45 protein-coding genes (2 of these 45 cut by a window edge) are annotated in these 57,671 nt (G+C 69.6%); 28 read left to right on the top strand and 17 right to left on the bottom strand.

All coding sequences use genetic code 11. The annotated features are described in order from the left end of the window. Positions 1–1,009, bottom strand: the 5' portion of a protein-coding gene (locus CHC08_RS50595; RefSeq protein WP_089206672.1) for a glycerophosphodiester phosphodiesterase. It extends 287 nt beyond the left edge of the window; the window shows 1,009 of its 1,296 coding nt (coding positions 1–1,009); it begins with the start codon at positions 1,007–1,009; its stop codon lies beyond the left edge, outside the window. 325 nt (positions 1,010–1,334) lie between these two features. Between CHC08_RS50595 and CHC08_RS08715 the strand changes: the two genes are divergently transcribed. After that, entirely contained in the window at positions 1,335–2,258 is a 924-nt protein-coding gene (locus tag CHC08_RS08715; protein ID WP_089206671.1) for an NADP-dependent oxidoreductase, read from the top strand. A 31-nt stretch (positions 2,259–2,289) separates the two neighbouring features. Here the strand turns inward: CHC08_RS08715 and CHC08_RS08710 are convergent, their stop codons facing one another. Continuing rightward, on the bottom strand, positions 2,290–2,748 hold the full coding sequence (locus tag CHC08_RS08710) for a carboxymuconolactone decarboxylase family protein (protein WP_089206670.1): 459 nt from the start codon (positions 2,746–2,748) through the stop codon (positions 2,290–2,292). A 192-nt stretch (positions 2,749–2,940) separates the two neighbouring features. Between CHC08_RS08710 and CHC08_RS08705 the strand changes: the two genes are divergently transcribed. Further along, positions 2,941–3,420, top strand: coding sequence for a cupin domain-containing protein (locus CHC08_RS08705; protein WP_089206669.1), 480 nt, complete (start codon positions 2,941–2,943; stop codon positions 3,418–3,420). A gap of 19 nt (positions 3,421–3,439) precedes the next feature. Here CHC08_RS08705 and CHC08_RS08700 read toward each other — a convergent pair whose 3' ends face one another. Next, on the bottom strand, positions 3,440–6,298 hold the full coding sequence (locus CHC08_RS08700; protein ID WP_089206668.1) for a beta-L-arabinofuranosidase domain-containing protein: 2,859 nt from the start codon (positions 6,296–6,298) through the stop codon (positions 3,440–3,442). Between the two features lie 757 nt (positions 6,299–7,055). On the opposite strand from CHC08_RS08700, the gene CHC08_RS08695 reads away from it, so the two are divergent. The 10 genes from CHC08_RS08695 to CHC08_RS08650 all read left to right on the top strand — a co-directional run bounded on the left by CHC08_RS08695 (position 7,056) and on the right by CHC08_RS08650 (position 18,478). Beyond that, positions 7,056–8,912, top strand: a complete 1,857-nt coding sequence (locus CHC08_RS08695) for a glycoside hydrolase family 127 protein (protein WP_218825177.1) — start codon at positions 7,056–7,058, stop codon at positions 8,910–8,912. A gap of 31 nt (positions 8,913–8,943) precedes the next feature. Further along, a complete protein-coding gene (locus tag CHC08_RS08690) occupies positions 8,944–10,629 on the top strand; it encodes an ABC transporter substrate-binding protein (protein ID WP_089206666.1) in 1,686 nt (561 codons plus the stop codon). Between the two features lie 9 nt (positions 10,630–10,638). Then, positions 10,639–11,595 (top strand): ABC transporter permease, encoded by a 957-nt coding sequence (locus CHC08_RS08685; RefSeq protein ID WP_089206665.1) that lies wholly within the window; start codon positions 10,639–10,641, stop codon positions 11,593–11,595. Beyond that, complete coding sequence (locus CHC08_RS08680) at positions 11,595–12,584, top strand: ABC transporter permease (protein ID WP_089206664.1); 990 nt, start codon at positions 11,595–11,597, stop codon at positions 12,582–12,584. Before CHC08_RS08685 ends, CHC08_RS08680 begins: the two co-directional genes overlap by 1 nt. Continuing rightward, the gene (locus tag CHC08_RS52760; protein WP_089206663.1) at positions 12,581–13,381 is read left to right on the top strand and encodes an ABC transporter ATP-binding protein; all 801 of its coding nucleotides are present in this window, start codon (positions 12,581–12,583) and stop codon (positions 13,379–13,381) included. The genes CHC08_RS08680 and CHC08_RS52760 overlap by 4 nt, the downstream gene beginning before the upstream one ends. Then, complete coding sequence (locus tag CHC08_RS52755) at positions 13,378–14,196, top strand: ATP-binding cassette domain-containing protein (protein ID WP_089206662.1); 819 nt, start codon at positions 13,378–13,380, stop codon at positions 14,194–14,196. The genes CHC08_RS52760 and CHC08_RS52755 overlap by 4 nt, the downstream gene beginning before the upstream one ends. Continuing rightward, complete coding sequence (locus tag CHC08_RS08665; protein ID WP_089206661.1) at positions 14,193–15,458, top strand: alpha/beta fold hydrolase; 1,266 nt, start codon at positions 14,193–14,195, stop codon at positions 15,456–15,458. Before CHC08_RS52755 ends, CHC08_RS08665 begins: the two co-directional genes overlap by 4 nt. After that, positions 15,451–16,767, top strand: a complete 1,317-nt coding sequence (locus CHC08_RS08660) for an aminopeptidase P family protein (RefSeq protein ID WP_218825176.1) — start codon at positions 15,451–15,453, stop codon at positions 16,765–16,767. The genes CHC08_RS08665 and CHC08_RS08660 overlap by 8 nt, the downstream gene beginning before the upstream one ends. A gap of 39 nt (positions 16,768–16,806) precedes the next feature. Continuing rightward, positions 16,807–17,712 (top strand): dihydrodipicolinate synthase family protein, encoded by a 906-nt coding sequence (locus CHC08_RS08655; RefSeq protein WP_089206660.1) that lies wholly within the window; start codon positions 16,807–16,809, stop codon positions 17,710–17,712. Positions 17,713–17,815: 103 nt separating this feature from the next. Further along, positions 17,816–18,478, top strand: a complete 663-nt coding sequence (locus CHC08_RS08650; RefSeq protein WP_089206659.1) for a GntR family transcriptional regulator — start codon at positions 17,816–17,818, stop codon at positions 18,476–18,478. 42 nt (positions 18,479–18,520) lie between these two features. On the opposite strand, the gene CHC08_RS08645 is transcribed toward CHC08_RS08650, so the two are convergent. Further along, positions 18,521–19,732 (bottom strand): cytochrome P450, encoded by a 1,212-nt coding sequence (locus CHC08_RS08645; protein ID WP_089206658.1) that lies wholly within the window; start codon positions 19,730–19,732, stop codon positions 18,521–18,523. A gap of 593 nt (positions 19,733–20,325) precedes the next feature. On the opposite strand from CHC08_RS08645, the gene CHC08_RS08640 reads away from it, so the two are divergent. The 5 genes from CHC08_RS08640 (at position 20,326) to CHC08_RS08620 (ending at position 32,408) form a co-directional block, all read left to right on the top strand. Next, a complete protein-coding gene (locus CHC08_RS08640) occupies positions 20,326–21,744 on the top strand; it encodes a glycoside hydrolase family 43 protein (RefSeq protein WP_089206657.1) in 1,419 nt (472 codons plus the stop codon). Positions 21,745–21,863: 119 nt separating this feature from the next. After that, the gene (locus tag CHC08_RS08635) at positions 21,864–25,151 is read left to right on the top strand and encodes an MGH1-like glycoside hydrolase domain-containing protein (RefSeq protein ID WP_245878214.1); all 3,288 of its coding nucleotides are present in this window, start codon (positions 21,864–21,866) and stop codon (positions 25,149–25,151) included. 445 nt (positions 25,152–25,596) lie between these two features. Then, a complete protein-coding gene (locus CHC08_RS08630) occupies positions 25,597–26,592 on the top strand; it encodes a glycoside hydrolase family 11 protein (protein ID WP_089206656.1) in 996 nt (331 codons plus the stop codon). Positions 26,593–27,261: 669 nt separating this feature from the next. Next, complete coding sequence (locus tag CHC08_RS08625; RefSeq protein ID WP_089206655.1) at positions 27,262–30,087, top strand: PQQ-dependent sugar dehydrogenase; 2,826 nt, start codon at positions 27,262–27,264, stop codon at positions 30,085–30,087. A gap of 56 nt (positions 30,088–30,143) precedes the next feature. Further along, complete coding sequence (locus tag CHC08_RS08620) at positions 30,144–32,408, top strand: ThuA domain-containing protein (RefSeq protein ID WP_089206785.1); 2,265 nt, start codon at positions 30,144–30,146, stop codon at positions 32,406–32,408. A 229-nt stretch (positions 32,409–32,637) separates the two neighbouring features. Here the strand turns inward: CHC08_RS08620 and CHC08_RS08615 are convergent, their stop codons facing one another. Together CHC08_RS08615 and CHC08_RS08610 are read right to left on the bottom strand one after the other, a co-directional pair. Beyond that, the gene (locus CHC08_RS08615; protein ID WP_089206654.1) at positions 32,638–33,381 is read right to left on the bottom strand and encodes an SAM-dependent methyltransferase; all 744 of its coding nucleotides are present in this window, start codon (positions 33,379–33,381) and stop codon (positions 32,638–32,640) included. Between the two features lie 205 nt (positions 33,382–33,586). Further along, entirely contained in the window at positions 33,587–34,774 is a 1,188-nt protein-coding gene (locus tag CHC08_RS08610; protein ID WP_089206653.1) for an endo-1,4-beta-xylanase, read from the bottom strand. A 417-nt stretch (positions 34,775–35,191) separates the two neighbouring features. On the opposite strand from CHC08_RS08610, the gene CHC08_RS08605 reads away from it, so the two are divergent. Next, positions 35,192–36,046 carry an ankyrin repeat domain-containing protein gene (locus CHC08_RS08605; protein ID WP_089206652.1) on the top strand — a complete coding sequence of 285 codons (855 nt, stop codon included), beginning with the start codon at positions 35,192–35,194 and terminating at the stop codon, positions 36,044–36,046. Between the two features lie 111 nt (positions 36,047–36,157). Next, positions 36,158–36,970 (top strand): aminoglycoside 3'-phosphotransferase, encoded by an 813-nt coding sequence (locus CHC08_RS08600; RefSeq protein ID WP_089206651.1) that lies wholly within the window; start codon positions 36,158–36,160, stop codon positions 36,968–36,970. 109 nt (positions 36,971–37,079) lie between these two features. On the opposite strand, the gene CHC08_RS08595 is transcribed toward CHC08_RS08600, so the two are convergent. Together CHC08_RS08595 and CHC08_RS08590 are read right to left on the bottom strand one after the other, a co-directional pair. After that, entirely contained in the window at positions 37,080–38,066 is a 987-nt protein-coding gene (locus tag CHC08_RS08595) for a glutaminyl-peptide cyclotransferase (protein WP_218825175.1), read from the bottom strand. A gap of 353 nt (positions 38,067–38,419) precedes the next feature. Continuing rightward, complete coding sequence (locus tag CHC08_RS08590) at positions 38,420–39,325, bottom strand: pyridoxal-phosphate dependent enzyme (RefSeq protein ID WP_275937161.1); 906 nt, start codon at positions 39,323–39,325, stop codon at positions 38,420–38,422. Positions 39,326–39,683: 358 nt separating this feature from the next. On the opposite strand from CHC08_RS08590, the gene CHC08_RS08585 reads away from it, so the two are divergent. From CHC08_RS08585 to CHC08_RS08565, 5 genes are all read left to right on the top strand, one after another. After that, on the top strand, positions 39,684–40,103 hold the full coding sequence (locus CHC08_RS08585) for a YciI family protein (protein WP_089206650.1): 420 nt from the start codon (positions 39,684–39,686) through the stop codon (positions 40,101–40,103). Continuing rightward, positions 40,100–41,407, top strand: a complete 1,308-nt coding sequence (locus tag CHC08_RS08580) for an RNA polymerase sigma factor (RefSeq protein ID WP_218825201.1) — start codon at positions 40,100–40,102, stop codon at positions 41,405–41,407. Before CHC08_RS08585 ends, CHC08_RS08580 begins: the two co-directional genes overlap by 4 nt. A 251-nt stretch (positions 41,408–41,658) precedes the next feature. Then, complete coding sequence (locus CHC08_RS08575; RefSeq protein ID WP_089206783.1) at positions 41,659–43,203, top strand: acyl-CoA carboxylase subunit beta; 1,545 nt, start codon at positions 41,659–41,661, stop codon at positions 43,201–43,203. Then, the gene (locus CHC08_RS08570; protein WP_089206648.1) at positions 43,200–43,385 is read left to right on the top strand and encodes an acyl-CoA carboxylase subunit epsilon; all 186 of its coding nucleotides are present in this window, start codon (positions 43,200–43,202) and stop codon (positions 43,383–43,385) included. The genes CHC08_RS08575 and CHC08_RS08570 overlap by 4 nt, the downstream gene beginning before the upstream one ends. 206 nt (positions 43,386–43,591) lie before the next feature. Then, positions 43,592–44,350, top strand: coding sequence for an AfsR/SARP family transcriptional regulator (locus CHC08_RS08565; RefSeq protein WP_089206647.1), 759 nt, complete (start codon positions 43,592–43,594; stop codon positions 44,348–44,350). 51 nt (positions 44,351–44,401) lie between these two features. Here the strand turns inward: CHC08_RS08565 and CHC08_RS08560 are convergent, their stop codons facing one another. Continuing rightward, positions 44,402–45,841: an MFS transporter gene (locus CHC08_RS08560; RefSeq protein WP_089206646.1), complete on the bottom strand. Its 1,440-nt coding sequence runs from the start codon at positions 45,839–45,841 to the stop codon at positions 44,402–44,404. 137 nt (positions 45,842–45,978) lie between these two features. Between CHC08_RS08560 and CHC08_RS08555 the strand changes: the two genes are divergently transcribed. The 4 genes from CHC08_RS08555 (at position 45,979) to CHC08_RS08540 (ending at position 51,236) form a co-directional block, all read left to right on the top strand. Next, a complete protein-coding gene (locus CHC08_RS08555) occupies positions 45,979–46,575 on the top strand; it encodes a TetR/AcrR family transcriptional regulator (protein ID WP_089206645.1) in 597 nt (198 codons plus the stop codon). Positions 46,576–46,797: 222 nt separating this feature from the next. Beyond that, a complete protein-coding gene (locus CHC08_RS08550) occupies positions 46,798–49,584 on the top strand; it encodes a helix-turn-helix transcriptional regulator (protein WP_089206644.1) in 2,787 nt (928 codons plus the stop codon). An 87-nt stretch (positions 49,585–49,671) separates the two neighbouring features. After that, a complete protein-coding gene (locus tag CHC08_RS08545; RefSeq protein WP_218825174.1) occupies positions 49,672–50,220 on the top strand; it encodes an allene oxide cyclase barrel-like domain-containing protein in 549 nt (182 codons plus the stop codon). A 17-nt stretch (positions 50,221–50,237) separates the two neighbouring features. Beyond that, entirely contained in the window at positions 50,238–51,236 is a 999-nt protein-coding gene (locus tag CHC08_RS08540; RefSeq protein ID WP_089206643.1) for an aldo/keto reductase, read from the top strand. 86 nt (positions 51,237–51,322) lie between these two features. Here CHC08_RS08540 and CHC08_RS08535 read toward each other — a convergent pair whose 3' ends face one another. From CHC08_RS08535 to CHC08_RS08500, 8 genes are all read right to left on the bottom strand, one after another. Next, positions 51,323–51,541 (bottom strand): ferredoxin, encoded by a 219-nt coding sequence (locus CHC08_RS08535; protein ID WP_089206642.1) that lies wholly within the window; start codon positions 51,539–51,541, stop codon positions 51,323–51,325. A gap of 30 nt (positions 51,542–51,571) precedes the next feature. Next, positions 51,572–52,810, bottom strand: a complete 1,239-nt coding sequence (locus CHC08_RS08530) for a cytochrome P450 (protein ID WP_245878213.1) — start codon at positions 52,808–52,810, stop codon at positions 51,572–51,574. A 61-nt stretch (positions 52,811–52,871) separates the two neighbouring features. Continuing rightward, positions 52,872–53,693 (bottom strand): acyltransferase family protein, encoded by an 822-nt coding sequence (locus CHC08_RS08525; protein WP_089206780.1) that lies wholly within the window; start codon positions 53,691–53,693, stop codon positions 52,872–52,874. Between the two features lie 14 nt (positions 53,694–53,707). Next, complete coding sequence (locus tag CHC08_RS08520) at positions 53,708–53,998, bottom strand: hypothetical protein (protein ID WP_218825173.1); 291 nt, start codon at positions 53,996–53,998, stop codon at positions 53,708–53,710. A 95-nt stretch (positions 53,999–54,093) separates the two neighbouring features. Beyond that, complete coding sequence (locus tag CHC08_RS08515; RefSeq protein ID WP_245878212.1) at positions 54,094–55,809, bottom strand: dipeptide ABC transporter ATP-binding protein; 1,716 nt, start codon at positions 55,807–55,809, stop codon at positions 54,094–54,096. A gap of 41 nt (positions 55,810–55,850) precedes the next feature. Further along, a complete protein-coding gene (locus tag CHC08_RS08510; protein WP_218825171.1) occupies positions 55,851–56,651 on the bottom strand; it encodes an ABC transporter permease in 801 nt (266 codons plus the stop codon). A 2-nt stretch (positions 56,652–56,653) separates the two neighbouring features. Continuing rightward, on the bottom strand, positions 56,654–57,649 hold the full coding sequence (locus CHC08_RS08505; protein WP_089206641.1) for an ABC transporter permease: 996 nt from the start codon (positions 57,647–57,649) through the stop codon (positions 56,654–56,656). Beyond that, positions 57,634–57,671, bottom strand: partial view of an ABC transporter substrate-binding protein gene (locus CHC08_RS08500; RefSeq protein ID WP_089206640.1) — the end only. The gene runs 1,642 nt beyond the window's last position; the window shows 38 of its 1,680 coding nt (coding positions 1,643–1,680); its start codon lies off the right edge, out of view; the stop codon is at positions 57,634–57,636. The genes CHC08_RS08505 and CHC08_RS08500 overlap by 16 nt, the downstream gene beginning before the upstream one ends.

Here is a 57,671-nt window from a genome sequence, read left to right as displayed (position 1 = left end):
CGTGACCGTTGTCATCGTGGTCCTTGCCGCCGCGGACGACAAGCTTGGAGTCGACCGCCTCTCCGGCCGCGGCCACGATGAGGGCGGGCTGGTTGGTCTGGACTCCGTCGGCGCCCATCGAACGGGCGAGCTGGAACTGGGCCACCTCCTGGTCGGGGCCGGCGTCGTAGGCGTGCGGCATGACGACCGCGCACGCGTCATGGGCCGCGGCGATGGACTCGGGCGAGTACTCGGCCAGCGTCGAGCCGTACACCTTGGCGACCTGCCCGATCTCGTAGATCAGGAAGCCGGGCTCCCAGGTGTCGCGGTTGTAGATGATCCGGGAACCGGGCTCGGCGACCAGGATCCGAGGGTCGCCCGAGTTCCAGATCGACTCCTCGGTGAGACCGTACTTGCCCACCAGTTCGGCGACCTTGCCCTCCTCGGTCACCGACCCCTTGACGTCGAGCTCGACACCGCGACCGGCCCGCTTGGCGAGGGCGAGGATCTCCTCCAGCGAGGCGATCTGTGCCGGGTCGTACTCGCCGCCCTTCCAAGGCTCGTAGTCGGCGGCGTTGAGGGCTCGCACCTCGTCGAAGGTCAGGTCCGCGATGTTGCCGGTGCCGTTGGTCGTGCGGTCGACCGTGGAGTCGTGCAGCGCGACAAAACGCCCGTCCTTGGTCTGCTGGACGTCGACCTCGACCATGTCGACACCGTAGGCGAAGGCGTACTCGTACGACTTCAGGGTGTTCTCGGGAGCGAGGGTGTTCGCTCCCCGGTGAGCGGAGATCAGCACGTTGGCGGAGCCCTTGTCCGGGGTTCCGGCGTTGACCCAGCGCTCCGGCTCCGGCACCTGGTCACATATCGGCTGCTTCACCAGCGGCTTCAGCGCGGCTATCAACTGCCGGACCTGCTCGACCCGGGGGTCGTCCTCGGCGTGGGCGCCGGCGGTGCCGGCGGCCAGGCCTGCCGTTATCACGGCGACGGCGACCAGCGACCGCACGGCTCGGCGTGCAGTGGGGAACGTCATGTCCGATCCTCTCGACGATCTCAGTGGCGCGTCGAGTATTCAGGCGCTACTCCACCCCCCGGTGAATCCTTCCTGGCGATCAGAAGGCATGTTTCCTACTTTTTGATCTATAAATATGCCTTATCCCGTTATGTGCCCCAGCGTCCTCCTCGAGTTCGACGGCGGGCCCTCTCCCAGATCACCACGGAGGGAAATATCGGGGAACACCCGAACATTCGCAGGTCAGCAGAGGTTTACACGGCGTTGTGAGCCCGTAGAACGAACCCTGGTCGAGGCCCTGTACATTCGTCCTGTTCGATCTCTCCTCCAACGGCAAGGATCTGTTATGCGAGCCATCACCGTCCGAGACCGCGCCGCCGGTCTGACTGGGCTCTCCCTGACAGAGGAGCCGTATCCCCACGCCGCTGAGAACGACGTCATCGTTCGGGTGCATGCCGCGGGGTTCACCCCCGGAGAGCTCGACTGGCCGGGAACATGGTCCGATCGCGCGGGCCGCGACCGGACGCCCAGCGTGCCCGGGCATGAGGTGTCGGGTGTCGTCGCCGAGTTGGGGTACGGAACCACCGGCCTGACCGTCGGCCAGCGGGTGTTCGGGCTGACCGACTGGGCCCGCAACGGCTCGCTGGCCGAGTACACGGCGGTGGAGGCCCGCAACCTCGCGCCGCTGCCGGCCGACGTCGACCACACCGTGGCCGCCGCCCTGCCGATCTCAGGGCTGACCGCGTGGCAGGGCCTGTTCGAACACGGCCGCCTCGCCACCGGGCAGACCGTCCTGATCCACGGCGCCGCGGGCGGCGTCGGTTCCATCGCGGTGCAGCTCGCACGCGAGGCGGGAGCCCGGGTGATCGGCACCGGAAGGGCCGGCGACAGGGACACGGCACTCGGTCTCGGCGTTGACGTGTTCCTGGACCTGCAGGCCGATCCCCTTGAAGACGCCGGTCAGGTCGACGTGGTGCTCGACGTGATCGGCGGTGACATCCTGGACCGCTCGGCCGCGCTGGTGCGCGCCGGCGGCACGCTCGTCACCATCGCCTCGCCACCCACGATCCGGCCCCGAGACGGGCAGGCGATCTTCTTTGTCGTCGAGCCCGATCGCGCCCGGCTCGCGGACCTGATCCGACGGGTCCGGGACGGACGACTCCGCCCGATCGTCGGGGCCGTGCGGACGCTCGCCGAGGCGCCCTCCGCGTTCGCGCCCGCCCAGCGCACCCCCGGCAAGACCATCATCAGGGTCACGGAAGGGGAATAGCCGGCCACGCGCGCGGACGGCGCGGGCCGGCTCAGTCGGCGACGGTGTAGCGGCTCGTGATCGCCACACGGTTGAAGGCGTTCATGACCGTCGACAACCACGTAACCGCCGAAACCTGATCCTCGGAGAGCACCGCGGCGGCCGCCGCGTAGTCCGCATCGCTCACCTGACCGTCCGACACCCGCGCGATCGCCTCGGCCAGGCGCAGGGCCCCGCGCTCGACCTCGGAGAAGTAACCGGTCTCCGCCCACGCGGGCAGCACCGCGAGGCGGTCCGTGCTCTCGCCCTTCTTGAGCGCGTCACGGGTGTGCATGCGCAGGCAGAACGCGCAGCCGTTGATCTGGGACGTGCGGATCTTCACCAGCTCGACCAGGAGCGGGTCGAGACCTGCCGCCGCGGCGCTCTCCTCCACCGCCGTCGACAGGGCGATGAGAGCCTTGTAACTGGCCGGGTGCTGCTTGCCGACGTTGACGCGGTGCTGCTCAGTCATGGGTTTCAGTTTAGGACCGCCCTTGTCAGGGACTTGAGCGGACCATCGCCAAGGCTTGGATTCGCCCGCGGTTAGGCATCGAAATGCCTGGACAGGGATACACAAGCAGCAACGCGAACCCTTCGGGCGGAAGCCGGGACACCTCGCGATTCCCGTGCTCCCCAAAGGTCCGAGCAGGATAGGAGAGCCGTCATGGTCCGGGTACGGATTGCCGGTGGCTTTCTCGCCGGCGGCCTGGTGGCCGCGGCCACCGCATGCGCTCCCGCGGTGGAGCACGCGACCGGCGCGTTGCCCGTTGCCGCCACGGCTTCGCAGTCATCGTCTTCGCAGCCACCGTCCGACAAGCTGTCTCCCCTCCTGGAACAGGCGCTTCCGAACGTCAAGGGCAAGACGTTCACCTCGGCGATCGTGGACTTCCCGCCCGCCGCACGTGCGGTGCCGCATCGGCACGGCAACGCTTTCGTCTACGCCTACGTGCTCGAGGGCACCGTGCGCAGCCAGCTCGGTGGCGAGCCGGCGCGCACTTACCGCCAAGGCGAGGACTGGGTCGAGCCGCCGGGCGCCCACCATCTGCTCGCGGAGAACACCAGCCGGACACAACCGGCGAAGCTGCTGGTCATCTTCATCTCCGACACTGGAGACAAGATCAAGGTCGACGATCGGCCAAGGTAGGGCATCGGGCGAGCACGGTTCAGCGGCGCAGCTTGGCCTGGGCGGCGGCGGAGACCACCTTTTTCCTCTCATCGGGTGTCATCAGGTCGGCGCGAACCCATTCCCCAGCGGTGCGGTCCACCGTGGACCGGAACCGTTCGCGGTTGTCGAAGGGGGCCTTGGCCCAGACTGCGTCGAGGAACGTCACCGCGTCGTCTCGTTCGTAGTTCGGCACGCCGGAATCCACCGTCCCGAAGACGATCTTCGGCTCGACGCGATGGAAGTACGCGTGGTAGCGGTTGGTGTCGTTGACGTAGAGGGGAACCAGCGGCAGACCGTTTGTCGTGAAGTTCATCGGCGCGGTAGACGTGATCGCGTCCGTGAGGTCCCCGGACAGGGTGAAGTCCTTGTAGAGGGAGAATTCCCGGTAGGTGGTCTCGTTGCTCGCGGCGGCCATCGGAACGGGGCCGTAGGCGATGCTCTGGGTGGTCGGGATGTCCAGTGCCTTCTCGACGCGCAGGGTGAACGGCATCGATATCTTGATCTTGTCCCCCCGGCTCCAGCGCCGGTTGAGCGTGACGTAACCGCCGGGTTTGGCGTTGATCCTCTGCTCGTCCCCGTTGACCCGCACCGTGAAGCCCTTCTCCACCCAGTAGGGCACCCGGAGCTTCACCGTCAGCCGGCCCGAGCCCTGCACCGTGAGCGTCGTCGTGCCCGTGGGGTCGGTCGGATAGTCCGTCGACTGCTTGATCGTGAAGCCCTTCTCCGGCCAGCTCAGCACCGAGGCCATGTAGAGGTTCACGTACAGCGTCGAGTCGTCCGCGGACCGGAAGTAGATCGAGTCCTGAAACTTGGTGTGGCTCTCCAGCCCGGTGCCGCCGCAGCAGGTCCCGAGGTTGCCGTAACTCCGCGAGGCGCCCGGCCGCATGGGGATGAAGTAGGTCAGCAGCGGGTCCGTGGCGCTGTCGACGTTGCGGCGCGAGGCGAGGATCTGACCGTAGAGAGCCCGTTCGTAGTACTGCATGTACTTCGGGTCCGCGGTGTGGAAGAAAAGGCCCCTGCTCAGCTTCAGCATGTTGTAGTTGCAGCATGTCTCGGCGTTGTTGGTCCCCAGGGAACCCACGATGACATCGCGTGCTCCGAAGAGTTCGCCGTTGTCGCTCGGGCCGGCCAGTCCGCCGTCGGTGAACGTGCGATGGGGGACGACCATGTCCCAGAAGTTGACGGCGGCGGTGTAGTAGTCGCGTTCCCTGGACTGTTCGAAGACCGACAGGTAGCCGATGAACTGGGGGATGTGCTGGTTGGCGTGTTTCCTGTCCAGCGTGTCCTGGTTGGCGACGGTGGCCGTGAAGAGCGCGGTGTTGTCGAAGCACTTCGCCGTCGCGAGATACTCCTGCTTGCCGCTCAGGGCGTGGAGGTCGGCCATCACCGCGTTCATGCCGTTGTACTCGCCGGCGATGTAGATGCCCCACATGCGATCCAGTTGGACCCGAGGAAGGTGGCCCAGCCTGCTGTGAACCCAGTCGCCCATCTTCATGACGATGTCGAGCGCCTGCTTGTTGCCGGCGAACTCGTGGGCGTCGAGCAGCCCTCGCATGATCATGTGGCAGGTGTAGTAGGGCGCCCAGATGGTGGGGTAGGTGGCGTACTGCTCCAGCAGGATGAACTGCGTCTCGGGGTAGGCGGCCAGGAAGCCGGGGTGGCTCGGGCCGGGGTGCCCGCCGGCTTCGGAGACCAGCCGGGCGTCCTGCCCCCTCCCCGAGGAATCGGCCGCGGTCTCCCCGCTCTCATCCTCGAATCGATACCAGGCCGCATTCCCCCCGCCCAGCCCTCCGTCCGCGTCTGTCATCAGGGCCCGAACCTCGGCCTCGGTCAACGCGCGGTCGTAGATCTGGAACTCGTCGACGGAGGCCCTCAGGTACGCGTCGCCGTACTGGGACTTTCCGATCCAGTTGTTGCCGGTCGAACCGAGGCTGGACGGCTGGAGGGTCATGCCGGGGTTCGTGCCGACCGGCGCGCCGTCGACGTAGAGCGTCCCGGTGCCTCCGGACAGGGTGACCGCGACATGGGTCCATCGGTCCGTGGCCAGCTGGCCGGTGCCGTTGATCCGCTGCTCGCCGCCACCGCCGGCGGTGGTGATCGCGAATCTCGGCGCGGAGCCCGCGCTCACGGCCAGGAACATGTTGCGGGTGGTACCGGTGCCGAAGTCGAAGATCCTTGACCAGGTGCTGATCGCCGCCGGGTTCAGCCACAGGGCGATGGTGAAGTCGCCGAGGCCGCTCACTATGCCTGTGGGCAGTGACACGTACTGGGAGCCGTTGAGTTTCACCGCTTGGCCGAACTTCCCGCTCACCCTGGCGACGGGCGCGGCGGGAGGAGCCGGTTGCCCGACCGTGGCGGCGAGCGCGTCCTGGCACTGGCCCAGCGCCGTGACCATGTAGTCGAGCTTGTCCTTGTAGAAGTCGTCGCCGGAGCCCGAGTAGGCCAGTGCTAGGGCGCTGAGGAAGTGCCCGCTGTAGTGACCGCGCAGGTTGCCGGTCGCGTCGTCCCAGCTGCCGGGCGGCTGGGCGCCCAGCGTGTCCAGCCCGGCGTTGGCCCGGAAGTTGGCCAGCATCCGGTCGGCCGGATAGGCCCTCAGGAAGTTCAGAATCCGGTCCCGGTTGGCGGCGAACAGGCTTTCGCCCAGCGTGACCTGGCTGTTGGCGAACGGTTTCACGACCCAGGCGGCGGGTGCCGCGGGGGCGTTCCGCGGCGGCGGAACCATGGCGGCGGCCACTGTACGGGTGGCGGCCTGAGCCGTCCCCGCTCCGCCCAGGGGGGCCAGGGCGAGTGCGGAGGGGGTGGCGGCCGCCAGTGCGGCCAGGCGCAGCACATCACGCCGGAGCATGGGATTCGTCATTTCACTGTCCTCGTCTGTGGCTCGAGATCTGGTCTGAGGTTTCTCATCCGGCGGTGTCCGCGGAAATGAGGGATCGAGGTCGGCCTGCGTTGAAAATTTGTTGTTAGCGTTAACATTTATCCGCCGCGAAGGACCGGGCGAATATGCGCTCACCAGCGACTACTGATTAGGCCAAACCGCCCGCCGACGGAATGGCGCAAGCGGAAGGAAAACACAAAACACCTGCTCATAGCATGCTTACGGCAGGAAATGATCTACGACATCGAATCACCGCATCCATTGAACGGCCGATGCGCGACCACGTTCACATCTCATGGTCGAGAGTGTTAACGATCTCATAATTCCCGTCAAGAGCTGTGATGAAAGAAGTCAAGGGCCGCGAGGAAAGACCCGGCGCGACGCGAGCCGTACGACGGTCTCGTCCATGGCGCCGCGCACCGTCGGCTTGCCCGAATGTGGCGGCCGACTCCGCGGAGGGGTGACAACCCTGACGGCACCGGCCCAGAAGAGGCGCCCGGAAAGGCGCGAGCGTGATCACGCAGGCCGCGTCACGGCCGCCTCGACGGCGGCCCGACCTGCTCTTCCCCGAGCAAGGCCCGCGTCGGCGCCGGCGATCCGGACATCACGCTTTGATAACCGTTTCGATACGGATGAGCCCTAAATATTCCGCTCTATTGGCGGTCCGTTTACCCGGCTCTAAGGTTCAGTGCCATGCTACATAGTACAGGTGAAATGCTACATGGCATTGAGGGCCCTCATGATGTTTGAGCAGGTCAACGTGCAGATCACCGGTGGTCTGCTCCGTCAGTGGCAGGCCCGCAACAGCACCGCCACGGTCCCGCACACCATCGAGCAGCTGCGCGCCGCCGGCAACGTGGACAACCTGAGGCGCCTCCTCGTGACGGACGCTCCGCCGTACCGTGGCCGCTACCCGTTCCTGGACACGGATCTGTACAAGACCCTCGAAGGGGTGGCGTACGAGATCGGCGCCGGCACCGCGCAGGACGGGGCCCGGGAGTTCTTCGACGAGGTCGTCGAGCTGCTTGAACGCGTGCAGGCCGAGGACGGCTACCTGAACTCCTACTTCCAGGATCCGGCGAGCGCCAAGAAGCCGTGGGAGGACCTCTCCTGGGGCCACGAGCTCTACAACCTGGGCCACCTCATCCAGGCCGCGGTCGCCGCGCGACGGCGGATGGGCGACGGGCGGCTGCTCGCCGTGGCGGTGAGGTTCGCCGACCTGGTGGTGGAGCGGTTCGGGCCCGGCAAGGAGGAGGCCACCTGCGGCCACCCCGAGGTCGAGATGGCGCTGGTCGAGCTGTTCAGGGAGACCGGCGACCGCGCCTACCTCGTCCAGGCGGGCCTGTTCGTGGACCGGCGGGGCCAGGCCAGGCTGAAACACACGATCTTCCCTCCCGAATACTTCCAGGACCACCTGCCCTTCCGCGAGCTGCCCTCGGTCATCGGGCACGCCGTACGGATGGCCTACCTCGCGGCGGGCGCGACCGACATCTACCTGGAGACCGGCGACCGCTCACTGTTCGAGGCGCTCGACCGGCTCTGGGACGACATGGTCGCCACCAAGCTCTACCTCACCGGCGGTCTCGGCAGCCGCCACTCCGACGAGGCGATCGGCGACCGCTACGAGTTGCCGTCCGAGCGCGCCTACGCCGAGACCTGCGCCGCGATCGCCACCATGCAGTGGGCGTGGCGGATGTTCCAGGCGACCGGAGGCGCGAAGTACCTCGACGTTTTCGAGCGGGTGCTGTTCAACGCGTACGCCGTGGGCCTGTCCGCCGACGGCAGGGCGTTCTTCTACGACAACCCGCTGCAGCGCCGCCCCGACCACGAGCAGCGCAGCGGCGCGGAGACGGGCGGCGAGATGCTGCGCCGGTCCTGGTTCGGCTGTCCCTGCTGTCCACCGAACATCGTCCGCTGGATGGCGCAGCTCGGCGACTACGTCGCCGCCGAGCGTGAGGGCGTGCTCCACATCACGACCTACGCCGGGGCACGGATCGAGACCGGTTCGATCGCCCTGGTGATGGAGACGGACTACCCCTGGGACGGCGACGTGCGCATCGTCGTCGAGCGGGCGCCGGACGGGCCGTACGCGATCCGGCTGCGCGTCCCCGCGTGGGCCCGTTCGGTGACGGCGTCGGTGAACGGCCGGCCGGTCGAGGGGGCCGAGGACGGCTGGCTCACCGTCGAGCGCGTCTGGGCGGCGGGCGACGAGCTGCGGCTCGGCGTCCCGATGCCGGTCAGGGCGCACGGTTCGCACCCCTACCTGGACGCGACCCGCGGCGCGGTCGGCGTCGCGCGCGGTCCGCTCGTCTACTGCGTCGAGCAACAGGACTGCCCGGTATCGGTGGACGACCTCGTCGTCTCCCCCGAGCAGGTCGCCGGCGCGACCGTCGAGCGGTCGCGGGACGAGCTGCCGGGCGCGGTCGTCCTGCGGATGACGGCGGGGGCGGCCGCGCCGCCCTCCGCCGAGCTCTACCCCGAGTTGCCGGCGGAACGGCCGGCGCCCGGCGGAGCGGTTCCGGTGACCTTCGTCCCCCACTTCCTCTGGGGCAACCGCCGGCCAGAAGCCATGCGCGTATGGGTCAGGAACGCATGACCCCCGAGTTCACCCATCGAAAGAAGGCGCAATGAGGAGATCGGCAGTTCTCGCCACTGTTGCGGTGTTCACCGCCCTGGCGCTCACCGGGTGTGGCGGTGCCTCCGCCCCCGCCTCCGGAGCCGGCGGGTCGGCGACAGGGGCGGCAGCGGCTTCTACGGGGGGCACCGTCCACGTCCTGCTCACCGCCGACTACTCCCACCTGGACCCGGCTCGGGGCTGGGACGGCGGCGTCAACAACTTCTATCGGCTCATCTACCGGGGCCTGACGACGTTCGGCGCGGGTCCGGGAGCGGAGGGCACGAAGATCGTTCCTGACCTCGCCACCACCACCGGCACCGGCAGCGACGACAACAAGACGTGGACGTTCACCCTCAAGGACGACATCTTCTTCGAGGACGGCACGCCGATCACCAGCGAGGCCATGAAGTTCGGGGTCGAGCGCGCCTGGGACCCGGAGGCCGGGATCGGCTCGCCGTACGCCAGGCTGCTCATCGACGCGCCCAAGGACTACAAGGGCCCGTACGTCTCCGGCGACCTCGACACGATCGAGACCCCGGACGCCAAGACGATCGTCTTCCACCTGAAGAAGTCGTTCGCGGACTTCGCCAGCGCGCTCGCGCAGCCCAACTTCGTGCCCTTTCCGAAGGGTTCGGGGGCGGCAGGCGCCTTCGACACCAAGCCGATCGCGTCGGGACCGTACAAGGTGGAGAGCTACCAGCGCGGCGCGTCGCTGAAGCTGGTCCGCAACCCGTACTGGAAGGCCTCCTCCGACACCCTCCGCCCGGCCAAGGCGGACGGGTTCGAGTTCACCTTCGGGCTCGACGGCGCGACCATCGACGAGCGCATGCTCGCCGGGCAGGGCGCCGACGCGAACGCCACCGCGGGCGCGATCCAGGCGGCCACGGTGGCCCGGATCCAGACCCCGCAGATCAAGGAACGCACGCTCTCCGGCTACATGGGCTGCACCACCTACATGAGCCTCAACACCACCAAGAAGCCCCTCGGCGACGTGCGGGTCCGGCAGGCGATCAACTACGCGGTCAACAAGGACACCGTGGTCGCCGGGGACGGCGGGACGACGCTCGCGGACAAGGCGACCTCGATCCAGCCGCCGACCATCGTCGGCCGGGTGGACTACGACCCGTACCCGACCGACCCGGCCAAGGCGCAGCAGCTCCTCGATGACGCCGGGCTCGGCGACGGGTTCGACCTGACCCTGGACGTCCGCCCGGATCCCCGCCAGCAGGGCATGGCGGTCGCGATCCAGGAGGCGCTGAAGCCGCTGAAGATCAACGTCAAGATCAACAACATCGACACGTCCACCTTCTACGAGGTGATCGCCACCCCGGCGCAGCAGCACGACGCGGCCATCACCGGCTGGTGCCCGGACTGGTCGTCCGGCGCCACCTTCCTGCCGCCGCTGTTCGACGGCCGCAACATCTTCGACAAGGGCAACCAGAACCTCGCCCAGATCAACGACGAGGCCATCAACAAGCGGATCGACGAGATCGGCGCGATGACCGACGTCAACGCCGCCAACGCCGCGTACGCCGAGCTGGACAAGCAGATCATGGAGCAGGCGCCGATCGTGCCTCTCGTCTACGAGAAGAACGTGACGATCGTCGGCGGCAACGTCGCGGGGGCCTACCTGAACGACGCGTTCTCCGGCGGCATCGACTTCATCTCCCTCGGGCTCAAAGACCCGGGCAAGTAGGCGCACGCCATGACCACCGCCGCACCCTCGCGCGATGCGAAGGCCGGCCCCGGGGCGGGCACACCCGGTGTGCCCGCCACCTCGGGACGCCGGATAGCGGGCGCGCTGCTGCACGACTGGGCCGCCGTCCTCAGCACGGGCTTCCTCGCCCTGGTCGTCCTGATGGCGGTCTGCGCACCGCTGATCACCGCCCTCACCGGGCACGGGCCGAACGACTTCGACGCGGCGGCCATCGACACCAACCTCGGCGGCCTGCCGCGGGGCTCGCTCGGCGGCGTCAGCGCCGAGCACCTGTTCGGCGTCGAGCCGCAGAACGGCCGCGACGTCTTCGCCCGCATCATGTACGGCGCTCGCGTGTCGTTCCTGATCGCGATCTCGGCGACCGTGCTGACCACCCTGCTCGGCGTGGTCTTCGGCATGCTCGCCGGGTTCTACGGGGGCTGGGCCGACCAGGTGATCTCCCGGGTCATGGACTTCCTGATGGCCTTCCCCTCGCTGATCTTCATGATCGCGATCCTGTCGTCGCTGCCGTCGGGGAACCGGGCGGTCCTGCTGGTCGTGGTGATCAGCGTGTTCGGCTGGCCGTACCTCGCACGGGTGGTGCGCGGGCAGACGCTGACGCTGGTGAACCGGGAGTTCGTCGAGGCGGCCCGCGCGTCGGGCGCCTCCACGGGCGCCCTGGTGTTCAAGGAGATCCTGCCCAATCTGCGCAGCTCACTCATCGTCATGACGACCCTGGCGGTGCCCGGCTACATCGGCACCGAGGCCGGGCTGTCCTTTCTGGGCGTGGGCGTCACCCCGCCGACCCCCTCGTGGGGACAGATGATCGCCAGTTCGGTGAGCTGGTACGCGGTGGACCCGATGTACTTCGCGATCCCCGGGCTCTTCCTCTTCCTCACCGTGCTGTCCCTCACCGTGCTCGGGGACCGGATCCGGGCCGTCACCGACGCGGGAGAAGCCTCCTGATGGCCCGTTACCTCGCAGGCCGGATCGCCGGGCTCGTGCTGATCCTCTTCATGGTCTGCCTGTTCACCTACCTGATCTTCTTCAAACTGTCGCCGGACCCGGCGGTCATGATCTGCGGCAAGACCTGCACGCCGGAGCGGATCCTGCAGATCCGCACACTCCTCGGGCTGGACCAGCCGTTCTTCACGCAGTTCTGGGACTTCCTGAGCGGGCTGTTCGCCGGGCGGGATTACGGATCGGGCGCGAACCTGATCCACTGCCCGGCACCCTGCCTCGGCTACTCCTTCCAGACCAGCCAGTCGGTGTGGGAGATGATCCTGGACCGGCTCCCGGTCAGCGCCACCGTCGCGGTCGGCGCGGCCGTGCTCTGGCTGGTCATCGGCATCGGCGCCGGTCTGCTCAGCGCGGTCAGGGAGGGCACCTGGTGGGACCGGACCACGATGGGCCTGGCCCTGGGCGGCGCCAGCATCCCCAACTACGTGCTCGCGCTGGCCCTGCAGTACGTCCTGGTGGTCAAGCTGCAGATCCTGCCGTTCCCCTCGGCCGTGGCGTTCTCCGACGGCCCCCTGTTGTGGTTGCAGTCGTACCTGATGCCGTGGATCGTCCTGGCTACCGGCTACGCCTGCCTCTACGCGCGGCTGACCAGGGCGAACGTCATCGACACGCTGGCCGAGAACTTCATGCGCACGGCCCGGTCGAAGGGCCTGGCCCCGGTGCTCACGATGCGGCGGCACGCGCTGCGGCCCGCGCTCACGCCGATCACCACGATCTTCGGCATGGACTTCGCCGCGCTGCTGGGCGGAGCACTGATCACCGAGACCGTCTTCGGCCTCAACGGCGTCGGCAAGATGGCCGCCGACTCCATCGCCAAGAACGACCAGCCGGTGATCATGGCGGTCACCCTCCTCGCGGCGTTCTTCGTGGTGGTGGGCAACGTCGTGGTCGACCTCGTCTACACCGGCCTCGACCCGAGAGTGAGGATCCGATGAGTGAGCTGCTTGTCGTGGAGGACCTCACGGTGACCTTCCCGACCACGCGCGGCCTCGTGGACGTGGTCAAGGACGTGTCGTTCACGGTCGGCAGGGACGAGACCGTCGGCATCGTCGGCGAGTCCGGCTCGGGCAAGTCGATGACCAGCCTGGCCATCATGGGCCTGCTGCCGCGCGGGGCCGTGACCAGGGGAAGCATCCGGCTGAACGGCGTCGAGCTGCTCGGCCGTACGGACCGGCAGATGCGCGCGATCCGGGGCGAGCAGGCCTCAATGATCTTCCAGGACCCACTGTCGTCGCTGAATCCGTACTACACGGTCGGCCTGCAGATCGAGGAGATGTACCGGGCCCACCGGGGAGGCTCGCGCAAGGCGGCCGGGAAGGTCGTCGCCGAGGCGCTGGCGCAGGTCGGCATCCCCGAGCCGGACCGGCGGGCGGGCTACTACCCCCACCAGTTCTCCGGCGGGCAGCGCCAGCGCATCATGATCGCGATGGCGCTGGTCTGCTCCCCCGCGCTCCTCATCGCCGACGAGCCGACGACCGCCCTCGACGTCACCGTCCAGGCGCAGATCCTGCGCCTGCTCGCCGGGCTCCAGAAGGAGACCGGGACCGGGATGGTCTTCGTCACCCACGACCTCGCGGTGATCAGCTCGATCGCCGCGCGGGTGCTCGTGATGTGCCAGGGCGAGCAGGTCGAGTACGGCACCGCCGAGCAGGTCTTCTCCGAGCCCCGGCACGAGTACACCCGGATGCTCCTGGAGAGCATCCCGCGGATCGACGACGAGGTGGTCTCATGAGCGAACCCCTGTTGCGCGCACGGGACCTGACCAAGCGGTTCACCGTGCGCGGGCCGTTCGGGCGGAAGGAGGAGTTCACCGCCGTCGACGCGGTGAGCCTCGAGGTGCGGCTCGGCGAGACCCTGGCCGTGGTGGGCGAGTCGGGCAGCGGCAAGTCCACCACGGCCCGCATGGTGGCCAAGCTGATGGAGCCGACCGCGGGCACCCTGGAGTTCGAGGGCCGGGACGTGACCCGCGCGAAGGGCGCTGACCTGGCCGGATTCCGGGGCAACGTCCAGGTGGTCTTCCAGGATCCCTTCTCCTCGCTCAACCCCCGGCACACGGTCGAGCGCATCCTGACGGCGCCCCTCGTCTACCAGGGGATGGAGCCCAAGGGTGGTAAGCGGGCGCTCGCCAAGGAGCTGATGGTGCGGGTCGGGCTCAACCCCGACCATTCGCAGCGCTACCCCGCGCAGTTCTCCGGCGGCCAGGCGCAGCGCATCGGTATCGCCCGCGCGCTCGCTGTCAATCCCAAGCTGGTGATCTGCGACGAGGCCGTCTCCGCGCTCGACGTGTCGGTGCAGGCGCAGGTGATCGAGCTGCTGCGGCGCCTGCAGCGGGAGAGCGGCTTCAGCTATGTCTTCATCGCCCACGACCTCGCCGTCGTCCGCCAGATCGCCCACCGGGTGGCGGTCATGAGCAAGGGGCGGATCGTCGAGGAGGGCCCGTGCGAGCGGGTCTTCGCCGACCCCCAGGACCCGTACACCAGGACGCTGCTGGCCGCGATCCCCCGGATCAACCCCGAGTGGGATCGCAGAAGGAGGGCCGCCGGATGAACTACACGATCCCTGGCATGCACGTGCGCGAGCACGTGGCGGAGGTGCCGCTCGACTGGGCGGACCCCCAGGAGACGATCTCCGTCTTCGCCCGCGAGCTGGTCGACCCGGCGCGGCGGGGTGAGGATCTGCCGTGCCTGCTCTACCTGCAGGGCGGTCCCGGCGGCAAGGGACCGCGCCCGCTCAGGGCCGACGGGTGGATCGGGCGGGCGCTGCAGACCCACCGGGTCGTCCTGCTCGACCAGCGCGGCACCGGCCGCAGCACCCGCGTCGACGGCCGCAGGATGAGCGGGTTCGACGACGCCGCGAAGGCCGCCGACCATCTCTCCCGCTTCCGCGCCGACTCGATCGTGGCCGACGCCGAGCACCTGCGGAAGACCGTCTTCGGCGGGCGGCGCTGGTCGACGCTCGGGCAGAGCTACGGCGGCTTCCTCACGATGGCATACCTGTCGCACGCGCCCGAGGGCCTGAGCGCGTGTTACGTCACCGGCGGCCTGCCCAGCCTGGACCCGGACGCGGCCGAGGTCTACCGGCGCACCTATCCCCGCGTCGAGGCGAAGAACGCCGAGTTCTACCGGCGCTATCCGCACCAGGTGGATCAGGTCGCGCGGATCGCGGACCGATTGGCCGAGGGCGACGTCCTGCTGCCCGACGGCGACGTGCTCACGGTGCGACGGCTGCAGTCGCTCGGCATCGACTTCGGGATGAAGCCCGGATACGAACGCATGCACTGGCTGCTCGACGAGGCCTTCAACGCGGGTGAGCTGTCGTCGGTCTTCTTGTACCAGGTGCTCGCGCGCTCGTCCTACAGCGACGACCCGCTGTTCGCGGCGCTGCAGGAGGCCATCTACGGGCGCGGCTCCTGGAGGGCGGCCGAGCGGGAGCGCTCTGAGCATCCTCAGTTCGCGGAGACCGCCAGGCCGCTGCTGTTCACCGGGGAGATGATCTATCCCTGGATGTTCGAGGAGATCCGCGAACTGCGGCCGTTCCGTCCCGCGATGGAGGCGCTCGCCGGACGCGACGACTGGCCGCCCCTGTACGACGTGGACCGATTGGCCGCCAACGAGGTCCCGGTCGCCGCGGCCGTCTACTTCGACGACATGTACGTGGACGCGGGCCTGCAGCTGGAGACGGCGGCCCGCGTCGGCAACACCCAGGCCTGGGTGACCAACGAGTACGAGCACGACGGCCTCGGCGACGATCGCGTCTTCGCTCGCCTGACCGGGCTCGTTCAAGACATCGGAGGAGGAATACGTGAATAGCCATCCCAAGCTGACGGAGATCCCGGCGTTCAACGCGTACATGGGACAGGGATGGGGGACCCCGGACCGGACACCGCCCGTCGTCGCGGGCGCGCCCGAGGCGGCCGCCGCGCACCGGGCGCGGCTCGCGGCCGCGCTGCCCGGCGTGGACGTGACGGTCGCCGCGGGGCACGCCCCGATCCGGAGCAACGACACGGCGTACGACTTCCGGCCCGACAGCGACTTCTACTGGCTCACCGGCTGTCCCGTCGAGGGCGGCGTGGTCGTGATGCGCGGCGGCGACGCGACGCTGTACCTGCCGCCCCCGGCGTACCCCGGCGAGCCTGGTTTTTTCAGTGACGTCATGCACGGCGAGCTGTGGGTCGGCGCCGCGCCGGGACTGGACGACTGGTCGGCCACGCTCGGCATCGAGGTGCGCCCGCTCGACGAGGCGCCTTCCGTGGAGAACCCCGAGGAGCTGCGCCGCGTCCTGGCCGAACTGCGCATGATCAAGGACGACTGGGAGATCGGCCGGCTCCGCGAGGCCGTGGACCGCACGGTCGAGGGATTCGCCGCGGTTCTCGCGGAGATCCCCGCGGCCGTCGAGGGTCGCGGCGAGCGCTGGTTGCAGGGCACGTTCGACCGGCACGCCAGGACGTACGGCAACGGTCCCGGCTACGCCGGCATCGTGGGCAGCGGCGCGCACGCCCCCACGCTCCACTGGGTGCGTTGCGACGGCCCCGTCCTGCCGGACGAGCTGCTGCTGCTCGACCTCGGCGTGGAGGTTCGCAGTTTCTACACCGCCGACGTCACCCGGACCTTCCCCGCGTCCGGCCGGTTCTCCCCGGCGCAGCGGCAGGTTCACGACCTGGTGGAGAGGTCCCACCGTGCGGCCCTCGCCCAGGTGGCTCCCGGCCGCCGGTTCAGCGACTTCCACCATGCCGCGATGGAGGTCATCGCCCAGGGGCTCCACGACTGGGGCCTGCTGCCCGTCTCCGTGGACGAGGCGCTGTCGGACCACGGTCAGCACCACCGCCGCTACCTCGTCTGCGGCATCGGGCACCACCTGGGTCTCGACGTGCACGACTGCGCCGCCTCCCGCCCGGAGGCCTACCACGACGCGCTCATGGCTCCCGGCATGGTGCTCACCGTCGAGCCCGGCCTGTACTTCCACGCCCACGACCTGACGGTCCCGCCGGAGCTGCGCGGGATCGGAGTCCGCATCGAGGACGACCTCGTGGTCACGGAGGACGGCGCCGAGGTGCTGTCCGCGGAACTGCCGCTCGACGCGGACGGTCTCGAACGCTGGATGCCCCACCAGGCGATGTGACATCGCCTCGACAGATCCCCCTTTTCTCAGGAGAGTTGCATGAGTGCATCCGCCCGGCCGTGGCACGGCGTCAGCGTCGCCACGGCACTGCCCCTCAACGACGACCTGTCCGTCGACTACGACGGTTTCGCCGAGCACGTGCGGTTCCTCGCCGACAACGGCTGCCACGGCGTCACGCCCAACGGCTCGCTCGGCGAATATCAGACCCTGTCGGACGAGGAGCGCGCGCGCGTCGTGCGGACCGCCGTCGAGGCCTCCCCCGAGGGCTTCCACGTCATGCCGGGCGTGGCCGCCTACGGAGCGCCGCAGGCCAGAGGCTGGGCCGAGCAGGCGGCCGAGGCGGGCGCCGCGTCCGTGCTGCTCCTTCCGCCCAATACCTACCGCGCGGATCGCCAGGCCGTGGTCGACCACTACCGCGAGGTCGCCAGGGTCGGGCTGCCGATCGTGGCGTACAACAACCCGGTCGACACCAAGGTCGACCTCACCCCCGGCCTGCTCGCCGAGCTTCACGGCGAGGGCCTGATCGTCGCGGTCAAGGAGTTCACCGGCGACGTGCGCAGGGCTTATGAGATCCGCGAGCTGGCCCCCGAGCTCGACCTCCTCGTCGGTTCCGACGACGTGCTGCTCGAACTGGGCCTCGCCGGGGCCGTCGGCTGGATCGCCGGATACCCGAACGCGATCCCGAAGAGCACCGTCGAGCTCTACCGGCTCGCGACCTCGGGCGACCCCGGCGACATCGCCCGCGCCCTGCCCATCTACCGTGACCTGCACCCGCTCCTGCGCTGGGACTTCAAGACCGAGTTCGTCCAGTCGATCAAGCTGTCGATGGACCTCGCCGGCCGCAGGGGAGGCGTCTGCCGTCCGCCGCGCTCCCCACTCTCCCCCGAGGTCGCCGCCCTGGTCACCCGTGACACCAAGGCGGTGCTCGCGAAGGGCTACAGGTGAGGTCTCGCCCGAGGCCTCCCCTGAGGCCTCACCGCCCGCCGTCCGTCGCCGGCCGCCGCACTCCGCCTCGACCCGGCCGGCCGTTTCCCGCCGGGTTCCTGCCATGACGCGCCTGCGCCCCCTAGGGAGGCAGGAGACGTTCAGGGAGCAGGTGAGGGGAGCCCTGCGGGCCGCGATCATCTCGGGCGAGCTCAGGCCGGGAACGGTCTACTCCGCGCCGGCCCTGGGCGCGCGGTTCGGTGTGTCCCCCACGCCGGTCCGCGAGGCCATGCTCGACCTGGCGAGGGAGGGCCTGGTCGTCTCCCGGCGGAACAAGGGCTTCCAGATCACGGAGATGTCGGAGGAGGACCTCGACCACCTGACGGCGGTGCGGCTGCTGATCGAGCCGTCGACCGTGCGTGACGCCGTGCCCGTCATCCCCGAGGCCGACCTCCCCGCGCTGCGCGGGCTCGCGCAGAACATCGTCGACGCGGTCGAACACGCTGACCTGATCGCGTACATCGAGGCGGACCACGTGTTCCACCTGGCGTTGCTCGCCTACAGCGACAACAGGTTCCTCGTGGACGTGGTGGCGGGGCTGCGCGCGCAGACCCGGCTGCCCGGCCTGACCCCGCTGCTGCGCGGCGGCGCGCTGGGCCGGTCCGCGGCCGAGCACCACGAGCTGATGGACCTCATCGAGGTGCGCGACTCCGCCGGGGTGGAGGCGCTGATGCGCCGCCACATCGGTCACGTGCGCGGGCTGTGGGCGCACGGGGCGGAACGGTGACGCAGACGGTCACCGCGGCCGGCCGGGAGCGGCGGTGCCGGGTCACCAGCGGACCGGGACCGTGCGCAGGCCGCCGACGGCCAGCCCTTCCACGCGCTCCAGCTTCTCCACGGGCACGGCCAGTTCCAGGGACGGCAGCTTGCGCAGCAGTACCTCCAGGACGACCTGCAGCTCGGTGCGGGCCAGCGCCTGGCCCAGGCAGGAGTGGGCGCCGACGCCGAAGGACAGATGCGAGTTCGGGCTACGGCTCAGGTCCATCTCGGCTGCGGCCTCGAAGACGCTCTCATCGCGGTTGGCCGCGGCCATGCTGCACACCACGGTGGTGCCGCGGGGCAGGACCGTGCCGCTGACCTCGGTCTCCTCACGCAGGTAACGCGGCAGGCCGAAGCCGGAGTTGGCGTCGAGCCGCAGCGTCTCCTCCACCGCCGTGCGCACCAGCGAGGGATCGGCCAGCAGCCGCTCCCACCGGCTGCGGTCGGCCAGCAGCATGGAGACCATCTTGCCGATCATGTTGGCGGTGGTCTCGTGCCCGGCGATCAGCAGCGCCATGCCGGTGACCAGGATCTGGATGTCGGACAGCCCGCCCTCCTCGGGGCCGCCGACCGCGATCAGCTCGCTCAGCAGGTCCTCGCCCGGCTCGGCGCGCTTGGCGGCGACATGCCCGGACATGTACTGAAAGAAATCGCTCTGGGCGGCCTCGATCTCGGCCTGACCGTAGCGGGTGAGGTTGAGCATGGCGTCAGACCAGTAGGAGAACCGGTCCCGGTCCGCGGCCGGCACGCCGAGCATGTCGCAGATGACGTACACCGGCAGCGGGAAGCCCAGACCGGCCTTGAGGTCACCGGGTCCGCCGCGCTCGACCATGTCGTCGATGAGCTGCTCGGCCATCCGGGCCATCGCGGGCCGCAGCGCGGTCATCCGCTTGGCGGTGAACCACTTGCCGACCAGGCGCCGCCAATGCTGGTGCTCCTCGCCCCCGTCAGGGATGATCTGCGCCATCTCGCCGCTGAACACCCCGTCTCCCTCGGCCGAAAGCCGGGCCGCGTCGGGGGCGTCGAGCCGGCGAGTGAAGCGCGGGTCGGCAAGCACCCGCTTGACGTCCTCATAGCGGGTCAGCAGCGTCGCCTGGTCGCCGCTGGGCAGCTTCACGTGCGCCACCGGGCACTCGCCGCGCAGCTCGGCCCATTTCGCGGGCGGCTCCAGCGCCGCGTCGTTGGGGATCGGGTAGCTCAGAACCTGCTCGTTGACGCTCATCCGGCGTCTCCTTTCGAACGAACGACTGGCCGCCCCCGAACAGGCGACCGATCGGTTCACGTACCGGTGTCGAGACGGACGGCGACGCGGGGCCGTTTCCGCGCGAACGGCCTGGTGCGCGTGGTGCCGTGGTGACACCGTAGAAGATGGCGCCGACTGAGCCGCGGCGGCTCTCCGAGGGATGGACGCGCGGGTGATGGTGGCGCGGCCGTCCGCGACGCTCCGGCACTTGCTTCCGGAAAACGAGCGCGGAGACCGCCGCGGATGTGCGGACCCGTTCGAGTCGAGCATGAGGGCCGGTTCGCCATCAAATAATGTTAACGTTAACAGTTTATCGGTCACCGGCAGTGAGCAGCGAGAATCGCCCTTCCCAGCTCACAGGGCTGACAGCCGAGTGTGAACTTTGGGGCTTGACAGAGTTTCTGTTATCGCAAACACTCAGGAAACCTCGCGGAAACAGAGTCGAGGACCTCCGTACAACTCCAGAAACGTCCCTGGCCATCCCGAATGTTAGCGCTAACAAAGCAGCTGCCAGGTCCGGTAGTTGCGTGTTCGGCACCGTTTTCAGGCACCCACCCCCCAGGAGTAACGCCATGAAACGACGATGGACGGCAGCCCTCGCCACGGTCGCCGCGTTCGGACTCGTCCTCACCTCGGCCGGACCGGCGCCCGCCGCGAGCCCGATCACCACGGCCATCTACACCGCAGACCCCGCCGCGCTGGTCGTCGGCGACACGATGTACCTGCACACCGGTCATGACGAGGCCGCCGCCGGCGGCACGAACTTCGTCATGCGTGACTGGCACGTGTTCTCCTCCACCGACGCCACCACCTTCACCGATCAAGGGGTCAAGCTGTCGCTCTCGAACTTCAGCTGGGCCGGAGGTGACGCCTGGGCCGGAGAGGTCGAACCGCGAGGCGGCAAGTACTACTGGTACGTGCCGGTCAACGGCAGGGGCGCGGGCTGGATGGACATCGGCGTCGCGGTCGGCGACTCCCCGCTCGGCCCGTTCACCGACGCCAAGGGCGGACCGCTGATCAGCGACAGCACCCCGAACTCCTCGCCCCTCAACATCGACCCGACCGTGTTCACCGACGACGACGGTCAGGCCTACATCTACTGGGGTTCCTACAACGGCGTGCGCGCCGCCAAGCTCAAGCCCGACATGATCAACCTGGACGGCCCCGTGATCACCCCGCAGGGGGTGAGCAACTTCTGGGAGGCCCCCTGGATGTTCAAGCGCAACGGCACCTACTACCTGGCCTACGCCGCCAACGACTCCGGCTGCTCCTCCCCGGGCTACGCCTGCATCCGCTATGCCACGGCGAGCAACCCGATGGGCCCCTGGACCCACCGCGGAGTCGTGCTCGACCAGGTCACCTCGACCACCAACCATCCGGCGATCGTCGAGTTCAAGGGCCAGTGGTACATGGTCTACCACAACGCCGCGGCCCCCGGCGGCGGCAACTTCCGCCGCTCGGTCACCCTGGACAAGCTCTACTGGAACGCCGACGGCACGATGCAGAAGGTCGTCCAGACCACGGGCCCGATCGGCGGAGGCGGCGCGGGCGGCCAGCCCCCCACCGGCACCAACCAAGCCCTCGCCGCCACCGCCTCGACGTCGTACGTCTCCGCGTGGGAGACACTCGGCGCGATCAAGGACGGCTACGTCCCGACGAGTTCCGCCGACCACAGCCACGGCGCCTACGGCAACTGGAACCACCAGGGCACCGAGTGGATCGAATACCAGTGGCCCACCGCACGCTCGATCAGCAAGGTGGCGACCTACTGGTTCGATGACAACCAGGGCATCGACCTGCCCGCGTCCTGTCAGGTGCAGTACTGGAACGGCAGCGCCTATGTGAACGTGCCCGGCCAGTCGGGCTGCGGCGTCGGCGCGAACACCTACAACATCACCACCTTCACCCCGGTCTCCACCACCCGGCTGCGCATGAACATCACCTCCAGGACGGGCTACTCCACCGGCGTCCTGGAGTGGATGGCGCTCTAGCCGCTCCTCCCCTGCCGCAGGTGGCCCGCTCCCACGCCCGAGGGCGGGCCACCGGCCTCGTCTCCGTATTCGCCCGTCGCACCCGGTCCACCCCCCGACCCCCGAGGGACTGTGACACCATGTCGATTCCCGTACCCGCCTGGCGGCGACTGACCGCCATCCTGACCACGGCGCTTCTCACCGTCGGCACGCTCATCCTGAGCCTCCCCGCGAACGCCGCGCAGACCATCGGATTCCCCACGTTCAGCGGTCCGGCGATCCCGGCCCCGCCGGTCTCGTACACCCCTGGCAACATGATGCAGTCCATCTACAACGCCGAGAGCTCCGGCACCGACTTCTGGATGGACCGCCTGCTGGCCCGTACCGGCAACGACCCGGCCGGCACCTGGCTGATGAGCAGGGGGCGCGCGGTCTTCATGAAGACCCACAACCCCGCGGTGCTCGGCTTCGGCGGCCAGGTGGCGTACTGGGAGAGCATCAACAACAACAACGCCTACACCATCGCCGTCACCCCCGGCACGTTCACCGAGCAGGTGAGCCAGCGGCGGCAGGTGCCCAGCCACTGGAAGAGCGTGCACACCAGCGGCTCGGTCACGGTGACCCAGACGAAGTTCATCACCGACAACAACGTCGCCGTGACGAACCTGTCGATCACCAACGGCGGCAGCGGCTCCACCACCCTGCAACTGCGAGCGACCTCGCCCTACGCCACCTCCGGCTCGGGCAGTGAGCTGACCGGGCAGGTCAACGCCTACAACAACCTCACCACCATCTACCCGCGGCTCACCGGTGACGGCTTCGCCGTCTCCAGCGGCGGGCTCAACAGGTCCGTCACCATCGCGGCCGGGGCGACCGTGACCGCCAAGGTCGTGATGGGCTTCGTCACCAACGAGATCCCCGCGTCGCTCACCGAGTACAACGCCTACGCGGGCTACTCCGGCGCGACCGCGTTCGCGACCCACGTGCGCGCCTACAACCTGTGGTGGGCGCAGAACGTGCCCTACATCGACGTCGCCGAACCGGCGATCAAGAAGAACATCTACTACCGCTGGTGGCTGATGCGCTTCAACAACCTCGACGCCGACATCCCCGGGCAGACGTTCCAGTTCCCCACCTCGACGGAGGGCGTGCTGGGCTACAACAACGCCATCGCGCTGACCCAGCCCATGCACATCGACGACCTCAAATACCTGCGCAACCCGGTCTACTCCTACGGTGACTGGCTCAGTGTCGGTCAGACGTCCAAGAACGGTCGCTTCCTGGACAATCCAGGCGACCCGGAGAACTGGTCCAACAGCTACACGCAGTACATCGCCGAGGCGGCCTGGAAGAGCTACCAGATCCACGGCGGCCAGCCCGGCATCGCGGCCAACCTCGCCCGTTACGCCGAGCAGGACGTCAAGGGCCAGCTCGCCTACTACGACCACGACAACAACAAGCTCATCGAGTACGACTGGGGCGCACTGACCGGCAACGACGCCGACGCCGTCTCCTTCCACTGGAAGCCCGGCAACATGGACCGCGCCGAGTCGGCCTACCAGTACAGCGGCGCGCTCGCCGCCGCCCAGGCGTACGAGGCGATCGGCAACACGGCCAAGGCCACCGAGATGCGCACGCTCGCCACGCAGATCCAGAACGCCATCGTCAACGTGCTGTGGAACCCCAACCGGCAGCTCTTCGAGCACCGGCTGAAGTCGACCAACGAGTGGGTGCCCTGGAAGGAGATCAACAACTACTACCCGTTCGCGGTCGGCGCCGTGCCCAACACCACCACCTACAAGCAGGCCCTGCGCCTGTTCGACAACCCCGCCGAATACCCGATCTTCCCCTTCTACACGGCCAACCAGGTGGACAAGGCCGCGGCTGCGGCGGCGGGCAACCCAGGTTCGAACAACTTCTCCACCATCAACTCCACCGTGCAGTTCCGGCTGTACTCCTCGGTGCTGCGCAACTACCCCAACTCCTGGATGAGCGCGAACGACTACAAGAAGCTGCTGTACTGGAACACCTGGGCGCAGTACGTCGGCGGCAACACCGCCTGGCCCGACGCCAACGAGTTCTGGGCCGACTGGAACGGTTCCTCGGTCAACTACCGCTCCTGGATCCACCACAACATCCTGGGCAGCAGCAACTGGACCGTCATCGAGGACGTCGCCGGGCTCCGGCCGCGTAGCGACGCCAAGGTGGAACTGTCGCCGATCAACATCGGCTGGACCCACTTCACCGTCAACAACCTGCGCTACCGCAACGCCGACCTGACCATCGTCTGGGACGACCCGGCCGACGGGATCGTCCGTTACCCCGGCGTGCCCGAGGGCTACTCGATCTACATCAACGGCGCCCGCGCCGCCACCGTCAGCACACTGGTGCCCTTCACCTGGGACCCGGCCACCGGCGCCGTCACCACCGGCGGCACCGTCACCTACAACACCGCCGTCTCCGGTCTGCAGGCCCCGAACCAGGTGGCGCAGAGCAGCCCCCGGATGGTGGACATGCTCGCCAAGGCCGGCGTCGACCTGACCGCGAACCTGACCAACCTCGCGGCCGGCGCCACGGCCACCGCCTCCACCACCGCCTCCGGCAGCAACCTCGCGGGCGCCATCGACGGGTTCCCCACCAACGAGCCGTTCTGGGGAGGCACCAGCACCGGCCAGGACTGGTACGAGCTGAACCTCGGCGCCACCCGCACCCTCAACGAGGTACGGCTCTACTTCAAGGACAGCCGCCCGGCCAACGCCACCTACCGGGCCCCGTCCGCCTACGACGTCCAGTACTACAACGGCAGCGCCTGGGTGAGCGTGCCCGGTCAGGCCAAGACCCCGGCCGCGCCGCGGGCGAACTACAACCTGGTGCAGTTCTCCGCCGTCAGCGCCCAGCGGATACGGGTGCTGACCACCGGTGCCTCCGGAGCCAGGACCGGCCTCACCGAGGTCAAGGCCTACAACCGCGGCGGCACCCAGCCGCCGCCCACCGGCTCCGGCAACCTGGCGACGTCCGCGACCCCCTCGGCGTCCTTCACCTCCGCGTGGGAGAGCGTCGCCGCCGTCAACGACGGCATCCAGCCGTCCTCCTCCAACGACACCGCCAACCCCCGCTGGGGCTGCTGGCCGCAGACCGGCCAGCAGTGGGCCGACCTCACCTGGTCCTCGGCCCAGACCCTGAACAGGGCCGAGGTGTACTTCTTCGACGACGAGGACGGCATCGACATGCCGGCCTCGTGGAAGCTGCAGTACTGGAACGGCACCGCCTACGCCGACGTGCCGGGCGCGAGCACGTACGGGCTGGCGAAGAACCAGTTCAACAACGTCACCTTCACCGGCGTCAACACCACCCGGCTGCGGGTGCTGCTCACCGGCAACGGAACCGCTTCCGTCGGCCTGCTCGAAGTCAGGGCCTACGGGACCTGACCCCGCCCCACGCGAGGGGCGTGCCGTCCTGGCACGCCCCTCGCGGTCCGCCCAGGGGGGCGCGCCGGCACGGCCGTCTCGAACCGCACAGCATGTTTCGAAATATTTACGAAACTTTCATTGGTCGACCTCGAGCACGATCAGCCATAAAGAGCCTTTGAACAGGCTAAATGCCTTCTTAAGATCTTCAGGATCTTTCGGGAATTGTTGACAGCGCATCAGAGCCGGGCAAACACTGTCGCCATCGGCAGACCTCAGCCACTGTCGATCCGGGTCACCCGCCGCAGCCTGGTCCTCCGGTCGTCGACCGCACGACGACGGCCAACCTCCGCCGCGTTGTACGACGCCGACGCGCGGCGGCCCTCACCCCGGCCACCGGCAGCCCCGCGAGCCGTATCGCGCTGCCCGGCCTCCCGGCCGGCCTTCACGAGGAGGAAGCACGCACATGGACGACGCCCCCATACGCCTGAAGAGCCGCAGACGCGGCCGCACCAGGCCGTTCATCAGCCGTGCCTGCGCCGTGGCGCTGGCCGTGGCCTTGGCGGTGCTGCCCGGCCCCGCCCACGCGGCCATAACCTCCAATCAGACCGGCACCAACAATGGCTACTTCTATTCGTTCTGGACCGACAGTCCCGGGTCGGTCTCCATGGAACTGGGATCCGGCGGCAATTACAGCACCTCATGGAGAAACACCGGGAATTTCGTCGCCGGTAAGGGCTGGAGCACCGGCGGACGCAGGGCCGTCAGCTACTCGGGCAGCTTCAATCCGTCCGGAAATGCATATCTGACCCTCTACGGGTGGACGAGAAACCCACTCGTGGAGTACTACATCGTCGACAACTGGGGCACTTATCGGCCCACGGGGACGTACAAGGGCACCGTCACCAGCGATGGCGGCACGTACGACATCTACCAGACGACGCGGACCAACGCCCCCTCCATCGACGGCATCAGAACCTTCAATCAGTACTGGAGCGTCCGGCAGTCAAAGAAAACGGGCGGAACCATAACCTCCGGAAACCATTTTGACGCCTGGGCCCGCAATGGAATGAGCCTGGGCAATCACGATTACATGATCCTCGCAACAGAGGGATATCAGAGCAGCGGGAATTCCAACATAACGGTAGGCGGCACCTCCGGCGGCGGTGGAGGCGGTGGGGGCGGTGGCGGCGGCGGCGGCTGCACCGCGTCGCTGTCCGCGGGGCAGCAGTGGAGCGACCGGTACAACCTCAACGTCTCGGTCAGCGGCTCCAGCAACTGGACCGTGACGATGAACGTCCCCTCCCCTGAGAAGGTCATCGCCACCTGGAACATCAGCGCCGGCTACCCCAGCGCCCAAGTGCTGACCGCTAGGCCCAACGGCAACGGCAACAACTTCGGCGTGACCATCCAGACCAACGGCAGCACGACCTGGCCAACGGTCTCCTGCAGCGCAGGCTGACCCGAACCCGAACCCGAACCCGAATCCCGAACACCCGAACGCCCGAAACACAGCACCTGTGGCGCGGCGGCCCAATGGCCGCCGCGCCACACTGCTGTCGGCCGGTGACCACCGCGCGGGTTGAGGGGATCAGCCCCGGCCAGGAGGCCGGTGGCCGACGACTCTCGCCCGAGCGGGCGGCGCGACTCACCCGCGCGGACGCCGGCATCGTCCCAGGCCGGCGCCGGGGCACCGCTCGATGATCTCTTACGGCCAGGGGGAGATCGAAGCGGATGGCTCCGGGGTGATGCTCTTCACGCTTCCGGAACCTCAAACCTACTTATGTTGCCATTGAACAAAAGTTTCGTCGTCGATTGAAGATGTTACGTCGCCCATCTTCAAAAGAGGGCGGATTTATGTCTTGACGGTGACCGATCTCCATGGCACCGTGGCGTCCACCTCAGCTCACGGCAGTAGCACGCCGATGGGACACGGCAGACTCATCGACGCGTTCGGCGCAAGCGTCCGGTAGCTCGAAAGGCATCCTGCGCCTATTAACCACCGGGCCTGCCGTACCGCCGGCCCGGTGGAGCTCAGCCGCACGATCACCTGACAACCCACCCCCCAGCCGAGCGGCCGCGCGCTTCCGTGCTTCCGCCTGGCGCACCGTCAGGAAAGGACATCTCCCCGATGTCAGTCTTGGATCCCCTCGGCTCCGCCCTCCGGCGGAGAGCGGCGGGTGTCGCCCTCATACTGGCGACCACCTCACTCGCCGTGATCGCGGGCCCGGCAGTCCCCGCTCAGGCCCAACCCATCAACCAGGCCGACTTCCAGCAGGTCACGCTCGCCAAGGGCGTCGCGGAGACCGGCGAGCCGATCTCGCTGGCGGTGCTGCCCGACCGGTCCGTACTGCACACCGCGCGCGACGGTGTGCTGCGGCGCACCGACGCGGCCGGCAGCACGTCCGTCGTCGCCACCATCCCGGTCTACTCCCATGACGAAGAGGGATTGCAGGGCGTCGGCGTCGATCCCGGCTTCGCCACGAACCGGCAGATCTACCTCTACTACGCCCCTCCCCTGTCGACGCCCCCGGGCGACGCTCCCGCCACGGGCACCGACTGGACCGCGTGGAAGGGGGTCAACCGGCTGTCCCGGTTCACCCTCAACGCCGACTACACGGTGAACATGGCGAGCCAGGTGACCGTGCTCGACGTTCCCGCCGACCGGGGTATCTGCTGTCACGTCGGCGGTGACATCGACTTCGACGCCGCCGGGAACCTCTACCTGTCCACCGGGGACGACAGCAACCCGTTCTCCTCCGCCGGATACTCCCCGATCGACGAGCGGACCGACCAGAACCCCGCCTACGACGCCCAGCGGACCGCGGCCAACACCAACGACCTGCGCGGCAAGATCCTGCGGATCAAGGTGAACGCCAACGGCACGTACACCAACCCGTCGGGCAACCTCTTCGCGCCCGGCACCGCGGGCACCCGTCCGGAGATCTACGCGATGGGCTTCCGGAACCCGTACAGGATGAGCGTGGACAAGACCACGGGCGCCGTCTACGTCGGCGACTACGGGCCGGACGCGGGCTCCTCCAGCGCCACCCGCGGCCCGAGCGGCCAGGTGGAGTTCAACCGGATCACCGCGCCGGGCAACTACGGCTGGCCGTACTGCACCGGCACCAACACCTCCGCGGAAACGTACAACGAGTGGAACTTCGCCACGGGAGCCAGTGGCGCCAAGTACAACTGCGCGGGCGGACCGGTCAACAACTCCTTCCGCAACACCGGCCTGGGCACGCTTCCCCCGGCCAAACCCTCGTGGATCCGCTACGGAGGCGACGCGGGCACCCCGCCGGAGTTCGGCGGAGGTTCCGAATCGCCGATGGCGGGACCCGTCTACCGCTACAACGCCGCGAACACCTCGGCCACCAAATTCCCGCAGAGCCTCGACGGGCAGTTCTTCGCCTCCGAGTTCGGCCGCGGCTGGATCAAGCCGATCCAGATCACCTCCACCGGCGGCCCCGGCGAGATCTCCGCCTTCCCGTGGGTGGGCAAGCAGGTCATGGACTCGGCCTTCGGCCCCGACGGTTCCCTGTACGTCCTGGACTACGGCACCGGGTACTTCAACGGTGACGCGAACTCCGCGCTCTACCGGTTCGACTACGTCGCGGGCGGCAACCGTGCTCCCATCGCGAACGCGACCGGCACTCCGACCTCCGGCCAGGCTCCCCTCACGGTGACGTTCTCCTCGGCCGGCTCGTCCGACCCCGACGGTGACGCGATCACCTACGCGTGGGCCTTCGGGGACGGCGGCACCTCGACCGCGGCCAACCCGACGCACACCTACGCCACGAACAGCACCTACACCGCGACCCTGACGGTGCGTGACTCCAAGGGAGCGACGGGCAGCGCGAACGTGATGGTGGGCGTGGGTAACACCGCGCCGACCGTCACCGTCAACAACCCCGGAAACGGTCAGCTGTTCTCCTACGGAGACGTGGTGTCCTTCCAGGTCTCGGCGTCCGACCCCGAGGACGGTACGGTCAACTGCGCCCGCGCCAAGATGACCTACGTGCTCGGGCACGACAGCCACGGGCACCAGATCACCTCCCAGAACGGATGTTCCGGGGCGATCAGCGTTCCCGTGGACGGTGAGCACGACGAGGCCGCGAACATCTTCGCCGTCTTCGACGCCGAGTACGCCGACAACGCCGGCCTGATCACCCACAAGCAGGTCATCCTCCAGCCCCGGCACCGGCAGGCGGAGCACTTCAAGACCTCCTCCGGCGTCGCCCTCATCACCAAACCCCTCGCCGAGGGCGGCAGGACGGTCGGCGACATCAACAACGGGGACTGGATCTCCTTCGACCCCTACAAGATCAACAATGTGAGGTCGTTCTCCGCCCGCGTGTCCTCGGGCGGAGTGGGCGGCACGCTGCAGATCCGGGCGGGCTCGGCGACCGGCGCCGTCCTGGGCTCGGCGACGGTGCCGGTGACCGGCGGATGGGAGACCTTCACCAATGTGACGGGAACCATCACCGGCGCTCCCGCCGGAACCACCACGCTCTACCTCACCTTCGCCGGTGCGGCGAGCGGAGCCCTCTTCGACCTCGACACGTTCACCTTCGCCACCGGCGGTCCGGTCGTGGGCCTGGCCGGCAAGTGCCTGGACGTCCGTGCCGCCAACCCCGCGGACGGCACGCAGGTGCAGATCTACGGCTGCAACAACTCCGGGGCCCAGACCTGGAGCCGCGACGGCGGCGCGCTACGCGCTCTGAACAAGTGCCTGGACGTCTCGGGCGGGGCCACGACCGACGGCGCGAAGGTCCAGCTGTGGACCTGCAACGGCACGGGCGCGCAGATCTGGACGCCGCAGGCCAACGGAACACTGCTGAACCCGGTCTCGGGCAAGTGCCTGGACGTCAGCGGGGCCAATCCGGCTGACAGCACACCCGTGACGTTGTGGTCCTGCAACGCCGGGGCCAACCAGAAGTGGACCCTGAGCTAGGTCCCGGCGGGGGCGCCTGTTGGGGCGCCCCCGCTCCCCCCGACAGGGAGATGATGATGCACAGAATTCTCCGTACAGCCCTCGGCGCGGCCACCGCGGTCGTGCTCGCGTGCGCCGTTCCCACGGGTCCGGCGGTCGCGGCCGTCGCGGCCGACAGCCCCTACGACGTTCTCGTCTTCTCGAAGACGGCGGGCTTCCGGCACGACGCCATCCCGGCCGGCATCCAGGCGATCCGCGACCTGGGCACGACCGGCTCCTTCACGGTCACCGCGACCGAGGACGCCGCCGCCTTCACCACCGCGAACCTCGCCCAGTACGAGGCGGTGGTCTTCCTCAGCACCACCGGCGACGTGCTCAACGCCGCACAGCAGACCGCGTTCGAGACCTACATCCGTGCGGGCGGCGGTTTTGTCGGTGTGCACGCCGCCGCCGACACCGAGTACGGCTGGCCCTTCTACGGCCAGCTCGTCGGCGCCTACTTCTCCTCCCACCCCGCCATCCAGCAGGCAGGCGTCAAGGTGGAGAACCGCGGGCACGCGGCCACCGCCACGCTGCCGCAGACCTGGACCCGAACCGACGAGTGGTACAACTACCAGTCCAACCCGCGCTCCACGGCCCGCGTGCTCGCGACCCTCGACGAGTCGTCGTACTCGGGGGGAACCATGGGCGCCGACCACCCGCACGTCTGGTGCAAGACCTTCGAGGGCGGTCGCTCGTTCTACACCGGCGGCGGTCACACCGCGGCCTCCTACACCGATTCCGTCTTCCGCGCCCACCTGCTCGGCGGCATCCGGTACGCGGCAGGCCGCGTCAAGGCCGACTGCCGGCCGGAGACCGGTTACACCTCCCTCTACAACGGATCCGTCTCCGGCTGGTCGCAGGCCGGACCGGGCAGCTTCACCAACACCGACGCCACGCTGACGTCGACGGGCGGCCTCGGCCTCCTCTGGTACAGCGCGAAGCAGTACACCTCGTACTCGCTGAAACTCGACTGGAAGATGGCCGGCGACGACAACTCCGGCGTCTTCATCGGCTTCCCGCCCTCGACCGACCCGTGGTCGGCCGTGAACAACGGATACGAGATCCAGATCGACTCCACCGACGCGGCGGACCGCACCACCGGCGCGGTCTACACCTTCAAGAGCGCCGACCTCGCCGCCAGGGACGCGGCCCTGAACCCGCCCGGGGAGTGGAACGCCTACGAGATCCTCGTCGAAGGCGAGCGGCTCCAGGTCTTCCTCAACGGAGTGAAGATCAACGACTTCGTCAACACCGACGCGGCGGACCGCACCACCGGCGCGGTCTACACCTTCAAGAGCGCCGACCTCGCCGCCAGGGACGCGGCCCTGAACCCGCCCGGGGAGTGGAACGCCTACGAGATCCTCGTCGAAGGCGAGCGGCTCCAGGTCTTCCTCAACGGAGTGAAGATCAACGACTTCGTCAACACCGACCCGGCCCGCGGCCTGGCCGGGCACATCGGCCTCCAGAACCACGGCACCGGGGACGACGTGTCGTTCCGCAACGTCCGGATCAAGGAGCTGGGCGCCGCTACGCCGACGGTGCAGGCGGAGTCGTACTCGTCCCAGAGCGGGGTGGCGCCGTTCACCAAGGCGGGGGCCAACAACGGGCAGACCCTCGGCAGCATCGATCCCGGAGACTGGGCCTCCTACAACGGGATCTCCCTGACCGGTGCGACCACGTTCAAGGCACGGGTGGTCTCCGGCGGGCCCGGCGGCACGATCCAGGTCCGTACAGGATCCGCGTCCGGTCCGATCCTCGGCTCGGTGGCGGTACCCAACACCGGAAGCTGGACGACCTTCGCCGACGTCTCGACGCCCCTGTCGAACGTGCCGGCCGGTAACGCGAACGTCTACCTGACGTTCACGGGAACCGGTACGGGCCTGTTCGACGTCGACGACTTCACCTTCGGCAGATCAACCTCGGCCGGAGGCACCGTGGTCGGCCTCGGGGGCAAATGCCTGGACGTACGCGCCGGCGCCACCGCGGACGGCACCCAGATCCAGATCTACGGCTGTAACTCCACGAGCAGCCAGACCTGGACCCGCAACGGCCAGACCCTCCGCGCCCTGGGCAAGTGCCTGGACGTCTCGGGCGCGGGCACGGCCGACGGGACGAAGGTCCAGCTGTGGACCTGCAACGGCTCCGGCGCGCAGAACTGGGTCCCCCAGTCCAACAGCACCCTGCTCAACCCGAACTCCGGCAAGTGCCTCGACGTGCAGGGCGCCAACCCGGCCGACAGCACCCCGGTGCACCTGTGGACCTGCAACACCAACGCCAGCCAGAAATGGACCCTGACCTGACCACGGCTCACTGACATCTCCGCCGGGCGGTCAACGGCGGAGCGCGGCGCCCAACCGGCGGATCACCTCGGTCTCGCCGGCGGCGTCGTCACCGGACGGCATGCGCTCGTGTTCGGCCGCGCACGCCGTCGTTGTCGTCGAAGAGGTGCACCTCGGCCGCGCCGCCCGTTCGTTCTCCTGTGACGACAAGATCCGCGCACAGTTCGGGACGGTTCGCCCCAGCGGTGGATCAGCCCAGTGTGAGGTAGGCGAAGCCCCACACGTTGCGGTAGCCGCGTAGCCAGTAGGAGCGGTGCCGGTCCACTTTGGCGCGGGTCGCCTCGGCTTCGGGGTGGCCGGGGTTGGCGGCGAGCCATTCCTCCACGTCGGCGGCGTAGCCCGACTCGAACTCCTCCCACTCACCCTGGCTCGCGGTCTCGATGCGCAGCGGCCGGAATCCGGCAGCCGTGGCCTGGTCCACGAGGCCGGCCAGGTCGGTGCAGCTGTCCACGGAGGTGTCCGGCCACATCCCGGCCAGTTCGTCAGCGGTGGGAGCCCGTTCCCAGAACTCGGCGGCGAACAGCAGGCGGCCGCCCGGGTTGACCAGGGGGCGCAGGGCGCGCAGGGTCTGCGAAGTGCTCGGGACGGCGCCGAAAACATGCCAGGCGCCGACGTTCAGCACCAGGTCCGCGGCACCGAGGTGCTCTTCGGCCCGGCCTTCGACAAAGGTGACCCGGTCGGACAGGCCGCGAGCCGTGGCATCGGCTCGCCCGCGCACCATGTCGGGCCCGTGGATGTCGACGCCCGTGCCGTGGGCTTCCGGTACGGCCTCCAGGACGCGGAGCAGCAGTCGGCCCCACCCGCAGCCCAGGTCGAGCACGGTCGACGGTTTGGCCGCGGCGAGGTCGGCTGTCAGCCTGTCGGCGCGTTCGGCGGACAGCGGCGCGTGGAAGTCCAGCTTGGTGCCCGTTCCCAGCGAGGGAGGATTTGTCATGGCGCGCACTGTATGGGGTTGATCACGATTGCCGCGAGGGGTTTTCCCGCGCCCCGGGACGGGCCGTGCCACGGGTCGGGCGGCAAGGACACATGCCCGTCCTCCGTCACCGCCGGCCGACCCAAAAGCGGTGGCGCTCGGCCTGGTGCGCTCATGCCACCGCGTGGCACCGGGGCATCCGCGTCGGCGGATGCCCCGGTGTCGCTCATCGCCGGGGCTTCTGCGTGACCCTCGGCAGGACGTGGGGCGGCCCGGAGAAGGCCAGGTCGGCCTTTACCGCGTTGTAGGCGCGCTTGGGCTGGTAGAACTCGTCGTACAGGGTGGCCAGGCCCTCCGGGGGGTCGGAGAACCAGCCGGGCACCCAGGAGTGCTTGTCGGTGAATCCCCAGACGGTGTAGGACAGGCAGCGCCGGTTGGCCAGGCATGCCTGCAAGAGCACGCTGTAGTTTTCGGCCGACGCCTGGAGGCGGGGGTTGATCTCGTTGGAGTCGCCCGCACGCACGCCGTCGGTCATCAGGCTGCGCACGTCCACCTCGGTGAACGCCGTGGCGAGCCCGAGGTCGGAGAAGGCGTCAAGCACTTCGAGCGCCTGGAAGGCGTCGAAATTGCCGTACTGGGTGCCAAGGTGCCCCTGGCTGCCCACGCCGTCGATGGGGACGCCGCTCGCGCGCAACTGCTTGGCCATGGTGTAGGTGTACCAGGTCTTGTCGGAGGGGCCGCGGTCGCCGAACGCCTCGATGTTGTAGTCGTTGTAGAACAACAGGGCGTCAGGGTCGGCGGCGCGGGCCCAGCGGAAGGCGTCGGCGATGTAGCCGGGGCCGAGGTGCTGCGCCCAGAAGCCCTTCAGGTGGATCGACGACGGGCTGTCCCACGGGTCGCTGACCGCCTCGTTGACGACGTCCCACTGCCAGATCTTGCCCTTGAAGTGCTTGACGACGGCGGTGATGTGGTTGCGCAGGATCGTACGGAGTTGCGTGTCGTTGATCGTCCCGTCGGTGACGCCCTGGGTGAGCCAGGCCGGCAACTGGTTCTGCCAGACCAGCACGTGACCGCGGACCTTCTGCTTGTTCTTGCGGGCGAAGTCGATCAGCTCGTCGGCCGGACCCCAGTTGTACACGCCCCGGGTGGGTTCGAGCACCTCCCACTTCATGACGTTCTCAGCGGTGACGGTGGAGAACTGCGACGCGGCGATCGCACGGTACTGCGGATCGGTCGTGTCTTTCAGGACGTCCATGTCGACCGCGGTGCCGATGGCGAGGTTGTGACGGGCGGCGAGCGTGCGCAGGCTCTGCCCGGCGACCGTGGGGTCCCGGTCGTTCGCGAGAACGGGAACGGCGTTCAGCGCACCGGCCAACATGAGCACGGTGGCACCGACGATCAAAAATCGCTTCATCGAACTCCCTCGGGATCGACCCCCGAAAATTTTCGGTTCAATAACGAAATATAACGTTAGCAAAGCTCTCCATGAGAGAAAAGACCAATGTTGCAACACCGAAACATTTCGGAAATCACTCAAATTGGGAGCCGCGAACGCCTGATCCCACGTAGGGAAAGAAAGGCAGGTGAGAGCCGATGTGACGCCCAACAGTGCCGAGTCGGCCCCGGCACGGCGGATGCCGAACCAGGCGGACGCAGCCGGCAGACAGGTCATTCACATTGCCTGTCACACCCAGGGCAGCCATGGCATATGTCGGAAATAGGGTGAATATGACCGATTGACCTTCCAATCCGCCCTTGTGGATCTTCATTGGTGACGCCTTATCGGTGCCATGCTGTGTCTTCGTGTCACCTTTTTGAGGGAGTTAAGGGCATGTATGACGCAGAAACGCCGTTACACGACGCGGCCGAGAGCGGCTCACCCGAGGAGATCGCGGAGCTGGCCAGAAACGTGGAGGACGTCGACGCCGAAGACGAGGGTCGTACCGCGCTCTGGGTCGCCGTGTACGAGCGCCGCCACGACAACGCCCGCGCTCTGGTCGCCGCCGGAGCCGACCCGTGGAGGCCCATGATGAGCGGCTGGTCGCCCGGACGCCTCAGCCTGGCCGGTCCTGAACCCGACCTGTTCGATCGCCCCGCCGGAGTGGACGGCCTGACGGCGGACGAGGCCTCCGCCGTGGCGGAGGCCAAGCGGCTGACCGCGGCGCTGAGCGATCCGGAGTGCACCGGCCTGGGGCTGGCGTGCGTGGCCGGGATCAGCGCGGCCGAGGCGGCGCGGCGGCTGGACGCCACGGTCGAGGCCGCCGATCCCGGGAAGTTCCTCGACGAGATCAGCCCCTTCGACGAGGAGAGCCGGGCATTCGTCGGCGTCACCGACGTGCCCGGCGGCTGCGTCGTCACCCAGCCATGGGGGCACCTGCCGCAGACGCCCGGTGTCACCAAGCGCCTGTCCGCGGGCACCGTCTGCTACGGCCTGTTCGACAACGCCGCGAGCGGCAGCCAGGGCAGCATCATCCGCGACGGCGAGATCGTCGGCTGGGACCTTCACCCGGGCGGAGCCCCGTGGGAGGACGACGGGCCCAAGGAGGTCCTTTTCTCCTACCTCTACCAGTACAACCCGGTGGCCTACTCCTATGCCTACGCGGGCCTGCGACCGACCGACGCCCGCGCTGTCACCGGTCCGCCCGACGTCTGGCTGCGCCTGCCGGAACGTGACTACTGGCGCTGACCTCGGCCTTCCTGCAAAGCGCGCAAGGATTCGCGGAGCGAGCCGAGGGTGAGATGAGCTCTGCGAAAACCATTCGCGCCGGCGCCGCTCCCCTGGGAGGATCGTGTCTCCATGAGCCGCCCCGTCATCTCCGAGATCCCGACCGGCCCCGTGGCCGTCCCCGGCATCGTCACGACCCTCGCCGGTGGGGACGTCATCACCCCGGTCTGGCACAACGAGCTCGGCGGCCTGACGTTCCGCCTCGATGACGGGCGCGGCGGCATCAGGTATGCCAAGTGGGTCGCCGCCGGCACTCCGGAGATCGACCTTCCCGGCGAGGCGGAGCGCCTGGACTGGGCGCGGCGGTGGGTGAACGTCCCACGAGTCATCGAGCACGGTACGGACGCCGCCGCCGCGTGGCTGGTCACGGCGGCGGTCCCTGGCCGCTCGGCGGTCGACCCTCGGTGGATCGCCGACCCGGCGACCGCGGCGGCCGCGATCGGCCGAGGGCTGCGCCTGTTCCACGACGCCCTGCCCGTGGACGAGTGCCCCTTCGACTGGAGCGTCGGTCGACGGCTCGCACGCGCCGACGAGCGCATCGCCGACGGCGAGGGATCGGACGACCGGTTCCCCGAGCACCGGCACCTCGAACTCGCCAAGGCCCGGGCGCGCCTCGGCGAGCCGCCCTCGATCGACCGCCTCGTCGTCTGTCACGGGGACGCCTGCGTCCCCAACACCCTGCTGCACGACGACGGCACGTTCTCCGCGCACGTCGACCTCGGCTCACTCGGGGTGGCCGACCGATGGGCCGACCTCGCGGTCGCGGCCTGGAGCACGGAGTGGAACTACGGCCCCGGCTACGACGGCGTCCTGTACGACGCGTACGGGATCGCCCCCGACCCGGGGCGCATCGCCTACTACCGCCTGCTCTGGGACATGGCGTAAAGGTTACGGCCGGTACCCGGGAGAGCGATCTGATCTCTGCTGAGGCCGCCGTTTCTCCGGACCCGGTGGCTGCCCGCGTGGTGCGGGCAGCCGCCGGCCGTGGCCTCCGTCAGAGTCCGTCGCCGGACGAGCGCGTGCCGGAGTCGGGGACGAACCGTACGCGAAACATCTTGGGCCACAGCTTGCCGGTCAGCAGGAACTCGTCGGTTCCGGGAATGGCCGCGATGCCGTTCAGGACGCCCGCGTTCCGGCGTTCCGCCCGGGTGAGCAGGCCCGCGGCGTCGATGCTGCCGGTCACCATGCCGGTGCCGGTGTCGATCCGCACGATCCGGTCGGTCCAGTAGACGTTGGCGTAGACGGTGTGGGAACCCGCGCATTCGAGTTCGTTGAGCCCGGGGACGGCATGGCCGTACTCGGTCACGGTGAGCGTGCCGGTGGAGGCGAACGTGACGGGATCGCGAAAGGTGAGGCGGTCGGAACCGTCACTCATCACCAGCCGGTCGTCCCGTCGCCGATGGCACAGCCCCCAGCCCTCCCCTGTGTAGGGGACGCGACGGCGTTCGGCAAGGGTGCGACCGTCCCGCTCGACGGCGATGCCATCGCGCCAGGTGAGCTGCCACAGCGTCGGCCCCACGACGGTGATCCCCTCACCGAACATCAGGGCCGGCAGTTGTGCGCGGGCGGTGGGCGCCTTCCCCGCGGGTCCGGCCGTGACCGCCGACTCACCGTACCCGCCGGTGCTCTCGTACAGCCTGCCGTCGGCCATCTCCAGCCCCTGGGTGGAGGCGCGGGGGTCGTGCGGCAGGCTCTGAAGAACCTTGACCCGCAGCTGCTCCACCGGCGGCCGCCCGCCCGTGTTCGACACGGCCGAGGTGTCTTCCAGGCTGGGAGGACAGGCCCGGTGGCCGCTGAGGAGGAGAAGCGCGACCGCTCCGGTGGCGACGGACATGACGCAACGCATGGTTTCCCCTACATGACGTTGTCTGAATGATTCGACAGGAACCTTCAGCGGGATGTGACGCACCTTGACCGGCGGCTCCAGCGCTCCCAGCAGGAACTCCGGGGGCACCCGTTCGCCGCCCGTGACCGCCGTCATCACACGACATCACGAGTTCGACCTCGGCTGCTCGTCCCGAGCGACAGCAGCCGCTGAACAGCGGGCAAAGATAGGTTTCCGGTTGTGTCCGACGCCGATTTCACCCCGCTCCGTGTCACCCGACCGGCCCGGGGCTCAACGCCTTCCCCATCCGGGAAGGGGCGGAGGAGAACGCCTGACCCCCCGCCGCTTCGCCGGCCCCCGCCCACCCGTACGGATTACCGCCCGAAGGAGAGGACGGCGGAGCGCGGGGTGGGCCGCTGGACGGTGGCGGGGCGGCGGAGACCACCGGGTCGAGCGGGCCGGCCAGGCGCTGAGCAAGATGAAGGCCGCCGCACGCCTCGACCAGCCGGCTACGCGTCGAGCATGTGTGCCAGCCGTGCCGCGTACGCCCTCCAGTCCAGTCCTCTGCCCTGTGCCCAGGCGTCGTCGTGGCAGGTCCGCAGGTGACGCTCGCCGGCGTCACCGATCACGGTGACCACCTCGCCGCGGACCCCCCGGTCCCGCATGCGGACGGCCAGCTCCAGCGCGCCCCACAGGTTCGTCCCGGTGGCGGCACCGACCGCCAGCCCGGTCGCCTCCCGCACCCGGCGGGCAGCGGCCACGCTGGCGGCGTCGGGCACGGGAACGACCAGATCGACGAGGGAGGCGACAAAACCCGGCTCCATGCGCGGCCGGCCGATCCCCTCGATCCGGGACGGCATGCCGGTGGCGTAGTCGTCGGCGCCGCTCGCCCAGCCGGGAAAGTAGGCGGAGTTCTCCGGATCGACCACGGCCAGCTTGCCGGGCAGGCAGTGATCGCGTAGATGGCGGCCGACGGCGGCGGAGGTGGCACCGGTGCCCGCGCCGACCACGATCCACGCCGGGCACCGGGCCACCTGGCCGAAAAGCTCCTCCGCCAGGCTCCCGCCGCGCCAGTCGACGGTCGCGGCCGAGGCGTAGTGGTCCAGGTAGCAGCCGCCCAGCCGTTCGGACAGTCCCGCGGCCTCGTCGTAGATGGCCAGCGGTGGGTGGACGTATCGACAGGTCCCGCCCAACCGCTCGACGCCCTCCCCCCGGGAGCCCTCCGGCATGACAACGGTGTACGGCAGGTCGAGCAGCCGGGCGAAGTATGCCTGGGCGACCGCCATCGCGCCTCCTGCGGCCTCCACCACGGGAGTGCCCTCCGCGATCCGGCCGGTGGCGATCGCGGTTGTGAACAGGGCCCGTGCCAGCCGGTGCTTCAGACCGCCTGTCGGCTGGACCGACTCGTCCTTCAGTCAGAGCCGTACCCCCCAGTCCTCGGGCAGCGGGAACGGCCGCAACGGGGTGGGCCCGACCTGCGCCATCTCCTCATCCAGCCGCTCGATCGCCTCTGTCGCCCATGCGCCGATCATGAGGAGAAATCTACCTGCCAGGAGACATCGAAAATCGGCGGAAGCTCAGGAATCAGCAGGAACGGGCGGCTCCCTGTCACATCGGAGATCTCGCCGGTCGGCCGGAGCGGAATCGCGAGGGCGGAGCGCTCAGGTGCAAAATGGTCTGCGTCCGTCTGTCGGCCGTGTCGATCCGCGGCTGCCCCGTTCGACCTGGGAGTGAGAGGGTCGAGAGGCGGCCCCGATGGCAAGGAGATCGAAGATGGCGAAGTACATGCTGATCATGCGAGGCACGGACGAATCCGTCGCGAAGATGATGGAGACGCCCTTCGAGCAGATGCTCGAGACGATGGGTCGCTTCAACGAGGAGATGATCCGGGCCGGCGTGCTCGTCGCCGCCGAGGGCCTGGAGGACCCGGCTCAGAGCGTGGTGGTCGACTTCAGCGGCGAGACGCCGTTGGTCACCGACGGTCCCTACGGCGAGACGAAGGAGCTGTTCGGCGGCTTCTACGTGATCGACGTGGCCTCGAAGGAGGAGGCTGTCGAGTGGGCCAAGCGGCTCCCCGCGGTCACCGGCACAAAGTGCGAGATCCGCCGGGTGCCGAGCATCGACGAGTTCCCGCAGGACGATGAGTGGATCATCAAGGAGCGGGCGTGGCGCGAGCGGACCGGCCAGCTTTGACGCCCACGGCCACCGGCGGCCCGCCGAGCACCGAGTCGGCGCGGCGGGCCGTCGAGGCCGTCTGGCGGATCGAGTCCGCACGGATCGTCGGCGCGCTGGCCCGCTACACCGGGGACTTCGAACTCGCCGAGGACGTCGCGCAGGAGGCGGTGGCGGAGGCGCTCGTCACCTGGTCGCGCGACGGTGCGCCGACGAGCCCGGTGGGCTGGCTGCTCGCGACCGCGCGGCGGCGCGCCATCGACGGCTTCCGCCGCCGGTCGGCGCTCGACGAGCGGTACGCCATGCTCGCCGGCCGGCTCGCCGAGGGTGAGACGAGCTCGGGCACGACGGCCCCGCGGGACCGGTCGGACGACCTGCCGTGGGATCCCGACCGGATCGACGACGACGTCCTCGCGTTGATGTTCGTGGCCTGCCATCCGGTGCTCTCGCCTGAGGCCCGCGTGGCCCTGACGCTGCGCGCGGTCGGCGGCCTGTCGAGCGAGGAGATCGCCCGGGCGTTCCTCCTGCCCGTGCCGACCCTCCAGGCACGGATCACGCGCGGGAAGAAGACGATCGCCGCGGCGGGAGTGCCGTTCGAGCTGCCGCCGCCCGAAGAACGGCGCGAACGGCTCGGCGGCGTCCTGAGCGTGCTGTACGTGATCTTCACAGAGGGATCGACGGCGACGACCGGTGACCGCTTGCTGCGCCCCGATCTCGCGTACGAGGCGATCCGGCTGACCCGGATGCTGGCCGCCTTGCTGCCCGATGAGCCGGAGGTATACGGGCTGCTCGCCCTGTTCGAGCTCACGGCCGCGCGCTTTCCCGCACGCACCGGGCCCGAGGGCGAACCGGTGCTCCTGGAGGATCAGGACCGGCGCCTGTGGGACCGGTCGGCGATCCGCCGCGGCCTGGCCGCGATCGGCCGGGCCGTGGCCATCGGACGCGGCCTCGGACCGTACGGACTGCAGGCGGCGATCGCCGCCTGTCACGCGTCGGCGTCCTCGGTGCCGGAGACCGATTGGGAGCGGGTCGTGCTCCTCTACGAGGCGCTCGGCCGCGTGGCTCCGTCGCCCGTCGTCGAGCTCAACCGGGCCGTCGCCGTCGCGATGGCGACCGGACCACGGCAGGCACTGTCCATCGTGGACGAACTGGTCGCCTCCAACCGCCTGTCGGGGTCGTACCTGCTCCCGAGCGTGCGGGGCGAGCTGCTCGCCCGGCTCGGCCGGACCGCCGAGGCACGGGCCGAGCTGGAGCTCGCCGCCCGGCTGTGCCACAACGTCCGCGAGCGGTCGGTGCTGCTGCGCAAGGCGGCCGCACTGGCGTGATATCCGCCCTTCTCCGCTGCCTGGGGGAGGGCGGACCGACCGAGTCACACGGGCTGCCCCTCAGACGGCTGCGGCATCCGGCCATGGCCTGACCGATCGGGTTGAGCGAGGACAAAGCCAACCTTTAGCCGCGGGCACGATGCTGGAGGCGCATCACAGCGCGTTGAAGGGACGCCATGAGCATCGCCGAAGAGCAGGTACGTGAACTTCCGCCCGGCCCGGCTTCGACGGGCGCTCACGATCTGCCCCCGATGCGGGATCGCGTGGCCGAGCTGCTGAACCTGCGGGAGAGGGCGCGCGACGGGGCGAGTGCCGAGGCCACCCGGGCGCAGTGGTCGCGGGGGAAGCTGACCGCGCACGAGCGGCTCGGACTGCTCTTCGACGAGGGCACGTTCACCGAGGTCGAAAGGTTGCGCCGGCACCGCGCCACCGGCTTCGGGCTCGAATCCCGCCGTCCGTACGCCGACGGGGTGGTGACCGGCTGGGGACGGGTGCACGGCCGTACCGTCTTCGCCTACGCGCACGATTTCCGGGCCTTCGGCGGCGCGCTGGGCGAGGCCCACGCGGAGAAGATCCACAAGATCATGGACCTGGCGGAGTCCACCGGCGCGCCCGTGGTGGGACTGTGCGACGGCGCCGGGGCCCGCATCCAGGAGGGGGTGACGGCGCTCGCCGGCTACGGGGGCATCTTCCAGCGCAACGTCCGCGCCTCCGGGGTGATCCCGCAGATCAGCGTCGTCGTGGGGCCGTGCGCCGGAGGGGCGGCCTACTCCCCCGCGCTCACCGACTTCGTCTTCATGGTGCGCGACATCGCGCAGATGTTCGTGACCGGCCCGGACGTGGTCCGGGCGGTGACCGGTGAGGTGGTCACCCACGACCGGCTGGGCGGCGCGGACGTCCACGCCGCGTCCTCGGGCGTCGCCGCCTTCGCCTACGACGACGAGGAGAGCTGCCTGGCCGACGTCCGCTATCTGCTCTCCCTCCTGCCGTCCAACAACCGGGAGCCGCCGCCGGTCGCCGAGACCGGTGATTCCGCGGACCGGCGGACGGACCGGCTGGCCGAGCTGGTCCCCGTCGAGCCGAACCGCTCCTACGACATCCGGACGGTGATCGGGGAGATCGCGGATCGGGGGGAGTTCTTCGAGGTCCACGAGGGCTGGGCGCCCAACGTGGTCTGCGCGCTGACCCGGCTGGACGGACACGTGACCGGTGTTGTGGCCAACCAGCCCGCGCATCTGGCGGGGGTGCTCGACATCGCCGCCGCCGAGAAGGCGGCGCGCTTCGTGCAGTGGTGCGACGCGTTCAACATCCCGCTGGTCACGCTGGTGGACGTGCCGGGCTTCCTGCCGGGCGTCGAGCAGGAGCACGCCGGGATCATCCGGCACGGCGCCAAACTGCTCTACGCGTACTGCAACGCCACCGTGCCGCGGATCCAGCTCATCCTGCGCAAGGCGTACGGCGGCGCCTACATCGTGATGGACTCCCGCTCGATCGGCGCGGACCTGTCGCTGGCCTGGCCGACCAACGAGATCGCGGTGATGGGCGCCGAGGGCGCGGCCGAGGTCGTCTTTCGGAGGGAGATCGCCGGCGCCGCCGACCCCGAGGCCGTACGCGCCCTGCGGATCGCGGAATACCGCGAACGGCTCATGCATCCCTATCACGCCGCCGAACACGGGCTCGTCGATGACGTCATCGATCCGGCGGAGACCCGCTCGGCGCTCATCGGCGCGCTGGCGATGCTGCGCGCCAAACACCGCCCGTCACCGTCGCGCAAGCACGGGAACCAGCCGCAGTGACGTTCTCGATCGAGGTGGTGAGCGGCCTGCCCGACGAGGTGGAGCTGGCCGCGCTCACCGCCGTCCTGCTGACGGCACGCCGCCGGCGGCCGGAGCCGGCCGAGCCGCCTCGCAGAGCGGAATGGACGTACGGGGAAACGCCATACGTCCCGCCGAATTCGTGGATGTCGTCCCGGCGATGAGCCGGCGAACCGTCACCGGCCGGCTTTCACGGCAACCGGTTCACCGGGCGTCTCGTGACGATCGGCGGGGGTGGTGACTACGGCGACTACGCACTCGGCGGTGGGGTCGTACGCACTTTCGCTGATGGCAACAGGCGCGTCCATCGCAAGAATGGCGCCAGCCGACAAAAAGGATCCATCACCACTTAAGCCGCGCGGGGAGACAGATGAGATACGAATTGCTCGGGCCACTACGACTGGTGGACGAGGAAACGCACACGGTCAACGCGCCCAAGGTGGAGACCCTGCTGGCTGCCCTGCTGATCCGCGCGAACCAGCCGGTCTCGACGGATGAGCTGATCGACGAGCTGTGGGGAAGCGAGCCGCCCCGGCGGGCCCGTGCCGCGCTGCACGTCTACATCTCCCATCTGCGCAAGAACTTCGTCCAGCCGGCGGTCGACGGCGCGACGATCCGGACCCACGCGCAGGGATACCTGCTGGAGGTCGAGAAGTCATCGGTCGACGTGTTCCTCCTCCGGACCCTGCACGCCGAGGGACGGGCCGCGCCGGAGACCGATCCGGAGCGGGCGCTGGGCGTCTTCGCCGCCGCCGCCGGCCTGTTCCGCGGACCGGTGCTGACGGGGATCAACAACGGGCTCATCGTGGGCGCCTTCGCCCGGTGGGCGGAGGAGGTGCGGCTGGAGTGCCTGGAGGCGGTCGCGCGCTGCTCGCTACGGCTCGGAAGGCACCGGGAGCTGATCGGCGAGTTGTCGGCGTGGGTCGAGGAGTACCCGCTGAACGAGAACCTCCGTGAGCACCTCATGCTGGCCCTCTATCGCTCCGGCCGGCGGGCCGAGGCGCTGGAGGTCTTCCAGTCCGCCCGGCAGGCGCTGCGGGAGGAGCTCGGGCTCGATCCGCGCCGGACGATGCGCAGGTTGCAGTTCGCGATCCTCGAAGCGGACACCGACTACGCGATCGCGGGTTGAGACCGCCGGCACCGCCCCCCTCGCGAGACGGTGCCGGATCTCACGTCCCGCTCAGCCCCGCCCTGCCGACTCGGCCGCGCGCGCCCCGGGGCCGAACCAGAAGAGCAGCGCCACCGCCAGGGCCAGCGCCATCGCCGCGCAGGCCCAGGCGAACACCGACGAGATGTTCTCCGCGATGCCGCCGCCGCCTTCGGTGAACGGGATCAGCAGGGCTGCCAGGCCCAGCGACCCTCCGACCGTCAGCGCCGTCTGCAGCAGGCCTGCGGTGACGCCCGCGTGCTCGGGCGGGGCGGTGGTCAGGATGATCATGTTGAACGGGATGATGGCCACACCGACGCCGACTCCTATGACGACGAGCGCCGGGAGCACTCCGATCAGGTAGGTGCTGTCGGCGCCGAGGCGGGTCAGCCACGCCACCCCGGCCAGTATCACGACCAGGCCGAGCACCGCGCGGACCTTCAGGCTCACGGCCGCGATGTGCTTGGTGAGCAATTGGGTGGCGACGAGCAGCGCCAGGCCGAAGGGCAGGATGGCCAGTCCGCTCTGCAGCGCGTCCAGCCGGAGCACGCCCTGCAGATACTGGACCAGGTAGATCAGGAAACCGGTGAGAACCGCCGCGAGCAGCAGCAGGCCCAGGAGGGCTCCTGCCCGTTGCCTGCCGGCGAAGACCGCCAGCGGCAGGAGCGGCTCCTGGGCGCGCCGGTCCGACACCAGCAGCACCGCCGCCAGCACGACCGCCGCACCCAGCGGGACCAGGGTCCAGGTGTCGCTCCAGCCCCTCTCCGCGGCGCGTACCAACCCGTAGACGGCGGCGGTGACGGCCACGGTGCCCAGCAGGGCGCTCGGCAGGCCGAGCGGGCGCGACCGGGTGGCCTCGTCGCGCAGGCCCAGCGCCTTGACGGCGACGGCGATGAGGAGCAGGCCGATGGGCACGTTGACCAGTAAGCTCCAGCGCCAGTCCCCCACCCAGGTCAGCACGCCGCCCAGGACCATGCCGGCGGAGGCCCCCAGCCCGGTGACGGTGGAGTACAGGCCGAAGGCGCGCTGCCGGCGCTCCCCTTCGAAGACGATCGCCAGCAGCGCCAGGCCGGTCGGCCCGGCGATCGCCGCACCGGCCCCCTGCAGGACCCGGCCGAGCAGCAGGACCTCCAGGTTGGGCGCGAGACCGGCCAGCAGCGAGGCCCCGACGACCAGCCCGATTCCGGCGAGGAAGACCCGGCGGTGGCCGAGCACATCACCGAGCCGGCCCGCGAGCAGCAGGAGCCCGCCGAAGGCGAGGAGGAAACCGTTCGGCACCCACGACCCGCCGGTGATGGAGAGTCCCAGATCGGACTGCAGGGTCGGCAGCGCGACGTTCACGATGGTGCCGTCGAGCTGCAACATGAACTCCGCGCCGACGATCGCGGTGAGCGCGAGGGCCCACGGCCGGGCCGGGGCGTCACGGGCCGGAACACCGCCGGAGACACTTTCAGAGACTCTGTCGGTACTCATGGAACCTCCGAGGCCGAATCATCCGGACACACCCTGAGGCATCCTCAGGTTAGAAGCCGGAACTATACTGAGGAAGTCTCAGCTTGGATGAGAAGAGTCAAACTGAGGGTGCCTCAGGATGTCAAGCGGGAGGTTCGATGACGACCGGTATGCCCCATATCGCCCAACGCCCCAGACGGGCGGACGGCCGGCGCAACTACGACGCGATTCTGGCCGCGGCCCGCAAGGCGTTCGAGGCCGACGGCTCCGAGGCGTCGCTGGAGAGCATCGCCGCCCAGGCCGGCGTGGCGATCGGCACGCTGTACCGGCACTTCCCCGCCCGCGCCTCCCTGGTGGAGGCCGCCACCAGGGACGGACTGGCCGACCTCGTCGCCCACGCCGAGCGGCTGGCCTCCTCCTCCGACCCGTTGCGGGCGCTGTCGGAGTGGATGGAGCAGGCCGTACGGCACTTCAGCACCTTCCGCGGGCTGGTCGGCATCCTCGCGCAGAGCATGTACGACGAGGGGACCCCCTCGCACGCCATGTGCAGCGCGATGCATCGCAGCGGCGCGGACCTGCTCCACGCCGCGCAGACCGCCGGGCTGATACGCGCCGACCTGACCCCCGGTGAGCTGTTCGACCTCCTCAGCGGCGCCGCCTGGGTGCGCGAGCAGTCCCTGCCGGACAGGGATGGCAGCCCGCGCCTTCTCCGCCTCATCCTGGAAGGGATCACCACGCGCGCCCAGGAGCCCTGAGCGAGCCGGACCGGCCCCGGGCTCGTGATGCTGCCCTCCACGGGGGGCGGTGGTAAAAACCAACTAATTTGGTAGGATTACAATAGTTTCTGTCGACGCCGGACCGGCGGGACCGGCACCCGAACTCCGCTACCACCGGAAGTACCGGCCCGTACGCGCGAAGAAGCGCGACCAGGGCCACACATCGTTTTTCCTTCACGAACGCTTGGGGTCTTCACAGACATGAGTTCGTACGAAGAGAACCTCCCCGACGCCGCCTCGGTCGCCGTGGTGCGCACCGCCGAGCTGGACAGGCTGCGGCACCTGACCTGTCAGCCGGGAGGCGAAGGACGCCTCATCGCCGTGTTCGGCGAACCCGGGGCCGGCAAGACGCACCTGCTCTCCGCGCTCGTGCGGGATCGGCAGTGGACCGTCCTGCCCGCCACCGTCCACCGCTGCGCGCGCAGCGACCGGGAGGGCACGATGAACGCCGTCAGGAAGCTGCTGCGGCGGGCCCGGCTGTCCTCCGAGCGCCAGCGGGAGTCGCCGGGGGTGACCGGCCTGTCACGGCACCGGCCGCAGCCGGACCGCGAGCTGGTGGTGATCGAGGACGCCCACCTGGCCGACGAGCGAACCATCCACGAGCTGGCCGGGATCGCTGAAGGTACTCCCCCGCCGCTGGTGGACGTGGTCGTGTCGCTGCGTCCCCGGCAGACCCCCGAGGCGCTGACCGAGGCCGTCTCCCTCACCGCGGCCTTCGGGCGCACCGCGCGCATCGAGCTGGCGCCGCTCAGCGACGAGCAGATGCTCGCCATGACGTCCGTCCCCCCTCCGTACGATCTCCGCCGTCGCAGCCGCGGCAACCCGTTCAGCCTCCGCGCCCTGCAGGCCCTCGATCACAGCACGCGGTCCGGAAGCGACATCGCGGTCGCCCCGTTCGAGTTCACCGTGCTCACCGAGGTCCGGGGCCTCACGCTGAACGAGCACTACGTGCTGAACGCCGCGGCGATCCTGCGCTCGCGGTTCGACGTGGAGCTGCTCGCCGAGGTCGCCGAACTGGACGCGCTGGTGGTCTCCGCCGCCGTACGCGGACTGGTCCGGCGCGACCTGGTGCGGGTCGAGCCGGTCGGCGCGCTGTTCTCCGTCCGGGACGAGGTCTTCGGCACGCTGCTGCGCAGGACGATCGACCCCTGCTGGGCCGCCCGCGCCCACCAGCGCGCCCTGCACCGGCTCTCCGCCCGCGGCCAGGCCGGCACGCAGCTCGGCTTTCACCTGGTCAGCTCGCTGTCACGGGTCCGCGCGAGCGAGCTGGCGCAGATCGTGGACGCGTCCTACGAGATCATGGAAACGGACGTCGCCGAGTGTGTCTCCTGGCTCACGCCGGTGATCGCCGAAGCACCCGTCTCCAGCGAGATCGGGATGCGCGCACGGCTGGCACTGAGCACGGCGTTCGGGCGGATCGGGCGGATGACCGAGAGCCGGGACCTGCTGTTCCTGGTGCACGAGTCCGGCGGTTTGATGGACCCGCTCGTGCTGGCCGAGCAGGTCGCCTCCGCGTCGATGGTCGAGGCCGTGCTCAGCCAGGACGTGCAGACCCTCGGCCTGCTCAACGAGCATCTCGCCCGGCCGGACCTGCGACGCTCACCGGTCTGGCCGCGTCTGGTGTTCGCGCGGGGCTTCCGCACGACCATGCTCGGCCGGATGCCCGGGAGGGCCGAGACCGAACAGGCCCTTCAGGCGGCCCGCGACGGCCGTGACGACCTCACCGCCGCCGGCCTGCTCGGTCTTCGGTCGCTGGAAGCGACCTTCTCCGGCGAGGTGGACCGGGCGCTGGCCGACGCGACCGCCGCGGGCGAGATGCTGGACCGCGGTCCGGAGCACCTGGTGGCGCGCCACCTGGAGTGCCTGTTCGTGGTCGCCCTCGCCCACCTCTACCTCGGCTGCTACGTCGACGCCCAGCGACAGGTGCGACGGGGCGTCGACATCGCCCGCCACTGCCAGCGGATCTTCCTGCTCCCGGCGCTGCTGGTCCTGCTCAGCGAGTCCGAACGCCACCTCGGACAGCTCGAACAGGCACGTGAGGCCGCCAACGCCGCCATCGTCGAGTCCGGCCCGGGCAACTCCCTGCGGCATACCCAGGCGGTCGCGCTCAAGTCCGCGGCCGAGGTCTGGATGCAGCCGGTGGGCAGCGGGAGGGCCAGGTCCCTCGCGCAGCAGGCGCTGGCCCAGCAGTCACCGGCGCAGGCCAACGTCAACGGAAGCGCCTCGATCGCCGCGCTGACCCTCGCCAGATGCGCGTGGCTCGACGGCGACCCCGCGCACTGCGTCACCCTCCTGCTCAACGAGGGCAAGGGATCCGGCCTGCGGACCATCCCGGTGGCCTACCGGAACACCGTCTGGGAGATGCTGTGCGCCGCCGGGATGGACGTCGGCATGCCTCTGGACGGCTGGGTGCGCAGCAGCCAGGAACACGCCCGCGCCGTACCGATGCCGCACAACCTCGCCTACGCGGACCTCACCCGAGGACACCTCTGCCGCGTGCGGGACTCGCTCGCCGAGGCGGCGCAGTGCTATCACGACGCGGCCGACCGCTTCGCGTCGGTGGGCATGGGGATCGAGCAGTGCTACGCGCTGGGGCAGGAGGCACGTGTGCTCGGCGAGTTGGGCCACGCCGACCGGTCGTCCCGTACGGCCAGGCTCGCCGCCGAGATGGCGCACCGGTCGGGGGCGGCGACCATGCTCGACTGGCTCGGCAGGCAGGTGATCGATCCGGTTCCCGCGGAGCTCGAAACGGAGACCGGCCCCGTGGAGATGTTCGGCCGGCTCACGGACCGCGAACGTGAGATCGCCCTGCTGATCTGCACGGGCATGAAGCGCCGCGAGATCGCCGACCGGCTCACCATCAGCATGCGGACCGTCGACGTCCACCTGACCCGGATCTACCGGAAGACCGGTGTGAACTCCCGGATGGAGCTCGCCCTGGCGACCCGGAGAAAAGCGTCCGGCCACGACTACGCCACGCGCTTTTAGGACCACTTGAGCCGCGCTTTCTAATGTCGTTTCCTGCGAGCCTCCGCGATCCGGACGGCGGCTCGGGATTCCGCCCAGGAGGCGACCATGGATTTCGGCGTGCTGTCCGCTCGGATCTCACCGGTGCTCGACACGGTGAATTCCTGGGCGCTGCCATTTGTCGCGGCACCGCCAGAAACCACTTCGGAAAGGGTCGGCGCCCTCGGCCGGCCGGACCGGTCGCTGATCCTGCGCGATCTCACCGAGAAAGTGGTCGAATACCATTCGAGTAATCCCGACCCCACAGGGACGACCCCCACCGAGAAGGATTTCGCCACCGTGAGGCTCGAGATATTCGGCCCGGACGGCGAGCCGCTCGGCCACACCAAGGGCGCGGGCCGCATGCTCTACCGGCAGGAGCACGACGGGCATTTCATCGCCTATTTCGGGGAGGAGATCCGGCTGCGCGACGGCAACGTCATCCGGTCCGGCGGCCTGGTCGACGATGCCCGGCTGACCGCCGGCGAGGCCGCCACCTTCCCCGCGGTCGTCGTCGCGGGGCCGTTGCGCGGGGCCATCGGGTTTCGCCAGTTCCGGCCGCTGGCCAAGGAGACCCACGACACCTACGAGTCGGCGATCGTCGTCTACCTCCGGTAACGGAACGGAGAGCGGAGATGACCTTGACGCGACTTCCCACGCGCAGAATCGGATCCCTGACCGTGGGCGTGCAGGGCCTCGGCTGCCTCGGCATGTCGGAGTTCTACGGCGCCACGGTGGAGGCCGAGTCGATAGCGACCATCCGGCGCGCCCTCGATCTGGGGGCGACGCTGCTGGACACCGCCGACGTCTACGGCCACTGCGCCGGCGAGGAACTGATCGGCAAGGCCGTCGCCGGGCGGCGGGAGACGGCGATCGTGGCGACCAAGTTCGGTGTGGTGCGCCCCGGCCCGGGCGTCGGCGCCGCCGTCCGGGGGGACGCCCGCTACGTCCGGCGGAGCTGCGAGGCCTCGCTGCGGCGGCTCGGCGTCGACCACATCGACCTGTTCTATCTCACGCGCGTCGACACCGAAGTCGGCGTCGAGGAGACCGTCGGCGCGATGGCCGAGCTGGCCGCCGCCGGGAAGATCCGTGAGATCGGGTTGTGCGAGGCCGGGCCGGACACCATCCGGCGCGCCCACGCCGTGGCCCCGATCGCCGCGCTGCAGACCGAATGGTCGCTGTGGTCTCGGGACATCGAGCACCGGATCGTCGCGACGTGCCGGGAGCTGGGCATCGCGCTGGTGCCGTACTCCCCGCTGGGCCGGGGTTTTCTCAGCGGCGCCATCCGTTCGCCTGAGCAGCTGGAGGAGGGCGACTTCCGGCGCTTCGGGCTGCCCCGGTTCGCCCCGGACAACCTGCCGCGCAACCTCGTCCTGGCCGACCGTCTCGTCAAGCTCGCCGGCGAGCTGCGGGTGACCGCGGCGCAGCTGGCGCTGGCGTGGTTGCACCACCGGGGTCCGGACGTGATCCCCATCCCGGGGACGAGGCGCCGCGCCCACCTGGAGGAGAACGTCGACGCCGCCTTCCTGGGCCTCACCCGGGCCGACCTGGCCGCGATAGAGGTGGCCGTACCCCCGGACGAGGTGTACGGGGAGCGCTGGAACGAGCAGAGCATGCGGTTCGTCGACCGCTGAGGCGGCCGGGGAAACGGAGAAACGAGAAACACAGCGCCGCGGCGGGGTTCCCCGCCGCGGCGCTGTGTTCCGGCACCGGCCCGCGCCTATCTCGCCGGTACCCGCTCGGTACCCGCGGTCTCGACGGCGATCGCGCGGGACGGGCAGAGGTCCTCGGCCGTCTCCACGGCCTCCCGGGCGTCCTCGCCCGGATCCGCGTCGAGGACGACGACCAGGCCGTCCTCTCCGTGGTCGAACACCGTGGGCGCGCTGATCGCGCAGTGGCCGGCGGCCATGCAGCGACGCCGGTCGGCGGTCACCTTCATCGTGTCTCCTCTCTCACCATTCGACGGGTCTCACCATTCGACGGGCAGGGTGTGGACGCCCTGCATCGTGCCTCCGCTGCGCGTGGGCAGCCCGTCCAGCGGCACGGCGAGCCGCAGGTCCGGGATCCGGTCGAAAAGGACGGCGAACGCCACCTCCAGTTCCATCCGCGCCAGGTTCTGGCCGAGGCACTGGTGGATGCCGAACCCGAACGTGAGGTGGTGGCGGCCGGAGGCGGCGTTGCGCCCGCCGGCGCGGTGGACGTCGAACCTGTACGGGTCGGGGAAGACCTCGGGGTCGCGGTTGGTCATCGAGGAGGACACGAGGACCCCCTCGCCGGCCCGGATGACATATCCGTCGATCTCGATGTCCTCGGTCGCCACCCGCACTCCCGAGACGTCGGTCACCGACACCATGCGCAGCAGCTCGTCCACCGCGGCGGGCAGCACGCCCGGGTCGGCGCGCAGCGCCGCCAGCTGGTGCGGGTGCTCCAGCAGGGTGACCACTCCGAGCGCGATCATCTGGGACGTCGTGTCGTGCCCTCCGAGCAGCAGCGCCAGCGCGATGCGGAGCAGGTCCTCCCGGGTCAGGTCGCCGTCCTCGTCGACCCGGCCCACCAGCCGGCTCAGCACGCCCTCTCCGCCGGGCTCGCGTTCCTTCGCGGTGATCAGCTCGTCCAGGTAGTCCCAGAGCGCCCGGCCCGCCGCCTCGGCGTCCTGCGCGCTCTTGGCCTGCAGCAGCCCCACCGTCTTGGCCTCGAAGAACGCGTGGTCGTCATACGGCACGCCGAGCAGCTCCGAGATCACCATGGACGGGATCGGCAGCGCGTAGTCCTCGATCAGCTCCGCGGGCGGCCCCTTGCGGAGCATGTCGTCCACCAGCTTCCCGGTGAGCTCCTCGACGCTCCCGCGCAGGGCGCGCACCTGCTTGAGGCTGAAGTCGGGGGCGAGCATGCGGCGGTGGATGTCGTGCACGGGCGGGTCGAACCCGATGATCGCGATGGGCTTGAAGATGGGCGCGTCCAGCCGGGGCAGGACCGCGGGAAAGTCGTCGCGGGAACGGTCGGCCGACATGCGCGGGTCGGCGAGCAGCCGCCGTGCCTGCGCGTGCCCGGTCACCATCCAGATGGACTTTCCGTCCCACAGCCGCACCCGGTGCAGGGGTCCCCGCTCCCCCAGTTCCCGGTAGCCGGAGGACGGCTGCCAGGGACAGCTCCGGTCCTGCGGGTAGGCGAAGAGCCGTTTGTCCTCGGTCGGGATGGGAGTGGTCACGATGTGGTGCCTCCTGTCATTTTGTCTCCGCCCGTCTCCGCGTGGGCGGAAAAAGGGGTGATCAGCTCGCCGGTTCGGGTGAAGGGGTCTCCTGCTGCAGCGCGCCGCCGACCGGCCGGGGGCGCGGGCGGGCCCACGCGCGCATGGCGGGTTCCTCGACGAGGCGGTTCAGCGCCCACGCCACCGCCGTCGTGACCCCGAACAGGACCGTGATGACGCCGAGGGCGGCCGGGGCGTCCCAGGTCCGGCCGGCGCCGATCGCGACGTGCCCGAACTGCAGGACCAGGAAGTGCGTCAGGTACGACGCGTACGAGATCCCGCCCAGCCACCGCAGGGTCCGGCCGCGGAACGGCGTGGGCGCGCCCCGATCGTCCGCGACGGCCACGGCCGCGATCAGCAGGGCCAGCGGCAGGGCGATCGTCGCGGTGAGTCCGTAGACGCTCGGCCACAGGTACATCTGCAGGGCGAACCCGGCTGCCAGGACCAGCAGCGTCCGGCCCACGCCCAGCGGGGCCCATCGGCCCGTCTGCACGATGCGGGCCATGACGATGCCGAGGACGAAGTCCAGCGCCCGGATCGGCGGGAAGGACACCAGGAACCAGTTCTGCACGAACGACATGTCCTGGCCGGGCAACCGGGGCGTCCCCGGCAGGGCGAGGAGGGCGACGGCGGGCAGCAGCGCGATCACGGCGGCGACGGCGCCGGCCGCCCACCACAGCCGCCGGGCGGGGATCCTGCGGACGAGCGCGTACAGGAACGGGAAAGCCAGATAGAAGAGCAGGTCGCAGGCGAGGGACCAGGTGACGACGTTGATCGTGATGACCACGTCCATCCGGGGATACCAGGTGTGCACGAGCAGCAGCCTGGGCAGGTCCACGGCCATGCCGGCCCACACGGCTAGGCCGAGCGCGGGACGGGCGGGTCCATGGCGATGAGCGCCAGGTTGCGGGCGATCTGCGAGCGGAACCGGGGTGCGACGATGGGGAATCCGGGATGGGTGCGCTGCGAGGACAGGTTCGGGTGGGTCAGGATCTCCCGCGACTCCTGATACCCCGTCACCATCCACGCCTCGCGGCCGTCGAAGAGCGTCACCTTAAGCACCGGCCCCCGCTCACCGATCTCCCGGTATCCCGGCGGCGGCTCGTAGGGACAGGTGCGTTTCTGTGGATACGGCGGAGCTTCCGTCATTTCCTTCATCCTTCGGCGAGACGAGAAAGGGACGCCGCCGATGCCGTGCGACGACAACGACGTTAGGCAGGAATGAAATATGGGGCAAGGCCGGTTCAGCGCGGGTTAAGAATTGCTTGTGCGCCAGCCGGACCGGCTCCGTGAAGCCGGGGAACCGCATCCAGAAGGGCCTTTGTGTATTGGTGCTCCGGGGCTTCGAACACCTTTCTTATGTCGCCGGACTCGACCACTCGCCCGTCTTTCATCACCACCACTTCGTGGCTGATTCTGCGGATGACGCCAAGGTCGTGGGAAATGAACACATAGGCCACGCCGAGCCTTTCCTGAACGTCGGCCAGGACGTCGAGCACCTGCGCCTGGATCGACGCGTCCAGGGCCGAGACCGGTTCGTCGCAGATGATGACGTCCGGTCGCGGGGCGAGCGCCCGCGCGATGGCGAGGCGCTGCCGCTGCCCTCCGGACAGCTCCCGGGCCCGGCGGCGGAGCACCTCGTCGCCGAGACCGACGTGCTCCAGCAGTTCCGCCACCCGCCGCGCGCGTTCGGCCCCGGGGACGCGCTCCGCGCGCAGGGGCTCCTCCAGGAGCTGCCGCGCGGTGTAGCGGGGGTCGAAGGAGGCCAGCGGATGCTGGTAGATCATCTGAACCCGACGGCGGGCCGTCCGCCGCTCGGGACCGCGCAGCTCGTTCCAGAGCCGCCCGTTCACCTCGACCCGGCCGGCGTCCGGCGCGACCAGCCCCAGCAGCAGCCGGCCCACGGTCGTCTTCCCGGACCCCGACTCGCCGACGATCCCGAGCGTCTCACCGGCCCGTACCTCGACCGACACCTCGTCCACCGCGGTGAACGCGCCCCTCCCGGGCAGCCTGTACCTCTTGACCAGCCCGTCGGCGCGGAGCACCACCCGTCCGGGATCGGGGTCCGGTCCCGCGGGCGCGGCGTCTCCGCCCCGCGCGGGTCCGCGTCCCTGCCCGAGTGCGGCGGCGACCAGGATCCTGGTGTACGGGTGGGACGGCGTCCGAAGCACCATCCGCGCCGGGCCGTTCTCGACGAACCGCCCGTCCTTCATCACGTACACGTGGTCGGCGATCTCCGCGACGACGCCGAGGTCGTGGCTGATGAGCAGGATCGCCGTACCGTTGTCCGCCCGATCGCGCAGCAGCCGGAGCACCTGCCTCTGCACCGTCGCGTCCAGCGCCGTCGTCGGCTCGTCGGCGATCAGCAGGTCGGGCCGCGCGGCCAGGGCCGAGGCGATCAGGGCGCGCTGCCGCAGCCCGCCCGACATCTCGTGCGAGTACTGCCGGGCCCGGCTCTCGGGCAGGGGGACGCCTGCCGATCCGAGCAGCCGTACGACCTCGGCGCCGGTCTCTCCGGCGGGCACGATCCGGTGCTCGCGCAGGGGTTCGGCCACCTCGGCGCCGACGCGGCGCAGCGGGTCGAGGGAGCCCAGGGCGTCCTGCAGGACAAAGCCGATGCGCCGCCCCCGCAGCGCGCGCCAGCGACGGCCCCGCACCTGCCGCAGGTCGAGCCCGTCGAACGCGAGCTCCTCGGCCCGCACGCCGGCACCGTCGCCGGCCAGCCCCACCAGGCTGCGCGCCGTGACGCTCTTGCCGGAGCCGGACTCACCGACGATCGCCACCACCTGCCCACGGCCGATCTGGAAGGACACGCCCCGCACCGCGTCGACGTACTCGCGGCCCGTCGCGAAGCCGACGACGAGGTCTCGGACGGAGAGCAGTTCCTCCGTGTCCCCGGACGCCGGGCTCATGTCCGTCTCCCCACCACCCGCCGCGTTCTCGGGGACCACCGGGCTCATGTCCGCCTCCGCTCGATCCGCCTGGTTCCCTGACGCCGGGCTCATGTCCGCCCCCGCTCGATCCGCCGCTGCAGGTGCCCGCCGACGACGGTGACGGCCAGGACCGCGACGGTGATGGCGGCTCCGGGGAACGCCGCCGGCCACCAGGCGACCGCGAGGAACTCCTGGCTGTCGGCCAGCATCGCGCCCCACTCCGCGGTCGGCGGCTGGGGCCCGAGGCCCACGAAGCTCAGCGAGGAACCCGCCACGATCATCGCTCCCAGGGTCACCGTCGCCAGCACCATGACCGGGCCGAGCGCGTTGGGCAGAATGTGCCGCAGGACCACCTGGGCACGCGACCAGCCGAACCCGTGGGCCGCCTCGACGTAGTGCGCTCCGCGCAGTCTGATCACCTCGGCGCGTGCCACCCGGGCGAAGCCCGGCAGTGAGACCACCGCCAGGCCCACACTGGCGGGGCCGCCGCCGGGTCCCAGCACGGCGACGACCAGGAACACCAGCAGCAGGCCGGGGACGGAGAGGATCACGTCGAGCGACCTGCTGAGCACCTGGTCCACGGTCCGGCCGAGCTGCGCGGCGGCGACCCCGACCAGGACGCCCGCGACCAGCGCCAGCCCGACCGCGCCGGCGCCTATCAGCAGGGAGGGACCGGCTCCGTGGACGATCCGGGCGTACAGGTCCCGGCCGTTCTGGTCGGTGCCGAGCCAGTGCGCGCCGCTCGGCGGCTGCAGCGTCGCGTTCAGGTCCGCCGCGTCGGGATCCGTCCCGGTGAACAGCGACGGGAAGAGCGCCAGCACGGCCAGCAGCGTCAGCACGACCGCCCCGGGCCAGAAACTCTTGGCCACCGTCAGCTCCCCGCCTCTCGCGTCCTGGGGTCGATCATCCAGACGAGGATGTCGACCGCGATGTTGACCAGCACGAACACGGCCGCGGTGAGCAGCACGATCGCGATCACCACGGGCATGTCCTTGTTCTCCACCGCGAACAGCACCATCCGGCCGATCCCCTGCCGGGAGAAGACGATCTCGATGATCACCGCGCCTCCGATGAGCGAGCCGGCGATCCAGCCCAGGAGCGTGGTGGCGGGCAGCAGCGCGTGCCGCAGCACGTGTCGCAGGCGCAGTGCGAGCTCGCCGATGCCCCGCGAGCGAGCGGTCACCACGAACGGCTCCTCCAGCGCGCGCAGCAGTCCGTCCCGCAGCACCCCCGTCATCACCGCGACCGGTCCGGCGGCCAGCGCGGCGGTCGGCAGCACGAGGCCGGAGAGGGAGGAGGATCCGATGGCCGGAAACCAGTGCAGGTTGAAGGAGAACACCGTCAGCAGCAGCAGCCCGAGCCAGAAGGGCGGCAGCGCCACCACCAGCGACTCGGCCGCGGAGAACGACGACCGCACCCACCGCCGGCGGTGCGCGCTCACCACCGCGAGCAGGACGGAGGCGACCAGCGTGACCAGCAGGGTCGCCAGGACCAGCAGCAGGGTGTGAGGGAGCTGCGATCCGATCGCGTCCCACACCGGCCTGCGCAGCACGTACGAATCGCCGAACTCCCCGCGCGCGATCCTGCCGAGGTAGGCCAGGTACTGCGCCGCAAGCGGGTCGTCGAGCCGATACTCGGCGATGATCCGGTCGCGCACCTCCGGGGTCACGGCGGACCGGGCGAGCAGGACGTCGGCGGTGCCGCCCGGCATCACCTGAAGCAGGCAGAACGTCGCCGTGACCGCTCCCCACAGCACGGCGGCCGAGGCGGCCACGCGCACCAGCACGAGACGCGCCGGCCCGGTGCGGCGGCGCGGAGGGCCCGCGGCCACCGCCTCGGCCGCGGGCGCCTTCAGGACGCCAGCCATGCGCCGTACAGGTCGGGCGTGC

The organism is Streptosporangium subroseum, assembly GCF_900188345.1.
GTDB classification, from domain to species: Bacteria; Actinomycetota; Actinomycetes; order Streptosporangiales; family Streptosporangiaceae; genus Streptosporangium; species Streptosporangium subroseum.
The sequence above is the reverse complement of the archived record's forward strand: the minus strand, read 5'-3'. Positions and strand labels throughout refer to the sequence as shown.

Excerpts from the sequence above, each read along its gene's own strand:
- CHC08_RS08715 (WP_089206671.1), top strand. The coding sequence starts at position 1,335 with ATGCGAGCCATCACCGTCCGAGACCGCGCCGCCGGTCTGACTGGGCTC.
- CHC08_RS08710 (WP_089206670.1), bottom strand. The coding sequence starts at position 2,748 with ATGACTGAGCAGCACCGCGTCAACGTCGGCAAGCAGCACCCGGCCAGT.
- CHC08_RS08705 (WP_089206669.1), top strand. The coding sequence starts at position 2,941 with ATGGTCCGGGTACGGATTGCCGGTGGCTTTCTCGCCGGCGGCCTGGTG.
- CHC08_RS08700 (WP_089206668.1), bottom strand. The coding sequence starts at position 6,298 with ATGACGAATCCCATGCTCCGGCGTGATGTGCTGCGCCTGGCCGCACTG.
- CHC08_RS08695 (WP_218825177.1), top strand. The coding sequence starts at position 7,056 with ATGATGTTTGAGCAGGTCAACGTGCAGATCACCGGTGGTCTGCTCCGT.
- CHC08_RS08690 (WP_089206666.1), top strand. The coding sequence starts at position 8,944 with ATGAGGAGATCGGCAGTTCTCGCCACTGTTGCGGTGTTCACCGCCCTG.
- CHC08_RS08685 (WP_089206665.1), top strand. The coding sequence starts at position 10,639 with ATGACCACCGCCGCACCCTCGCGCGATGCGAAGGCCGGCCCCGGGGCG.
- CHC08_RS08680 (WP_089206664.1), top strand. The coding sequence starts at position 11,595 with ATGGCCCGTTACCTCGCAGGCCGGATCGCCGGGCTCGTGCTGATCCTC.
- CHC08_RS52760 (WP_089206663.1), top strand. The coding sequence starts at position 12,581 with ATGAGTGAGCTGCTTGTCGTGGAGGACCTCACGGTGACCTTCCCGACC.
- CHC08_RS52755 (WP_089206662.1), top strand. The coding sequence starts at position 13,378 with ATGAGCGAACCCCTGTTGCGCGCACGGGACCTGACCAAGCGGTTCACC.
- CHC08_RS08665 (WP_089206661.1), top strand. The coding sequence starts at position 14,193 with ATGAACTACACGATCCCTGGCATGCACGTGCGCGAGCACGTGGCGGAG.
- CHC08_RS08655 (WP_089206660.1), top strand. The coding sequence starts at position 16,807 with ATGAGTGCATCCGCCCGGCCGTGGCACGGCGTCAGCGTCGCCACGGCA.
- CHC08_RS08650 (WP_089206659.1), top strand. The coding sequence starts at position 17,816 with ATGACGCGCCTGCGCCCCCTAGGGAGGCAGGAGACGTTCAGGGAGCAG.
- CHC08_RS08645 (WP_089206658.1), bottom strand. The coding sequence starts at position 19,732 with ATGAGCGTCAACGAGCAGGTTCTGAGCTACCCGATCCCCAACGACGCG.
- CHC08_RS08640 (WP_089206657.1), top strand. The coding sequence starts at position 20,326 with ATGAAACGACGATGGACGGCAGCCCTCGCCACGGTCGCCGCGTTCGGA.
- CHC08_RS08635 (WP_245878214.1), top strand. The coding sequence starts at position 21,864 with ATGTCGATTCCCGTACCCGCCTGGCGGCGACTGACCGCCATCCTGACC.
- CHC08_RS08630 (WP_089206656.1), top strand. The coding sequence starts at position 25,597 with ATGGACGACGCCCCCATACGCCTGAAGAGCCGCAGACGCGGCCGCACC.
- CHC08_RS08625 (WP_089206655.1), top strand. The coding sequence starts at position 27,262 with ATGTCAGTCTTGGATCCCCTCGGCTCCGCCCTCCGGCGGAGAGCGGCG.
- CHC08_RS08620 (WP_089206785.1), top strand. The coding sequence starts at position 30,144 with ATGCACAGAATTCTCCGTACAGCCCTCGGCGCGGCCACCGCGGTCGTG.
- CHC08_RS08615 (WP_089206654.1), bottom strand. The coding sequence starts at position 33,381 with ATGACAAATCCTCCCTCGCTGGGAACGGGCACCAAGCTGGACTTCCAC.
- CHC08_RS08610 (WP_089206653.1), bottom strand. The coding sequence starts at position 34,774 with ATGAAGCGATTTTTGATCGTCGGTGCCACCGTGCTCATGTTGGCCGGT.
- CHC08_RS08605 (WP_089206652.1), top strand. The coding sequence starts at position 35,192 with ATGTATGACGCAGAAACGCCGTTACACGACGCGGCCGAGAGCGGCTCA.
- CHC08_RS08600 (WP_089206651.1), top strand. The coding sequence starts at position 36,158 with ATGAGCCGCCCCGTCATCTCCGAGATCCCGACCGGCCCCGTGGCCGTC.
- CHC08_RS08595 (WP_218825175.1), bottom strand. The coding sequence starts at position 38,066 with ATGACGGCGGTCACGGGCGGCGAACGGGTGCCCCCGGAGTTCCTGCTG.
- CHC08_RS08585 (WP_089206650.1), top strand. The coding sequence starts at position 39,684 with ATGGCGAAGTACATGCTGATCATGCGAGGCACGGACGAATCCGTCGCG.
- CHC08_RS08575 (WP_089206783.1), top strand. The coding sequence starts at position 41,659 with ATGCGGGATCGCGTGGCCGAGCTGCTGAACCTGCGGGAGAGGGCGCGC.
- CHC08_RS08565 (WP_089206647.1), top strand. The coding sequence starts at position 43,592 with ATGAGATACGAATTGCTCGGGCCACTACGACTGGTGGACGAGGAAACG.
- CHC08_RS08560 (WP_089206646.1), bottom strand. The coding sequence starts at position 45,841 with ATGAGTACCGACAGAGTCTCTGAAAGTGTCTCCGGCGGTGTTCCGGCC.
- CHC08_RS08555 (WP_089206645.1), top strand. The coding sequence starts at position 45,979 with ATGACGACCGGTATGCCCCATATCGCCCAACGCCCCAGACGGGCGGAC.
- CHC08_RS08550 (WP_089206644.1), top strand. The coding sequence starts at position 46,798 with ATGAGTTCGTACGAAGAGAACCTCCCCGACGCCGCCTCGGTCGCCGTG.
- CHC08_RS08545 (WP_218825174.1), top strand. The coding sequence starts at position 49,672 with ATGGATTTCGGCGTGCTGTCCGCTCGGATCTCACCGGTGCTCGACACG.
- CHC08_RS08540 (WP_089206643.1), top strand. The coding sequence starts at position 50,238 with ATGACCTTGACGCGACTTCCCACGCGCAGAATCGGATCCCTGACCGTG.
- CHC08_RS08535 (WP_089206642.1), bottom strand. The coding sequence starts at position 51,541 with ATGAAGGTGACCGCCGACCGGCGTCGCTGCATGGCCGCCGGCCACTGC.
- CHC08_RS08525 (WP_089206780.1), bottom strand. The coding sequence starts at position 53,693 with ATGGCCGTGGACCTGCCCAGGCTGCTGCTCGTGCACACCTGGTATCCC.
- CHC08_RS08520 (WP_218825173.1), bottom strand. The coding sequence starts at position 53,998 with ATGACGGAAGCTCCGCCGTATCCACAGAAACGCACCTGTCCCTACGAG.
- CHC08_RS08515 (WP_245878212.1), bottom strand. The coding sequence starts at position 55,809 with ATGAGCCCGGTGGTCCCCGAGAACGCGGCGGGTGGTGGGGAGACGGAC.
- CHC08_RS08505 (WP_089206641.1), bottom strand. The coding sequence starts at position 57,649 with ATGGCTGGCGTCCTGAAGGCGCCCGCGGCCGAGGCGGTGGCCGCGGGC.